This window comes from Thermithiobacillus plumbiphilus (assembly GCF_038070005.1).
Classification (GTDB): Bacteria; Pseudomonadota; Gammaproteobacteria; order Acidithiobacillales; family Thermithiobacillaceae; genus JBBPCO01.
In genome coordinates this window covers 1-56,442 of record NZ_JBBPCO010000009.1, presented here as the reverse complement: position 1 = coordinate 56,442, position 56,442 = coordinate 1, and the positions used below count along the sequence as shown (strand labels likewise).

At 61.1% G+C, this 56,442-nt stretch carries 55 protein-coding genes and 3 tRNA genes (1 of these 58 only partly in view); 18 read left to right on the top strand and 40 right to left on the bottom strand.

All coding sequences use genetic code 11. The features are described 5' to 3' along the window. Positions 1-192, bottom strand: partial view of a diacylglycerol kinase gene (locus tag WOB96_RS09850; RefSeq protein WP_341371126.1) — the 5' portion only. 138 nt of this gene lie to the left of the window's left edge; 192 of the gene's 330 nt are visible here — the first part of the coding sequence; it begins with the start codon at positions 190-192; its stop codon lies off the left edge, out of view. 24 nt (positions 193-216) lie between these two features. Then, positions 217-891 (bottom strand): RadC family protein, encoded by a 675-nt coding sequence (radC, locus tag WOB96_RS09845; RefSeq protein ID WP_341371125.1) that lies wholly within the window; start codon positions 889-891, stop codon positions 217-219. Positions 892-943: 52 nt separating this feature from the next. On the opposite strand from radC, the gene coaBC reads away from it, so the two are divergent. The 3 genes from coaBC (at position 944) to WOB96_RS09830 (ending at position 3,302) form a co-directional block, all read left to right on the top strand. Then, entirely contained in the window at positions 944-2,158 is a 1,215-nt protein-coding gene (gene coaBC, locus WOB96_RS09840) for a bifunctional phosphopantothenoylcysteine decarboxylase/phosphopantothenate--cysteine ligase CoaBC (RefSeq protein WP_341371124.1), read from the top strand. A gap of 2 nt (positions 2,159-2,160) precedes the next feature. Beyond that, positions 2,161-2,613, top strand: a complete 453-nt coding sequence (gene dut, locus WOB96_RS09835) for a dUTP diphosphatase (RefSeq protein ID WP_341371123.1) — start codon at positions 2,161-2,163, stop codon at positions 2,611-2,613. A gap of 131 nt (positions 2,614-2,744) precedes the next feature. Then, positions 2,745-3,302: a YqhA family protein gene (locus WOB96_RS09830; RefSeq protein WP_341371122.1), complete on the top strand. Its 558-nt coding sequence runs from the start codon at positions 2,745-2,747 to the stop codon at positions 3,300-3,302. A gap of 43 nt (positions 3,303-3,345) precedes the next feature. Here the strand turns inward: WOB96_RS09830 and dcd are convergent, their stop codons facing one another. The 3 genes from dcd to msrB all read right to left on the bottom strand — a co-directional run bounded on the left by dcd (position 3,346) and on the right by msrB (position 5,657). After that, positions 3,346-3,912 (bottom strand): dCTP deaminase, encoded by a 567-nt coding sequence (dcd, locus tag WOB96_RS09825; protein ID WP_341371121.1) that lies wholly within the window; start codon positions 3,910-3,912, stop codon positions 3,346-3,348. A gap of 111 nt (positions 3,913-4,023) precedes the next feature. Further along, positions 4,024-5,115 (bottom strand): iron-sulfur cluster carrier protein ApbC, encoded by a 1,092-nt coding sequence (apbC, locus tag WOB96_RS09820; protein ID WP_341371120.1) that lies wholly within the window; start codon positions 5,113-5,115, stop codon positions 4,024-4,026. Positions 5,116-5,255: 140 nt separating this feature from the next. After that, the gene (gene msrB / locus WOB96_RS09815) at positions 5,256-5,657 is read right to left on the bottom strand and encodes a peptide-methionine (R)-S-oxide reductase MsrB (RefSeq protein WP_341371119.1); all 402 of its coding nucleotides are present in this window, start codon (positions 5,655-5,657) and stop codon (positions 5,256-5,258) included. Positions 5,658-5,883: 226 nt separating this feature from the next. Here msrB and WOB96_RS09810 point away from each other — a divergent pair, with 226 nt between their 5' ends. Then, positions 5,884-6,114, top strand: coding sequence for a hypothetical protein (locus WOB96_RS09810; protein WP_341371118.1), 231 nt, complete (start codon positions 5,884-5,886; stop codon positions 6,112-6,114). A gap of 17 nt (positions 6,115-6,131) precedes the next feature. Here the strand turns inward: WOB96_RS09810 and WOB96_RS09805 are convergent, their stop codons facing one another. The 10 genes from WOB96_RS09805 to WOB96_RS09760 form a co-directional block, all read right to left on the bottom strand. After that, positions 6,132-6,434 (bottom strand): Hpt domain-containing protein, encoded by a 303-nt coding sequence (locus tag WOB96_RS09805; protein ID WP_341371117.1) that lies wholly within the window; start codon positions 6,432-6,434, stop codon positions 6,132-6,134. A 4-nt stretch (positions 6,435-6,438) separates the two neighbouring features. Next, positions 6,439-7,446, bottom strand: coding sequence for a GGDEF domain-containing response regulator (locus WOB96_RS09800; protein ID WP_341371116.1), 1,008 nt, complete (start codon positions 7,444-7,446; stop codon positions 6,439-6,441). A 50-nt stretch (positions 7,447-7,496) separates the two neighbouring features. After that, the gene (locus WOB96_RS09795) at positions 7,497-9,632 is read right to left on the bottom strand and encodes a putative bifunctional diguanylate cyclase/phosphodiesterase (protein WP_341371115.1); all 2,136 of its coding nucleotides are present in this window, start codon (positions 9,630-9,632) and stop codon (positions 7,497-7,499) included. 6 nt (positions 9,633-9,638) lie between these two features. Beyond that, positions 9,639-10,085 (bottom strand): response regulator, encoded by a 447-nt coding sequence (locus WOB96_RS09790; protein WP_341371114.1) that lies wholly within the window; start codon positions 10,083-10,085, stop codon positions 9,639-9,641. 349 nt (positions 10,086-10,434) lie between these two features. Continuing rightward, entirely contained in the window at positions 10,435-10,650 is a 216-nt protein-coding gene (locus WOB96_RS09785) for a CstA-like transporter-associated (seleno)protein (protein ID WP_341371113.1), read from the bottom strand. Positions 10,651-10,658: 8 nt separating this feature from the next. Further along, a complete protein-coding gene (locus WOB96_RS09780) occupies positions 10,659-12,743 on the bottom strand; it encodes a carbon starvation CstA family protein (protein WP_341371112.1) in 2,085 nt (694 codons plus the stop codon). 49 nt (positions 12,744-12,792) lie between these two features. Next, entirely contained in the window at positions 12,793-13,641 is an 849-nt protein-coding gene (locus tag WOB96_RS09775) for a metal ABC transporter permease (protein ID WP_341371111.1), read from the bottom strand. Then, positions 13,632-14,201 carry an ATP-binding cassette domain-containing protein gene (locus tag WOB96_RS09770; RefSeq protein ID WP_341371110.1) on the bottom strand — a complete coding sequence of 190 codons (570 nt, stop codon included), beginning with the start codon at positions 14,199-14,201 and terminating at the stop codon, positions 13,632-13,634. Before WOB96_RS09770 ends, WOB96_RS09775 begins: the two co-directional genes overlap by 10 nt. Then, positions 14,201-15,085: a metal ABC transporter substrate-binding protein gene (locus WOB96_RS09765; protein WP_341371109.1), complete on the bottom strand. Its 885-nt coding sequence runs from the start codon at positions 15,083-15,085 to the stop codon at positions 14,201-14,203. Before WOB96_RS09765 ends, WOB96_RS09770 begins: the two co-directional genes overlap by 1 nt. A 9-nt stretch (positions 15,086-15,094) precedes the next feature. Next, on the bottom strand, positions 15,095-16,633 hold the full coding sequence (locus tag WOB96_RS09760; protein ID WP_341371108.1) for a TonB-dependent receptor: 1,539 nt from the start codon (positions 16,631-16,633) through the stop codon (positions 15,095-15,097). A gap of 468 nt (positions 16,634-17,101) precedes the next feature. On the opposite strand from WOB96_RS09760, the gene WOB96_RS09755 reads away from it, so the two are divergent. The 3 genes from WOB96_RS09755 (at position 17,102) to WOB96_RS09745 (ending at position 18,368) form a co-directional block, all read left to right on the top strand. Further along, positions 17,102-17,177 (top strand) — tRNA-Ala (locus tag WOB96_RS09755). Between the two features lie 71 nt (positions 17,178-17,248). Continuing rightward, on the top strand, positions 17,249-18,253 hold the full coding sequence (locus WOB96_RS09750; protein ID WP_341371107.1) for a sodium:calcium antiporter: 1,005 nt from the start codon (positions 17,249-17,251) through the stop codon (positions 18,251-18,253). Between the two features lie 39 nt (positions 18,254-18,292). Beyond that, positions 18,293-18,368, top strand: a tRNA-Arg gene (locus tag WOB96_RS09745). A 47-nt stretch (positions 18,369-18,415) separates the two neighbouring features. On the opposite strand, the gene WOB96_RS09740 is transcribed toward WOB96_RS09745, so the two are convergent. From WOB96_RS09740 to WOB96_RS09660, 17 genes are all read right to left on the bottom strand, one after another. Beyond that, positions 18,416-19,411 (bottom strand): PepSY-associated TM helix domain-containing protein, encoded by a 996-nt coding sequence (locus WOB96_RS09740; protein ID WP_341371106.1) that lies wholly within the window; start codon positions 19,409-19,411, stop codon positions 18,416-18,418. Positions 19,412-19,420: 9 nt separating this feature from the next. Then, a complete protein-coding gene (locus tag WOB96_RS09735; RefSeq protein ID WP_341371105.1) occupies positions 19,421-20,164 on the bottom strand; it encodes an energy transducer TonB in 744 nt (247 codons plus the stop codon). Beyond that, positions 20,161-20,580, bottom strand: a complete 420-nt coding sequence (locus tag WOB96_RS09730; RefSeq protein WP_341371104.1) for an ExbD/TolR family protein — start codon at positions 20,578-20,580, stop codon at positions 20,161-20,163. The genes WOB96_RS09735 and WOB96_RS09730 overlap by 4 nt, the downstream gene beginning before the upstream one ends. 7 nt (positions 20,581-20,587) lie before the next feature. Further along, entirely contained in the window at positions 20,588-21,250 is a 663-nt protein-coding gene (locus WOB96_RS09725) for a MotA/TolQ/ExbB proton channel family protein (RefSeq protein ID WP_341371103.1), read from the bottom strand. 97 nt (positions 21,251-21,347) lie between these two features. Next, positions 21,348-22,124 carry an HpcH/HpaI aldolase family protein gene (locus WOB96_RS09720; RefSeq protein WP_341371102.1) on the bottom strand — a complete coding sequence of 259 codons (777 nt, stop codon included), beginning with the start codon at positions 22,122-22,124 and terminating at the stop codon, positions 21,348-21,350. Continuing rightward, positions 22,108-23,340 (bottom strand): type III PLP-dependent enzyme, encoded by a 1,233-nt coding sequence (locus WOB96_RS09715; protein ID WP_341371101.1) that lies wholly within the window; start codon positions 23,338-23,340, stop codon positions 22,108-22,110. Before WOB96_RS09715 ends, WOB96_RS09720 begins: the two co-directional genes overlap by 17 nt. Continuing rightward, on the bottom strand, positions 23,337-25,154 hold the full coding sequence (locus tag WOB96_RS09710) for an IucA/IucC family protein (RefSeq protein ID WP_341371100.1): 1,818 nt from the start codon (positions 25,152-25,154) through the stop codon (positions 23,337-23,339). Before WOB96_RS09710 ends, WOB96_RS09715 begins: the two co-directional genes overlap by 4 nt. Before the next feature lie 12 nt (positions 25,155-25,166). Continuing rightward, a complete protein-coding gene (locus WOB96_RS09705; RefSeq protein WP_341371099.1) occupies positions 25,167-26,345 on the bottom strand; it encodes an MFS transporter in 1,179 nt (392 codons plus the stop codon). Next, complete coding sequence (locus tag WOB96_RS09700) at positions 26,342-28,141, bottom strand: IucA/IucC family protein (protein WP_341371098.1); 1,800 nt, start codon at positions 28,139-28,141, stop codon at positions 26,342-26,344. Before WOB96_RS09700 ends, WOB96_RS09705 begins: the two co-directional genes overlap by 4 nt. Beyond that, complete coding sequence (locus WOB96_RS09695; protein ID WP_341371097.1) at positions 28,138-29,346, bottom strand: ATP-grasp domain-containing protein; 1,209 nt, start codon at positions 29,344-29,346, stop codon at positions 28,138-28,140. The genes WOB96_RS09700 and WOB96_RS09695 overlap by 4 nt, the downstream gene beginning before the upstream one ends. Before the next feature lie 77 nt (positions 29,347-29,423). Further along, positions 29,424-31,559 (bottom strand): TonB-dependent receptor family protein, encoded by a 2,136-nt coding sequence (locus WOB96_RS09690; RefSeq protein WP_341371096.1) that lies wholly within the window; start codon positions 31,557-31,559, stop codon positions 29,424-29,426. A 99-nt stretch (positions 31,560-31,658) separates the two neighbouring features. Then, entirely contained in the window at positions 31,659-31,853 is a 195-nt protein-coding gene (gene hemP, locus WOB96_RS09685; RefSeq protein WP_341371095.1) for a hemin uptake protein HemP, read from the bottom strand. Between the two features lie 124 nt (positions 31,854-31,977). Beyond that, positions 31,978-32,760: an endonuclease/exonuclease/phosphatase family protein gene (locus WOB96_RS09680; RefSeq protein ID WP_341371094.1), complete on the bottom strand. Its 783-nt coding sequence runs from the start codon at positions 32,758-32,760 to the stop codon at positions 31,978-31,980. Further along, positions 32,753-34,924 (bottom strand): VTT domain-containing protein, encoded by a 2,172-nt coding sequence (locus WOB96_RS09675; protein WP_341371093.1) that lies wholly within the window; start codon positions 34,922-34,924, stop codon positions 32,753-32,755. Before WOB96_RS09675 ends, WOB96_RS09680 begins: the two co-directional genes overlap by 8 nt. Positions 34,925-35,000: 76 nt before the next feature. Further along, positions 35,001-36,254 carry a glucose-1-phosphate adenylyltransferase gene (gene glgC, locus WOB96_RS09670; protein ID WP_341371092.1) on the bottom strand — a complete coding sequence of 418 codons (1,254 nt, stop codon included), beginning with the start codon at positions 36,252-36,254 and terminating at the stop codon, positions 35,001-35,003. 116 nt (positions 36,255-36,370) lie between these two features. After that, positions 36,371-36,619 carry a hypothetical protein gene (locus WOB96_RS09665; protein WP_341371091.1) on the bottom strand — a complete coding sequence of 83 codons (249 nt, stop codon included), beginning with the start codon at positions 36,617-36,619 and terminating at the stop codon, positions 36,371-36,373. 185 nt (positions 36,620-36,804) lie between these two features. After that, complete coding sequence (locus WOB96_RS09660) at positions 36,805-39,195, bottom strand: PAS domain S-box protein (protein WP_341371090.1); 2,391 nt, start codon at positions 39,193-39,195, stop codon at positions 36,805-36,807. 361 nt (positions 39,196-39,556) lie between these two features. On the opposite strand from WOB96_RS09660, the gene WOB96_RS09655 reads away from it, so the two are divergent. The 5 genes from WOB96_RS09655 to WOB96_RS09635 all read left to right on the top strand — a co-directional run bounded on the left by WOB96_RS09655 (position 39,557) and on the right by WOB96_RS09635 (position 43,867). Further along, positions 39,557-40,495, top strand: a complete 939-nt coding sequence (locus WOB96_RS09655; RefSeq protein ID WP_341371089.1) for a tetratricopeptide repeat protein — start codon at positions 39,557-39,559, stop codon at positions 40,493-40,495. 114 nt (positions 40,496-40,609) lie between these two features. Next, on the top strand, positions 40,610-42,112 hold the full coding sequence (locus WOB96_RS09650) for a R3H domain-containing nucleic acid-binding protein (RefSeq protein ID WP_341371088.1): 1,503 nt from the start codon (positions 40,610-40,612) through the stop codon (positions 42,110-42,112). Between the two features lie 87 nt (positions 42,113-42,199). Further along, positions 42,200-42,385 carry a hypothetical protein gene (locus tag WOB96_RS09645; RefSeq protein WP_341371087.1) on the top strand — a complete coding sequence of 62 codons (186 nt, stop codon included), beginning with the start codon at positions 42,200-42,202 and terminating at the stop codon, positions 42,383-42,385. Positions 42,386-42,396: 11 nt separating this feature from the next. Continuing rightward, positions 42,397-42,603, top strand: a complete 207-nt coding sequence (locus WOB96_RS09640; protein WP_341371086.1) for a hypothetical protein — start codon at positions 42,397-42,399, stop codon at positions 42,601-42,603. 118 nt (positions 42,604-42,721) lie between these two features. Continuing rightward, positions 42,722-43,867 (top strand): GNAT family N-acetyltransferase, encoded by a 1,146-nt coding sequence (locus WOB96_RS09635; protein WP_341371085.1) that lies wholly within the window; start codon positions 42,722-42,724, stop codon positions 43,865-43,867. Positions 43,868-43,891: 24 nt separating this feature from the next. Here WOB96_RS09635 and WOB96_RS09630 read toward each other — a convergent pair whose 3' ends face one another. Genes WOB96_RS09630 through WOB96_RS09620 form a run of 3 tightly spaced genes read right to left on the bottom strand, consistent with a single transcriptional unit; the run spans position 43,892 to position 45,794 of the window. Continuing rightward, positions 43,892-44,038 (bottom strand): NUDIX hydrolase, encoded by a 147-nt coding sequence (locus WOB96_RS09630; RefSeq protein WP_341371084.1) that lies wholly within the window; start codon positions 44,036-44,038, stop codon positions 43,892-43,894. Beyond that, positions 44,035-44,751, bottom strand: a complete 717-nt coding sequence (locus tag WOB96_RS09625; protein ID WP_341371083.1) for a pseudouridine synthase — start codon at positions 44,749-44,751, stop codon at positions 44,035-44,037. Before WOB96_RS09625 ends, WOB96_RS09630 begins: the two co-directional genes overlap by 4 nt. Further along, entirely contained in the window at positions 44,748-45,794 is a 1,047-nt protein-coding gene (locus WOB96_RS09620) for a class I SAM-dependent methyltransferase (protein ID WP_341371082.1), read from the bottom strand. The genes WOB96_RS09625 and WOB96_RS09620 overlap by 4 nt, the downstream gene beginning before the upstream one ends. Before the next feature lie 58 nt (positions 45,795-45,852). Here WOB96_RS09620 and WOB96_RS14500 point away from each other — a divergent pair, with 58 nt between their 5' ends. Further along, the gene (locus WOB96_RS14500) at positions 45,853-45,942 is read left to right on the top strand and encodes a GTP cyclohydrolase, FolE2/MptA family (protein ID WP_423229737.1); all 90 of its coding nucleotides are present in this window, start codon (positions 45,853-45,855) and stop codon (positions 45,940-45,942) included. 226 nt (positions 45,943-46,168) lie between these two features. On the opposite strand, the gene WOB96_RS09615 is transcribed toward WOB96_RS14500, so the two are convergent. The 5 genes from WOB96_RS09615 to WOB96_RS09595 all read right to left on the bottom strand — a co-directional run bounded on the left by WOB96_RS09615 (position 46,169) and on the right by WOB96_RS09595 (position 53,282). After that, a tRNA-Thr gene (locus WOB96_RS09615) sits at positions 46,169-46,244 on the bottom strand. A gap of 30 nt (positions 46,245-46,274) precedes the next feature. Continuing rightward, a complete protein-coding gene (locus WOB96_RS09610; protein WP_341371081.1) occupies positions 46,275-46,712 on the bottom strand; it encodes a Fur family transcriptional regulator in 438 nt (145 codons plus the stop codon). A 67-nt stretch (positions 46,713-46,779) separates the two neighbouring features. After that, positions 46,780-47,919 (bottom strand): glycine oxidase ThiO, encoded by a 1,140-nt coding sequence (gene thiO / locus WOB96_RS09605; protein WP_341371080.1) that lies wholly within the window; start codon positions 47,917-47,919, stop codon positions 46,780-46,782. 9 nt (positions 47,920-47,928) lie between these two features. Continuing rightward, positions 47,929-51,519, bottom strand: coding sequence for a translocation/assembly module TamB domain-containing protein (locus WOB96_RS09600; RefSeq protein ID WP_341371079.1), 3,591 nt, complete (start codon positions 51,517-51,519; stop codon positions 47,929-47,931). Next, entirely contained in the window at positions 51,513-53,282 is a 1,770-nt protein-coding gene (locus WOB96_RS09595; RefSeq protein WP_341371211.1) for an autotransporter assembly complex protein TamA, read from the bottom strand. The genes WOB96_RS09600 and WOB96_RS09595 overlap by 7 nt, the downstream gene beginning before the upstream one ends. Positions 53,283-53,432: 150 nt before the next feature. Between WOB96_RS09595 and WOB96_RS09590 the strand changes: the two genes are divergently transcribed. The 5 genes from WOB96_RS09590 to WOB96_RS09570 all read left to right on the top strand — a co-directional run. After that, the gene (locus WOB96_RS09590; protein WP_341371078.1) at positions 53,433-54,002 is read left to right on the top strand and encodes a GspH/FimT family pseudopilin; all 570 of its coding nucleotides are present in this window, start codon (positions 53,433-53,435) and stop codon (positions 54,000-54,002) included. A gap of 3 nt (positions 54,003-54,005) precedes the next feature. Continuing rightward, positions 54,006-54,437: a type IV pilus modification protein PilV gene (gene pilV, locus WOB96_RS09585; protein ID WP_341371077.1), complete on the top strand. Its 432-nt coding sequence runs from the start codon at positions 54,006-54,008 to the stop codon at positions 54,435-54,437. Positions 54,438-54,442: 5 nt separating this feature from the next. Next, positions 54,443-55,549, top strand: coding sequence for a PilW family protein (locus WOB96_RS09580; RefSeq protein WP_341371076.1), 1,107 nt, complete (start codon positions 54,443-54,445; stop codon positions 55,547-55,549). Then, the gene (locus WOB96_RS09575; RefSeq protein ID WP_341371075.1) at positions 55,479-56,099 is read left to right on the top strand and encodes a pilus assembly PilX family protein; all 621 of its coding nucleotides are present in this window, start codon (positions 55,479-55,481) and stop codon (positions 56,097-56,099) included. Before WOB96_RS09580 ends, WOB96_RS09575 begins: the two co-directional genes overlap by 71 nt. Before the next feature lie 11 nt (positions 56,100-56,110). Beyond that, on the top strand, positions 56,111-56,442 hold a 332-nt coding region (locus tag WOB96_RS09570; protein WP_341371074.1), incomplete at its 3' end, for a hypothetical protein.

The following is a 56,442-nucleotide window of genomic DNA, read 5'->3' as shown; positions in this document are numbered from 1 at the left end:
GAGTGCCGTGTTGAACAGTTCCGCGGCCAGAATGAAGGCAATGACCACCAGCACTAGCGCCCACCAGATGACCGGCGGCTGTAACGCGAACAACAGGACCAGCGCGGCCAGGGCCGCCAGCACCTGGGTCCGGAAACTTGATTCAAGGGACCATGCGGCCCGGAGTCCTGCCAGGGCAAATCCCGCGCGCATGTGAAATGGCTTGCCTTTCATATCCTACCAGCCACCACGCTCCTGCAGGGACACAGGCTCTCCGTCGCCGACCACCAGATGGTCAAGCACGCGAATGTCCACGAGCGCCAGGGCGTCGGCCAGATGTCGGGTGAGCTGGATGTCGGCGAGGCTCGGCTCGGCCAGCCCCGAGGGATGATTGTGCGCGAAGATGACCGCCGCGGCATTATGGCTGAGGGCGCGGCGCACCACCTCCCGGGCATGCACCACGGCGCTGTCGATGGTCCCGAAAAACAACTCCTCATAGCGGATGACGCGATGCCGGGTGTCAAGAAAGAGGCAGGCAAACACCTCGCGACTGCTGTCGCGCAGACAGGCATGGAGATACTGGCCGGCGGCTTTCGGCGAGGACAGCGGCTCGCCACGCTGCAGGGCCTGGGACAGATGGCGGCGTGCCAGCTCGAGCACTGCCTGCAGCTGGGCGTACTTGGCAGTCCCCAGGCCCTGTCCTTCGCAAAAGGACTTGCATTCGGCGCCCAGCAGCTCGCGCACGCCGCCAAAGCGCTGCAGGAGCTCGCGCGCGAGATCCACGGCACTTTTTCCCGACACGCCGGTGCGCAAGAAGATCGCGAGCAGTTCCGCGTCGCTCAGGGCCGCAGCCCCCATCGCCAGCAGCTTTTCCCGGGGCCGCTCACCTTCCGGCCAGTCCCGAATAGCCATCTTTGGCTTCCTCCCTTAAACTGATGCCATGACCAGCAATATTCACTCTAGCATGAAAGATCCCCTCCACGGCAAACGGATTCTTCTGGGCGTCGGTGGCGGCATTGCGGCCTACAAGACGCCTGAGCTTTGCCGGCGCTTGCGTGAAGCCGGGGCCGAGGTGCAGGTGGTGATGACGCACGCGGCGCGCGAGTTCGTGACACCACTGGCCCTCCAGGCAGTCAGTGGTCGACCGGTGCGCGGCGAGCTGTTCGATCCGGCGGCCGAGGCGGGCATGGATCACATCGCACTTTCGCGCTGGGCCGATGCCATCCTGGTTGCGCCGGCCACGGCGGATCTGATGGCGCGACTGGCCCAGGGCATGGCGGATGATCTGCTGAGCACCCTGGTACTGGCGAGCCCGCGCCGCCCGCTGCTGGCCCCGGCCATGAACCAGCAGATGTGGCGGCATCCGGCCACGCAACGCAATGCTGCCCGGTTGCTGGCGGACGGAGTACTGCTTCTGGGGCCGGCCGAAGGCGTGCAGGCCTGCAGCGAAACCGGACCGGGACGCATGCTGGAGCCGCTGGAACTGGTGTCGCTGCTGCGCCTGCATCTGGCGCCAAAGCCGCTGGCGGGACGACATGCGCTGGTGACCGCAGGGCCGACCTGGGAGGCCATCGACCCCGCCAGAGGGATCACCAATCGCTCCAGCGGCAGACAGGGCTACGCCGTGGCGCAGGCCCTGGCGGAAGCCGGCGCCGCGGTCACGCTCGTCAGCGGCCCCACCTCCCTGAATCCGCCGACCGGTGTACGGGTGGTTCGGGTGGAAAGCGCGCTGGAGATGCGCGCGGCCGTGCTGGACCGCTTGCCGGAAATGGACATCCTTGTCGCCACGGCTGCCGTGGCGGATTTCCGACCGGCGCAAAAGGCCTCGCGCAAGCTGGCCAAGACCGCCCTGCAGGGGCCGCTTGAACTCTGCGTCAACCCCGACATCCTGGCCGAGGTCGCAGCACATGCGCAGCGTCCGAAACTGGTGGTGGGCTTTGCCGCCCAGACCCATGACGCGCTGGCGCTCGGCGCCGCGAAACACCAGGCCAAGGGCGTGGACCTGATCGCCATCAATGACGTCAGCCAGGCCGGCCTCGGCTTTGGCAGCGAGGACAACCATCTGGTACTGATCGATGCCGGCGGCACACATGATCTTGGGCGCGCAGACAAACTCATGCTCGCCCGGGCACTGGTGTCCCACATTACCTCCCTTCTTTCATCCCCGACCCTGGAGTGAACATGCAGGTCATAGAAATCAAGATTCTGGACAGCCGGCTTGGTGAAGTCTGGCCCCTGCCCGCCTATGCCACAACGGGTTCCGCCGGCATGGACCTGCGCGCCTGCATCGAGGCGCCGCTGGCGCTGGCACCCGGACAGGCCGAGCTCATTCCGGCAGGTTTCGCCATGCACCTGCGCGACCCCGGCCATGCTGCCCTGCTGCTGCCACGCTCTGGCCTTGGACACAAGCAGGGCCTGGTGCTGGGCAATCTGACCGGATTGATCGACTCCGACTATCAGGGTCCGCTCCTGATCAGCGCCTGGAACCGGGGTCGCGAGACCATCCACATCACGCCCGGTGATCGGATCGCGCAGATGATCATCGTGCCGATCGCACAGCCGGAGCTGAAGATCGTCGCGGACTTCGAATCGAGCGAACGAGGCAGCGGCGGGTTCGGCAGCACCGGCAGGTAATGAGAGCCTGGCGGCAGCCTGCGGATACGCCGGTCGTAGCGAGCTGCGCCGCCAGCGTACAGTCAGCGCAGAAGGCAGGTCTTGAACCCCCTGCCCGGCCCTGATATTTTTGCGCCGACTGTGGGGGGATCATGAAGAACATAGAATACCTATTCGAGAAATTTCTCTGGAACAGCCGCTTGATCGTGCTCACTGCGGTGCTCGCCAGTCTGGCGGCATCCCTTGCGCTCTTTTACATGACCAGCGTCGACGTCTTTTACCTGATCCAGCACGTGACGCACTATGGCGACGCTTCGCTCACGACGGATGCGCGGGAAACCCTGCGCGCGGAAACCGTGGCGCATGTTGTTGCAGCGGTGGATGGATACCTGCTGGCCACGGTCATGCTGATCTTTGCACTGGGCCTTTACGAACTGTTCATCAGCAAGATCGATGCGGCAGCTGGCGACCATGCATCTTCCCGGGTACTGTTCATCCGCAATCTCGATGATCTGAAGGACCGCCTGGCCAAGGTGGTATTGATGATCCTGGTCGTGACCTTCTTCGAGCGCTCGGTGCGCATGGATTTCACCGGTCCTCTGGATCTGCTCTATTTCGCCATCGGCATCATGCTGGTCTCACTCGCGCTTTATTTCGCGCACAAGGGTTCTGGCACGCACCTGCCGGAAAGCCGCACGGAATCACATTGAAAACCCCGCCGAAGCGGGGCTTGCCGACCCGTTATCAGGACATTCAGGTGCGCGGCAGGGTGACGCCGATCTGCCCCTGATACTTGCCGTTGCGATCGCGGTAAGACACCTCGCATTCCTCATCGGACTCCAGGAACAGCACCTGGGCGATGCCCTCGTTGGCGTAGATCTTGGCGGGCAAAGGCGTGGTGTTGCTGAATTCCAGCGTGACATAGCCTTCCCATTCGGGCTCGAAGGGCGTGACATTGACGATGATGCCACAGCGGGCATAGGTGGACTTGCCCAGGCAGATGGTCAGCACCCTGCGCGGAATGCGGAAATATTCGACGGTACGCGCCAAGGCAAAGGAATTGGGGGGAATGATGCAGACATCACCCTGGAAGTCGACGAAGGAATCCTCCGAAAACTGCTTGGGATCGACGATGGCGCTGCGCACATTGGTGAAGATCTTGAATTCATCGGCACAGCGGATGTCGTAGCCGTAGGAGGACAAACCATAGGATACGATGGGATTGCCTTCGCAGCTCTTGATTTGCCGGGGTTCGAAGGGCTCGATCATGCCCTGCTCTTCGGCCATGCGCCGAATCCATTTATCTGATTTAATAGCCATATTGTCTCAGGAATGCCTGACTGGAGAAGGGCGGGGGTTTACCGCCATGCGCGAACCCGCGCCGCCAGCAACCCCCATCTGCCATTAACCCGGCCTGTCGCCGGTTGCCACTTATTTGTTCTGGATGACGATATTCGGAAACTTGTGGCTGAAGTCCACCGACTGCACGGCCAGCTTGCCGGCCACATGCCGCCCGAGTTCCAGGTAGAGTTGGCCCAGTCGCGAGCCCGGCTCGGCCGCCACTGTCGGCTTGCCCTCGTCCGCCTCGTTGCGGATGCGCCGATCCAGCGGAATGGCGCCCAGGAAGTCCACTTCGTACTGCTCGGCCATGCGCTCGCCACCGCCATGGCTGAAGATGTCATCCTCGTTGCCGCATTTGGGGCAGATGTAGAAGCTCATGTTCTCGACGATGCCGAGGATGGGGATTCCCACTTTCTCGAACATCTTGAGTCCCTTGCGAGCATCCAGCAGCGCCACGTCCTGCGGCGTGGTGACGATCACGGCCCCGGTGACGGGGATCTTCTGCGCAAGCGTCAGCTGGGTGTCGCCCGTGCCCGGTGGCAGGTCGATGACCATATAATCCAGTTCGCCCCAGCGGGTATCTGAAAGCAGCTGTTCCAGGGCCTGGGTCACCATGGGACCGCGCCAGATCATGGCGGTCTCTTCGTCGATCAGGAAACCTATGGACATGGCCTTGATGCCATGGTTCTCCATGGGCTCGATGCTCTTGCCATCCTTGGAAGTGGGCTTGCCACTGATGCCGAGCATGCGCGGCTGGCTCGGCCCGTAAATATCGGCGTCGAGGATGCCGACCGAGGCGCCATCGTGAGCCAGGGCAAGCGCCAGATTCACGGCAGTGGTGGACTTGCCGACGCCACCCTTGCCGGAGGCCACGGCAATGATGTTCTTGATCCCCGGCAGCAGCTTGACGCCCTTCTGGGCCTGATGCGTGCGGATGTTCTGGCGCACATTCACCAGGACCTCGCGGACGCCGCTGATGGCACTCACCCGCTGCTGGATGTCCTTGCTGAAGCGACCGCTGACGCCCTTCGCTGGATAGCCCAGTTCAAGGTCGACCTCGACACGGCCATCCTGGACGCGGATCTGCTTTACTTCGTTGGCTGAGACCAAATCCTTGCCGACATAGGGATCCTGTACTTCCTTCAGGGCAGTCTGGACCTGCAATTCCGAGACAGTACTCATTGCATCCCTCCAAGCTGAACCAGTCCCCTTCCGGGCGGAAGAGGGGCAAATAACGTGCCATTGTAGCGATATTCCCGGCTTGAGAAAACTCGGGCCCGACGGCCATCCTGCGCCTGGGCAGAATGTACATCATTGTCGGGCTACTCCGGCTCCTTGTCGAAATCCAGGGAGGCGGAGTTGATGCAGTAGCGCAGGCCGCTTGGTTGCGGGCCGTCCTCGAACACATGCCCCAAGTGTGCATCACAGGCCGAACAGCGTACTTCCACACGCTGCATGCCGTGGCTGGGATCGGTGTGCAGCTCAAGGGCTTCGGCGTCCTTCGGCGCCCAGAAGCTGGGCCAGCCACTGCCGGAGTCATATTTTTGCGCGGAATCGAAGACCGGCTTGCCGCAGCAGACACAGCGGTACACGCCCGCCTCCTTGTTGGCATTGTATTTACCGGTAAAGGGCATTTCCGTGCCGGCCTGCCGGGCAATGCGATATTGTTCCGGCGTCAGTTGCGCCTGCCATTCCTCTTCACTTTTCCGGATCTTGTCCGTCATGGCAATCTCCTTGCGAATACTCTGGATTAGGGTGGAAGACCTTGTAAATGGTTCCGGATCATTCTAGCGCAAGCGGCCGCTTCAGGCGCGCGATGATGGCACCGAACGAAGGGCCGATACGCCCTGTTTGTACAAAGGGAAATACTGGCTTCAGGGCAGGGAATTCAGGAGAGACTGCCAAACCAACCACAAGCGCGACCTGGAAAGGTGCGCGTGGGGGCCAGCCATGAAATACTTCGTTGTCTATCGCTGGAAATATGAAGGACGGGATTACAGCGGGGAATGGCATGTATTGAACCAGGTGATGGAAAGCCATCCCGTGGATGAGCTGATCCGCTGGTTGAGCGAGGGCCGCCAGGGATATTCCTATCAACTCATGTTCTGGAGCGAAATCCCGGATGACGTATATGAGCGGGCCCGGCAGTTCATCGATGTCCATGGGGAAGTCGGTGACTGAACAGCCTTGCTGTTTGATTACCGCACCCGCGGCTGTACCCGTTCCAGGTAGTCCTGCAGCAATGCAAGGTTTTGCCGCACGCTGTCCAGGTCACGTTCCTCGGCGGCGATTTCAAAATTTATGCCGACCTCGGTGATGACCAGGAACCCGTAACCCTGCCCGGTCCCCTTCATCTTGTGGCCAAGGTGACCGATGAGGACAAAGTCCTGCTCGGCAATCGCCGCCTGAATGCGCGTGACATCCAGGCGCCGGTTATCCAGATAGGCCGGAATGATCCCGGCAAGATCCGGATCGATCAGGACAGGGATAGGTTCGCGCATCGAATCAGCCGGAACCGGAGCATACCGCCAGGTCGAGTTGTGGCGGCTGTGATTCGAAACCGTTGCGGCCCAGCGCCTTGGCACGGTACAGGGCATCGTCGGCGGCGCGCAGCAGCATCTCCGCGCCGGCCTCCTGGATCGGTCTGACCGCGGCCACGCCGAGACTGATGGTCACCATGGGCGCCGTGGGTGACTGCTCGTGCGGGATGCCGAGTTCCCGGACGTTTTCACACAGGGTTCTGGCAACCTTCTCTGCACCGGCGAGATCGGTATCGGCCAGGAGCACGGCGAACTCCTCACCGCCATACCGGGCAACGACGTCCCCGGGACGGGACAGGGAAAGCGAGAGGGTCTGGGCCACGCGCTTGAGGCAGGCATCACCGGCCTGATGGCCATAGTGGTCGTTGAACGCCTTGAAGTGATCGACGTCCACCAGGATGAGGGACAGGGGCATCTGGTCACGCAGGGCCTGACGCCAGTCCTTGCGCAGCGTCTCCTCGAAGTGACGACGGTTGGCGATGCCGGTCAGACCATCCTGGCAGGACAACATCTGCAGGGTATGGTTGGCGATCTGCAACTGGGTCGAGACCTCCAGCAGCTCCCGTTCCCGGGCCTTGCGCCAGTCGCGCTCCTGCTTGAGCCCCAGGGCCGGACGCAACCTGGCAAGCAGTTCCACCTTACGAAAAGGCTTGGTGATATAGTCGTTGGCGCCCGCGGCGAAGGCCTGCTCCAGATCATCCTCGCCGGTCATGGCTGTGACCATGATGACGGGGATGTCGCGCAGGTGTTCCTGTTCCTTGATGTAGCGACAACCCTCGATGCCCGAGACCTGGGGCAGCATGACATCCATCAGGATGACATCCACCTTGCCGGCGCTTTCCTGGCTATGCAGGACCTGCAAGGCCTCGTGCACGGACATGGCCGAGCGAACCCGGTCGTAGCCTGCCTGGCGCAGGATCTGCTCCAGCAGAACCAGACTATCCGTATCGTCGTCAACTAATAAAATCTGCATTTTTTCCATACCTGAGCCATCCAATTATGGCACGTGCTATACCACTCCCCTCAGGTAAACGTGCTACCGGTTCGCAGCAAATGCTGCCAGCGCTCATTGGTCGCCTGTTGTAGTAATAGCTGTCCGAACTCTTCAGCGGCAATTGGTTTGCTGAACAGATTGCCCTGTACCTGATCGCAATCCTGGCGCCGCAGCAGGCTCAGTTGCTCTTCCGTCTGCACGCCTTCGGCAATCACCTTGAGCTTCAGGCTGTGCGCCATGTTGATCACTGCGGTCACGATGGCGGCATCATCGCTGTCACTGGTCATGTGATGCACGAAGGACTGGTCGATCTTGAGCAGATCCAGCGGAAAACGCTTGAGATAGCTCAAAGAGGAATAACCCGTACCAAAATCATCGATGGAAAGCTTTATGCCCATGGCCTTCAGGTCCCGGAGCGTGGCAATGGTCGCTTCGGCATTCTCGGCGACGATGCTTTCCGTCAGTTCGAGCTCAAGATACTGCGGCTCAAGGCCGGTGTCATCCAGGACCTGGGCCACGGTATCGATCAGCCCCACATGCTTGAACTGACGCGCCGAGAGGTTGACCGCCACCCGCAAGGGCGCCAAACCCGCCGCTTGCCAGGCCTTGGTCTGTGCACAGGCGGTGCGCATGACCCACTCTCCCAGCGGCGAAATCAGGCCGGTTTCCTCGGCCAGGGAAATGAACTGCAGGGGCGAAATCAGCCCAAGATCCGGGTGCTGCCAGCGCACCAGGGCTTCCATGCCAAAGATTCTGCCGGTCCGTAGATCCAGTTGCGGCTGGTAATGCACCAGCAGTTCCTCATGATCGAGAGCCTTGCGCAGCATGTTGCCCAGCGCGAGCCGCTCGAAGGACAGAGAGCTCATCTCGGCGGCATAGAGCTGGTAGTTGTTGCGCCCATGATCCTTGGCCCGATACATGGCCGTATCCGCGTTCTTGAGGATGGTCTCGGGCTCCTCGCCGTCATTGGGATAGAAGGCAATACCAATGCTGGTTGAGGAATATAGTTCATAACCTTCAATGTAGAAAGGTGGCTTGAGCGCATCGATGAGTTTCTGGGCAATGCGGGCAACATCGTCGACCTGCTCGACCTCGGGCAGCAGCAGGGTGAACTCATCGCCGCCCATGCGGGCCACGGTATCCTCTTCGCGTACACAATGCGTCAGCCGCCTGGCCACGCCCTGCAGCAGTTGATCGCCAACACTGTGACCCAGGGTGTCATTGATGGTCTTGAAGCGGTCCAGATCCAGGAACATGACGGCGAGGACCTTTTCATGGCGGCGGGCATAAGCCAGCGCCTGTTCCAGGCGGTCACGAAACAGCAGCCGGTTGGGCAGACCGGTCAGGGCGTCGTGGTAGGCCTGGTGCCAGATGATTTCCTCGGCTCGCTTGCGTTCACGGATATCGCGGGCAATGGACAACACGACGTGAGAATCACCCAGCGGAAAAACGTGAGCACTGACCTCGACAGGGTAGACATCACCGCTTTTGCCGGTCAGGGTCATTTCAAAGGTCAGGTGGCCGTGTTTGATGATGGCCTTGGTGATGTTGTTGATCTTGCGCTCGGTGTCTTCCTGGATGATGTCCTGGGGATGGAGCCTGAGCAATTCCTCGCGGCTATAGCCGAGCCGTTCACAGGCAACATCGTTGACCTCCAGGAAGGGTCCCATGCGACCATCCTCGGTCAGTGCATTCAAAAAGATCGCGTCATAGATGTTGTTGAACAGCTTGCGGTATTTTTCCTCGCGCTCGCGCAGGGCCAGTTCGGCATGACGGCGGGCACGCCGCTCGGCACACTCGCGCAGTTCGCGCTCGATGGCGGGCACCAGGCGGGCAAGGTTGTCCTTTTTCAGATAATCGTGGGCACCGGCCTTCATGGCGGCGACGGCAATATCCTCGCCGATGATGCCGGACACAATGATGAAAGGCAGGTCAAGCTGGTGTTTCTTGATCAGGTCGAGCGCGGCAAGCGCGCTGAATCGGGGCAGATTGAAATCGGTGATGACGACATCCCACTCGGGGTTTTGCAGGGCCGCTTCCATTTCTTCGGACGTATCCACCCGCTCGGCGGACAGGTCATAGCCTCCCCGGCGCAGTTCACGCAGGATGAGCGCAGCATCGTCTTCCGAGTCTTCGACGATCAAGACCCTTAGCGGATTAGTCATCTTGCCTCAGATGCCCGCCCTGGGCGGTGCCTCATTCATGGTGAGCCAGTAGATACCGAGCTGGCGGACGGTTTCCATGAACTGGCCGAAGTCGACGGGTTTGCGGATATAGCTGTTGGCACCCAGGGCATAGCTCTCGATCAGGTCCCGTTCCTCGTTGGAAGTGGTCAGGACCACGATGGGCAGCAAGCGGGTCCGGGCATCGGCACGCACCCGCCGCAGCACCTCAAGCCCCGTCATCTTCGGCAGCTTCAGATCCAGCAGCATCACCTGCGGCAACGGGCCGGTTTCCCGACCGCCCGCTTCCACCCGCCCAAACAGATACTCCAGCGCCTCCACGCCATCCCGCACCACATCCACCTGCACTTCCAGATTGCTCTTGCGCAAGGCCCTCAAGGTCAGCGCCTCATCATCCGGATTGTCTTCCACCATCAGAATCAAGCTGCTCTGCATAAATTCCCCTTATTTTTTTAAATGCTGTTCGGCACCTGAAAAGCCTTACTACAGCAGCTGCAACGCCGGGCGGCAAAGGGAAAGACTGCTTGATACTCTGTCCACGATCAGGGGCCCGATGCATTTTCAGAAAGACACAGGCTTAACCTAATCAAACCGCAAGGCAATGCCTATCGGTCCTTGCGCGTATTGTGGAACGGGACGGACAGCCATGATGCCAGGAGCGAAAAGAGGAACACTTCAACTGAAAATAGTAGAGGGATGCTGGACTGGTAATCCGACCAAGGTAGCTTGGCCGGAACTTTTTTGCGAGACATGCCCATGTCTGACCGATCCTGGGCAGCGACGTTCAGCAGCAGCGCCGAATGCCGTTCCATTTGCGGTCCTGCTCCGCCTTGAAAAAATCCTTTCGCGGCAACGGTTGGCCCTCGCCAGCATGACAGGCCTGCCAGTGGATCAGATAGCGTTCATAGGCGTCGTCACCGGTGGCATGGCGCAGTCCGGCCCAGAAGCGAAGCAGCATCGGGCCCCAGTGCCGGGGCATCAGACAGTAAATGGCGCGCATATGTTCTCCTAGTCCCTGACCCAGTCCTCCACCAGACGGCTTGGCACATGCGGGCTTTCAGTCAGTGGTGATACCGGCCGCTTGCGCCAGACCCGCCAGACAACACGCAGGGAATCGGCCACCAGGATCCAGGTCGCCAGCAGGAAGAATGCGGTCAGGGCCGCATCAAGCCGATTGTTGAAGATGAGCTGCGGGGCCTGGGCCGCCTTGTCAGGCGGCAGAACACCCGTGGCAAGCTTCTGTGCCAGGTCATTGGCCTGGGCGAGAAAGCCCACGCGCACTTCCGGGCTGAAGAGTTTTTGCCAGGCGGCCGTGGAGGTGATGATGACCAGCCAGATCAGTGGCAGGGCCGTCACCCAGACGTAGCGGGCCTTGCCACATTTGACCAGGATGGTGGTCCCGACGCAAAGCGCGATGGCGGCGAGCATCTGATTGGAAATGCCAAATAGCGGCCAGAGGCTGTTGATGCCGCCATTGGGGTCGATGGTCCCCATATACAGAAAGTAGCCCCAGGCGCCGACAATGATGGCACTGCTCAGGAGTACGCCGGGATACCAGCTCGTGCGTCCCAGCGGGGCATGGATGTTGCCCAGCAGGTCCTGCAGCATGAATCGCCCCACCCGCGTGCCGGCATCGATGGTGGTCAGAATGAACAGGGCCTCGAACATGATGGCGAAGTGATACCACATGGCCAGCAGACTGGCGCCAAAGGCGCTGGCAAAGATGCTGGCCATGCCCACCGCGAGTGAGGGGGCGCCACCGGTGCGCGCAAACAGGGTCGCCTCCCCCATCCCGCGGGCAAGCGCTTCCATCTGCGCCACGCTCACCGGGAAGCCCCAGCTTGATATGGTGGCCACGGCCTGGCTGGCGGTTTCACCAACAATGCCAGCAGGGCTGTTGATGGCAAAGTACACGCCGGGATCGAGCACCGTGGCGGCGATCATGGCCATGATGGCGACAAAGGATTCCATGATCATGGCGCCATAGCCGATGAAGCGGGCATCCGCCTCATTGGCCAGCAGCTTGGGCGTAGTGCCTGAGGAAATCAGGGCATGGAAGCCCGAGATCGCACCGCAGGCGATGGTGATGAAGACGAAGGGAAAGAGATCACCGGCAAAGATGGGACCAGTGCCGTCGACAAAGCGGGTCAGGGCTGGCATCTTCACGGTGGGTGCCATGAACAGGATAGCGATGGCCAGCGCGATGATGGTGCCCAGCTTCATGAAGGTCGAGAGATAATCACGCGGAGCCAGCAGCAGCCAGACCGGCACCACGGCGGCGACAAAGCCGTAGGCAATCACCATCAGCGCCAGCGCCGGGCCGTCGTAATCGAACCAGTCACGCAGCACCGGGTGATGATCCACCCAGCCGCCGCCACCTACGGCCAGCAGGAGCAGGCCCAAGCCGAGAAGTGAGGCCTCCAGCACGCGGCCGGGGCGGATGTTGCGCATGTACAGGCCCACCAGTACGGCAATGGGGATGGTGGCCGCGACAGTCGAGGTCGCCCAGGGGCTGTGCTTCATGGCGTTGACCACCACCAGCCCGAGCACGGCGATGAGGATCACCATGATCATGAGCACGCCGACCAGGGCGGTCACGCCACCCACCGGCCCGAGCTCATCGCGCGCCATCTGCCCCAGCGAGCGTCCATCGCGGCGAGTGGAGAAGAAGAGCGTCACGAAATCCTGGACGCAACCGCCCAGCACCGCACCGAAAAGGATCCACAAAGTACCCGGCAAGTAGCCGAACTGTGCCGCCAGGGTCGGGCCGATCAGCGGTCCGGGACCGGCAATGGCGGCAAAGTGATGGCCGAAGAGTACCCATTTATTGGTGGGCACGAAGTCCCGGCCGTCATTGAATCGTTCGGCTGGCGTGGCGCGGGTGGCATCCAGGGCCAGCACCTTTGCAGCAATGAAGGCACTATAGAAGCGGTAGGCGATGGCATAGACAGCCACGGCCGCGACAATGAACCAGAGCGCGTTGATCTGTTCGCCCCGATGCAGAGCAATGCCGCCAACCGCCCCGGCCCCCAGCACGGCCACGGCAATCCAGGCCAGCAGCCCCAGCGGGCCGAGTTTCCTATCCCCTTGCATACACCCTCTCGACTAGCAATGCCTTTGGCTGAATTCAGCTTCCGGCTATTCATATAGTTTTTTTGTCGGATCTGCAAACTGGCCCGCCCTGCCTGGCCTTAATCAGGCCTGCAAAGCGCGGCAGGAACCAGCGCATTAGTGACAGCAACAGGAGCATGGCGACCAGCAATGGCCCGAAGGGTTGGTCGAACAGTATGGCCAGCGCAAAGGCGGCAAGATAGCTGATGGCGCCGAGCACCAGTGCCAACAGCAGACTGCGTCGCCAGCCACTGGCCCAGGCAAAGGCCAGCCAGGGCGGAATGAAAACCAGGGCAAAGGCGGCCATGACCCCGATAGCCTGGGTGGCAAGCGCCAGGCCAAGTGCCGCCAACAGGTCAAACGTAATGTGATAGCGCCAGCCGGAGATCTGATTGGCGCTGAAATGATCCGGGAAAAACCGGGCAGTCAGGAGCCGCGGCGACAGCCAGGGAAACAGCATGACGATAATGAGACCCAGCATGCCGGCGCTCAACAGGTGCTCCATGCCAGTGAAGTAAAGCTGGCCGTCCACCAGGGCGTGACTGAGCTCCTCACCATGCGGACTGTTGGCAGCCAGCAGCAGGGTGGCACTCCAGCCACTCAGAATCATGACCGCATAAGTGTCGTTACCCGGACGCTGCATGAGGCCCTTGATGCCGGCTGCGACTGCTGCGGTTGCCAGTGCGGCCATCAGCACCGGCAGCCCGAGAAAGAGACTCAGGACACCACCGGCAGCGGCGATCTGCGTCAGGCCCAATGCCGCCAGCCACTCGTCCCGCAAGCGCAGGTACATGCCCAGCGCCGGCAACAGGCAGGCATACAGGAGGCCCGTCAGGAAGGGCAAACGAAACAGCGGATCGAACAGGGTATCTAGCGCCATGCCTGCACCTCCACCACCCGGTTGCAGACACGCCCGACGAAATCCGCTTCATGGCTCACCAGCAGCACGGCGCGCGATCGATCCCGCTCCATCAAGAGATGGATCAGCGTGTCGACACTGCCGGGATCAAGGTTGTTGGTCGGCTCGTCGAGCAGGATGAGTTGGGCTCGCCCACCGAGGCAGGCCCAGATTTGCAGCAGTTGCAACTGGCCGCCGCTCAGCCGATCGAGCCGATTGTCGAGCAGGTGCGCAAGCCGATCCGGGGGCGCCGAATGATCCGCCCCGGTCAGCTTCAGCAACTCGCGCCCGAGCAGGGGCATGGGCGAGATGCGTACCGGGCGCTGGCGCTGATGCGCCACTTGCAGGCCGGGCTGGCGGCGAATCTCGCCTTGAAATACGCGCGATACGCCGGTGATCGCCCGCAGCAGCGTGGACTTGCCGATGCCATTGGGACCCTGAATGCCCACTATCTCGCCAGCCCGCACAGTCAGCGAGACAGGCCCGATGACGGGGACAGCATAACCCGCCACCACCTCATTGAGCTCGATGAGGGCGTCCATCAACGCGCCTGGGCCACGGCATTCACCCACTGATCGATCAGGGCGAAATAGGCCTTGGCATCGGCGTCCAGCGCAGGTTCAAGAGGCAGGCGAAAAGCTTTCCAGCCAAGCCGCTGGGCAAGAAAGTTCGGCCCCTGAGCAGGCTGGAACACCGTATACAGGATCACGCCCTGGCGCCCCTTGAGCCTGCCGACCAGACTGCTCAGGTACTGCGCACTCGGGGGAATGCCTGGCAAGGGCTCGACATAGCCAAGCACCGGCACCCCTAGCAGGGTCATCAGGTAGTTGCCGTCCTTATGGTTTAGCACCACACCCTTGACCCCACGCGACTTGTCTCGCCACTGGGGCAGATGGGCCGCGACCTGGCCGGCGAAAGCCTGGGCATTGCGCTGGAATGTAGCCGCCTGCTCCGGATCCACTGCGCTGAGGCGCTGGGCCAGGGCCTTGCCGATGGTTGCCATGCGCTGCGGGTCGAGATAGACATGTGGATTACCCATGGGGTGCACGTCGCCACGCGCCCGATCCGCCGCCTCCCCCTTTTCGATCAGGGATACCTGTGAGGCAGCCTCAAAGTAGCCCGGCTTGCCCGGCAGCACGCGGGGGTTGCCCGCGCTCTGCAGCGCGGCCGGCAGCCAGCCGATCTCGAGATCCGCACCCACAGCCATCAGCAGATCGGCGCGACGCAGCGCCAGCATCATGCTGGGCTTGGCCTGCAGATAGTGGGCATCACGGTCTGGCGGTGCCAGCACCGTGACCTTCACCGCATCACCGCCGACCGTGCGCGCGAGCATACCCATGCTGGACGTGGTGGCAACGACATTGATGGCGGCCTGCGCCGGTGCAACAAATACGGCAAGGAGAAAAGCAAGCAGCAATTTGTACATGAGGCCCTCCTAGAAGGCGTGGGCGCCGTGAGCGCCAAGCGAAAACTGGTACTGGAGATAGACCTGATTGAAGCTTTCCTTGCTGCCATCCAGCGGTAATCTGCCGATGTTGTATTGCAGGCGCAGGCGGGAGAATTCGGTCGGATTCCAGGTCAGGTTGGCTGTGTAACGCTGGATCGAGGCCAGACTCTGCTCACCTGGACCCGTTTCATTGACTTGGTTGATCAAGCCGGCGGTATCAAAGCGCAGCCCCGTGGTCCAGCGTGGCGCAAAGCCGTAAACGCCCTGTACATACAGGCCATCCTGGGCCGCTTCATGCCCCAGGCCAAGCCGCGCCAGGTCCGTGCTATCGACCACCCGCAGGTCCTTGCGCCGATAGATGTACTCACCCTGGAGGGTGATATCGCCCTGCCCGAAGGCTCGCGGATCGTCGTACTTGTAGACCCAGTCGGTACCGGCAAACCAGCTGTCGCCATCCAGCGCTTCATCGTCGGTTGCACCTGGCTGGAACTCCTGATGCTTCAGGGCGCGCCCTCCAAAGACTCCGGCCTGCAAGGCATGACTGTAGCCCAGGTCCGGCGAGAATTTCGCAAAGGCGGTAAAGAGACGTGGTCCGGCCTTATCAGAAAAAGCGGGGTGGTCCTCATCCGGCCCGAGATAACTGGCGACGCCATTGTTTTCCCCCTGCAGGGCTTCCACGCCAAAGCGGGCATAGAAAGGCCAGGCTGGCAGCCAGGACAGTTGCAGGCCGGTTTCCCGCAAGGAACCACCGAACAGGAGTTGGTAAGGCAGGGCCTGATCGACGAAGTCCCACTGATGCGGGTGCTGACGGTTCATGTAGCCAATGTCACTGAAAAAGCGGCCGAATTTGAGCTGCAGCCCCCAGGGAAGCGACCGGGTGCGGCCATAGGCCTCTTCCACTTCAAGCCCTTCTTCACCCACGGCCAGAATCGCCAGCGCGTCCAGATAGGGATCAACAGATGCGGAAAAAGCCAGTTCGGTCTCGCGCAGATTGAAACCCTGCTTGAGTTCGCCACCATGGGCGTGGCCTTCCGAAGTGCCCGCGCCAAAGCCCAGGCTCTCGGCGAGCCGATCACTTACGCCACCCTGGCGGTCATCGTGGTAGTACACCCCATCCAGAATGACAGAGAGGGCCGGATTGAAGGCCGTAGCGGCAGTGGTCGTACCCGTCTGGCCAAGGCCGGGCAGGTTCAACGGTTGCAGCCCGGGAGCATCCAGGGGTCCCGTTGCGGATTGCGAGACAGTCGCAGGGTCAGCGGCGGGTATTGAAGCAGGGGTCTGGGTAGACTGGTCGAAGGAGCCTGTTTGTGGCGAGCTGACGGGCTCTTGTTGGGTTTGAGGTGCACTGGCCGGACGAGCTGACAACTCGGTGCGTAGTCGATTGATCTCAGCTTCCTGTCGTGCGCTCCGGGCTTCGAGCTTTTGCACCTGTTCGATCAGTTTTTGCAGGCTGGCGCTATCGTCAGCCAGCAATAAAGGGGTATGCAGGGACAGCGCAGCGGCCCCGGCAAGCAATTTGAATTGCATGTTTCTCTCCTGGAAATGCAGTGATGGCCGCAAGCAGAGGCTTCGGCCGGAACTGTTCAGCAAGGCATTCTGGAGAGTAAGGGCGGGCCGCGCAGGGGGGGCAGGTGGTAACGCCTGCGAATATAGGGGATGGCCGCATACAAAGGGCCTGAAAGCAGGAGAAACAGAAGGTCCGGCCCTGGGACACTGGGCCCATGACTCGGGACATCCAGCGAGGAATGGCCTGCCACGTGACAGCTTGGGCAATCCAGATCGCCCGTCAGGCCTTCATGCTGATGCGGCAGGGAGCCCAGGGAGTAAAAACCCAGAAAGCACAGCAGGACCAGCTGGAGCCATAACAGGCGCCAGTTGCCTGGGGTGTTCTTGCCGGGAACAGGGATCATGAAGGGAAACTACAAAGTGCAGCCGGCTTTTGTCAAGAAGGTTCTTGCACCCCCCCGGCAATCCAAGTATTCTATGCGGGTTCACGGGGCGGTAGCTCAGCTGGGAGAGCGTCGCGTTCGCAATGCGAAGGTCGGGAGTTCGATCCTCCTCCGCTCCACCAGATAGCTCGGGGTAGAATCCAAGATTCTACCCCGTTTTCATGTCAGCAGATCCAGCACAATCGGGGTTTTCATGGACTTCCTCACACTCTTCATATCACTGATCGTGATCCTGCTGGGCGCTGAAGCATTCACCAACGCCCTGGAACATCTCGGCGAGCGCCTGAAAATTTCCGAGGGCGTTACCGGGTCCTTGTTCGCGGCGGTGGGCACCGCCCTCCCGGAAGCCATGGTGCCGATCATTGCTGTGCTCGGGGGTGCGGCAAGCGATCCGCGGGTGGGCGAGGAAGTCGGCGTCGGCGCCATCCTCGGTGCGCCCATGATGCTGTCCACGCTCTCCTTGTTCCTGATGGCCTACTTCGCAGCCCGCAAGCGCGGCTGGAACGGGTCGTTCAAGCCGGAACCTACCGGCTTTCAGCGGGATCTGACCTGGTTCCTGGCCGCCTTTTCGCTGGGGACAGCCGCCATGTTCATCCCCTTTGAACAAAAGCTGATCCGCGGAAGCATCGGCATCAGCCTGATCCTCATGTACTTCTTCTATATCATGCTCACCTTGCGCGCTTCGGCTTCCCTGGTTGAGGAAGGGCACGGCACGGAAGCCGGGAAACCCCTGTTCCTGAACAAGGTTCGCCTGCCCGAGAACATGCCGGTCATCATCCTGCAACTGCTGCTGGGCTTTGGCCTGATCATTGGCGGCGCGCACGGCTTCGTATCGGGCATCGAGCACATTTCCGTGCTGTTTGGACTCTCTGCCTTGGCATTGTCGCTGCTGATCATTCCAGTCGCCACCGAACTGCCCGAGAAGGTCAACAGCATTCTCTGGATCCGCCGCGGCAAGGACACCCTGGCCTTTGGTAACATCACTGGTGCCATGGTATTCCAGGGCTCGATTCTGCCGGCGATGGGCATCATGCTCACCCCCTGGCAGCCGTCCCCTGACGTACTGCTGGGCGCGGGCCTGACATTGCTGGCGAGCATCTGGCTCTTCATCATGCATCGGCGTGGCACCCTACGCCCTTATCATCTGGTGTTCAACGGCCTTTGTTATGTCGCCTACTTTTCAGTGCTGGTCCAGTAACTGGCCGCAAGGCCGGTTTTCCTGCTAATATTGCCGCACGCCCCGGTAGCTCAGTGGATAGAGCAACCGCCTCCTAAGCGGTAGGTCGCACGTTCGATTCGTGCTCGGGGCGCCATTCCCGCGAATGCCTGGCATAGGGCATTCCGCCTTACCCAAACTGCCCTAAGATCGTGCCCGCCAGTAGTACAAGCCACTCAGGCTCATGGTCAGCAACGCGAGCGCAAGAAAGCTCATGAACATGGGGCCAAAACTGCCAAAGATCCGGCCACTGTGCAAGGGAAACAGCAGATTGGTCCAATGAGAGGTGGGAGTTTTGCGCTTCAGCACTTCGCCTGTAATGCCATCCAGAAACACCCAGCCGCCATCACGGAAGCGAAAACGCATGACGGCATCAGTATTTTTGGCAAAGTAGATGCGTTCCAGGGCTGCCTGTGGATAGCCATGCCGGGCGATGGCCACCAGGCTGTTGAGGGGGTACGCTGCCGATGTGCCATTCCCGACGGCCACCTTGGGCGCCGGATCGAAGCGATCGATCAAGGGGCCAGCGAAATTCAGCAAGGCGCCCACCACAGCCAGGCTGGCGAACAGGCCACCGGCCCAGAGTCCCAGCCAGCGGTGCAGGCTGATCGCCTTGGTGCGCGCATCCCGGTCTCCCCATGGCCGTGGACGACCGCGACGTGGCCACCAAAGCCAGAGCCCGACCAGCCAGAGCAGGAGAATGAAAGCCCCGGTGGCGCTGGCGATGATCTGGCCGGTCAGCCCCAGCGGCTTGCCGCGATGTAGGTGGTAGAGAAAGTCCAGCCAGTCCTCTTGACCAGCCGGCTTCAGAGCAAGCGTCTGGCCTGTTGCCGGGTCGAGAAAGGCCATGCGCGACCCGCCCTCCCCGGCCAGCTTCGCTCGCGCCGCCCGTTCGGGCGCAGTGGGCAGATACAGGATCTCAAGCCTTGCATCCGGATAAGCGGCCTGCACCCTGGCTGCAAGTTGTGAAGGGGCAAGTGTCTGCGCGGCGGGCTGGCCCAGCCGGTAAGGTGCCTGACCATAACGAAGCTGATCGTAAAAGCCGAGCAGGATGCCGGTCAGCGCAATGACTAGCAGCGGCACGATCAGCAACGTACCAATGTAGATGTGGGTCTTGACCCAGAACTGGCGTTTCGACATGGCTTTGCGTCAGGACTTCAGCTCGAAACGCACCGGGACCTCGACCCAGGATTCAACGGGCTCGCCATTTCTCTTGGCTGCTACGAAGCGCCAGCCCTGCACGGCTTCCTGTGCCGCCGTGTCCAGAATCTCGTGGCCCGTGCCCTTCAGGAGACGAATCTCACGCGGCGAGCCACTGGCCGAAACCCGCACCTTCAGCAATACCGTGCCGCTCCAGCCCCGCCGGCGCGCCAACATCGGATATTCAGGTGCGGGATTACTGAGATAGTCGGGCTTGGCACCCACGGTCGCACTCCCGCTGGGCCGGGCTGGCGCGGGGCTTGGCGGGGCCGGGCTGGCCACGGAAGCGGATGCTGGCGGAGCAGGCCTCGCCATGGGCGGGGCTGGTGTGGGTGCCGGCTGAGTGACTGGCTCTGGGTTTGGCTCGGGCTCCGCCGGCTTTACGGCAGGTTTCGGCTCGGGCTTGGGTGCGACTTTGCGTTCAGGCTTGGGCGTGGGTTTCGGCTCCGGCTTGGGAGGCGTCGGCTCCGCGGCCTTGGGTGGTGCTGGCGGACTTGGCTGGCGGGGGGCCGGCGATGGCGCCACGGGCGGCGTCAGCAGTTCCACCTCGATGGGTTCCTGGGGGATGGTCAAGCGCTCTGGCTGACTGGACTGATGCAATGAAAAGGCCAGCGCCGCCTGCAGACCCAGGGCAATTATCAGGGCCAGTCCCAGGCCCTGCCAGGATGCTCGCGGGAGATTGCCGGCAGTCATGGCGCTACCGGACTCCGCGGCTTGGTTTCGAAAGCCACCTTCTCGATCCCGGCCTCGCGCGCCAGATCCATCACCATGATGACCTCGCCATGGGGCACGCTTTTATCCGCATTGATGTACACCCGCGGGGCATCCGGCTGCCTGCTCAGCTTGCCCAATTCCTGGACCAGTTCCGCCTGGGTCACCAGCCGTTTGTTGGCGTAGAGCTTGCCATCCTTGGTGATGGTGACGGCGTAGTACTCCTGCCGGTCCGGCTGGCCGGTGGCCGCCTGCGGCACGTCCACCCGGATGCCCTTGTGCTGAACCATGCTCAGGGACACGAAGATGAATGACGCTAGCAGAAAGAACATTACATCGATCAGCGGAATGAGTTCGATGCGCGGCTTTTTCGGTGGGTAAGGTGTGGAGAGCTTCATGACGACCTCAGACAACGCCTTGACGCGCGGCGACCTGAGCAGGCCTGTTCTGCGCCTGCTGGCCCTGATACAGCACTTCGACATGCGTCGCGAAGGTTTCCAGCAGGTGCTGGGCCCGGTGCAAACGAGTGGTAAAGAAGTTAAGCGGAATCAGACTGAGAATTGCTATCGCCAGCCCAAAACCCGTCGCAATCAAGGCTTCTGCAATACCGCCCGTCACGGCCATCGGCTCGACCAGTTCCTTGCCACCCATCATCTGAAAACTGTGCATGATGCCGAAGATCGTGCCCAGGAGTCCCAGCAGCGGTGCCAGCGTCACGATGGTATCCAGCACCGGCAGAAAGCGGCCCATGCGTTCGAGCTCGGTGCCGGCGCTGGTCTGCAGCGCCCCCTGCAGGGAACCATGGTGGTGATTCAGGCCATGATGCAGGGCCCGGGCAATGAAATCGTCGGAGCCCTCCAGGGTCTTGGTGGCGGCCTGCACCTGTCCCTTTTCGAGCTGGGCCAGAGCCTCTTCGACCCGCTGCGGCTCGCGCGCGCGCAGAGTCTTCCACCAGAACCAGCTACGTTCGATGATCACCGCCAGCGCCAGGGTGGATACCAGTAGCAGGGGCCACATGATGGCCCCACCCTTGTTGAAGAAATTTACGAGCATGTACGACGATTCCATGACTCCTCCGTCCCTGCCTTGCCAAGCACTCTCAAAAGTGAAACATGATACATCAAAGATCGAGATCTAGGCGATCTGGCGCTCATCGATGCCGAACTCATCCTTGAAGCGAATCCCTAAACCCGGCCACATGCGCCTTCAAAGCCCGGAAGGCCACGCCACGGTCATCGCCCAGGAGGAAGGCGCGAACGCCCTGCTCCGTCCATTGTTCCAGTTGTCCTGGCTGACGCGGGATGGCGCAGAAGGGCACATCGAAACGGCGGCAGGCGTTTGCAACACGCGCTATTGCCGCTTGTACCCGCGCGTCCTGGGCCTGGCCCGGCACGCCATAGGACTGGGACAGATCGATTGCGCCCTCCAGCAGCATGTCGATGCCCTGAACGGACAGGATGTCATCAATCGCCTCCACCCCCGCCTGATCCTCGATCATGAGGACCACCATGATCTCCGCATTGGCGCGCGCAAAGTAGGTCGGCAGATCAATCGTGCCAAATCCCGTGGTGCGGCCCCCGCTGATGCCGCGCATCCCCAATGGATGGTAACGGCTGGCCTGGACCGCCTGTTCGGCCTCGGCGCGACTGCGCACATGCGGGATCACCACCCCCTGGGCGCCGGCATCCAGGGCGCGCAGGATCATGTCGTGCCCGGCGTGTGGCACCCGCACCAAGGGTGTGATACCAGCGCACTCGGCGGCACGGATCATGTTCTCCATGGTCTCCGGATTCACGCAGACATGCTCCATGTCCAGGATCACGAAGTCATAGCCCGCGTAGCCGAGCATCTCGACCAACAAGGGCGCCGGCATGGAATTGAGCAGGCCAAAGGCCGTTCCGCCTTCGCGCAGGGCTGCCTTGAGCCTATTGGTTTGCAGCATGGCGCTGCTCCTCGATGGGCAGATAGATCTGCGCCGGATGCGGGTGGCGCAGGAAGTCATGATGGGAGATGTGCCAGGCATAGGCTCCGGCATAGGGAAAGAGCAGCAGGTCCCCGACCCTCAATCGCTCCACCGGCGCATCGGTGGCCAGCACGTCCTTGGGCGTGCAGAGCTGTCCGACCACACTCACAGCGGTATCCCGGACTTCGCGGCGGACGAAGGGATAGGGCCAGCGCGCCACCGGCAGCACCTCAAAGGGATGGCTGTGCCCCTGGGCATAGGGCGTGCGAAAGTGATGCGTGCCGCCACGCCCCACCACGAAGGTGCGTCCGAGGTTTTCCTTGATGTCAAGTACTTCCATGACATAACTGCCGCAGGCAGCGCTCAGGTAACGGCCCAGCTCGAAACGGATGCGCCAGCCGGTCATTTGTTCGCGCTCGATCAAGGGCCCCAGACCGCGGCTGAAGGCTTGCCAATCAAACTGCCGCCCCGGCTCGCGATAATTGACGCCGATACCACCACCAACGTTGATTTGGTCAATATCAAGCCGATAATCCGCCTGCCACTGACGCACCTGGCGGAAGTAGCTTTGCAGCAGCTTGAGATGGGCCTCGGCATCGAGCTGATGCGAGAGCAGATGAAAGTGAAAGCCTCGCAGGCGCAGCTCCGGATGATTCCGGAGCCAGTCCAGTGCTTCCGGCAGTTGCACGGCATCGATGCCGAATGGCGTCGCCCGCCCGCCCATGGTCAGCGTGGTCGCGGGCAGATCCGCCAGGGCCAGATTGATGCGCAGCAGCACCGTAGCCCTTTGGCCGCGCTGCCTGGCAATCCAGGCGAGCCGCTCGAGTTCGCCCAGGCTTTCGACATGCAGATATTCCACCTTGGCGCACAAAGCGGCTTCAAGTTCACTGTCCGTCTTGCCCGGCCCCCCAAAGACCACCGGAGTGGCTGGAAAATGCCCGCGTACCCATTCCAGCTCGCCGCCCGAGGCCACTTCAAAACCGTGCACCAAGGGTGCCAGAGTTTGCAAAATCGGCAGGTCCGAGTTGGCCTTGATGGCGTAGAAGAGCTCGCAGTTGGCCGGCAAGGTTGCCAGCAGACCTTGAGCATGCCGGCGCAGGGCTTCCAGGTCATAGATATAGGCGCAGAAGGGTTCGGCAGTCTCAGCTTGCGCCTGCTGCGCGGCGATCCGGATGCGATCGAGATCGAGCCTCATGCCACCCCTCCCCTGGCCAACAGCAAGGGATTGGGCAAGGGCACATAGCTCACCGCCCGGTCCGGCCGCTTGAAAAAGCGGTTGATGAGATTGGCCTTGGCAGGCAGGGGCTGGCCCGCCAGCAGGGCATTGATGCGCCGGGCGGAAGTGGCATCGCCGAAACGGGTCTGGTAAGCACGCAATTGCTGGCCCACCACCGCCCAGAGTCGGGCCTCCAGGGCCGGCCGCCCACCCGAGAGCTGGGCGACGGCCTCGCAGATGTTATTGACGAAGAGGCAGTAGGCAATCCGGTTCCAACCCTGATCCTCGCTGTACCAGAGCGCCTCGCGGGCGCGCTCGCTCAGCTCCGTCAAACGCTCGGCCGGGAAACGCCCGGGCACCAGCTTCACACCCTCGAAATCGCGCAGGAAAAGCCGGGTCGGGCGCGCATTCTGGACACCGATGAGGACATTCTGCAGGTGCGGCTCGAAAATGAGCCCATGGACGAAGAAGCAGTACAGTACCGGGTGCAGGATCTGTTCGATATAGGCGGCAAACCAGGCCTCGGCGGCGGCATCCCGGGACAGCCCTTTCTGTGCGGCGAGTGCCTTCACGAAACCATCGACCCAGGCCTTGCCGACGGACTGGTTGCCAAACAGCGCACCGGCCAGGATCGGCGTCACGCCGGGATCTAGCAGCGTTTGCAGGCCCTGGCGCAGGATCATGCCGAAACCTTCCGTCACCGCCTGATTGGCTTGCCGGTCGGGATCGCGCAGATCCAGTGACTGATAGGCCGGCTCTTCCATCAGGCGCAGGCTTGGGAAGCGGGCCGCGAGATCCGGCTGAAGCCCACGCAGGATGCGCGTGACCGCCAGTGCGCCATCCAGCTCGTAAATCGCGTTTTTGCGGACGCAGTTGGTGATGCGGACCTGCAGCGACAACTTGTAGAAATAGGGGTTGCCCGGCTGAAACAGGGTGCGGATCGACGAGGTGGGGAAATAATCCGCTCCCTGCGGGCCCAGGTCGCGCAGCAGATCGCGGGCGAGTGCGTTTTGTACCAGTGGCTGGTCAAGCAGATAACGCCCCTGCCAGGGGTGCACGGGCAGCAGGGCAAAGTCCGTTGGGGGTTCCAGTTGCGCGTGTTCGGCAACCAGGGCGTCGCAGCTTTGCACCAGCAGCGAACGCTGCACCAGAAGCTCGCGGCGCACCGCAAAATAATGCAGCGGAAAACGCGCCTGCAGTTCCGGCGAGTACAGCGGCAGATCCGCCTCGCTAAAGCCCTGCCGGCTTTTCGGCGCGGGGTGGAAGGGATGCCCGTAGCGCAGCAACTGCTCGGAGTGAAGAAAGGCAGCCAGTGGCTCGACCGGGATGGATGCAGCTGGTTTGGCCAGGATGGCCTGGGTGACTGCAACGCTATCGCGGATCTGGGCCAGCAGTTCATGGTTGAAGGGCTGATCGTACTTCAGCGACAGATCCTGCAGGAGCAGGGTCGCGAGCGTCTCCCAGGCCAGCGGCGTCCAGGGCCGGCCCGGGGTTTTATGGTAGGCCTGGGAGCTATACCGGTAGTTACCCGTCAGCGAGACCTGTTCCACCACGACCAGCAGACGCGTATCGACGCGTGGCAGCAGGATGTGCATGACCTGTCCGTCTTTGAGCGCCGGGCGCAAGGCCAGGGGCCAGTCATTCTGCCCGAAGCGCGGACCGATACTGACCTGCCCATCCGGGCTGGCCACCTCGCGGCAGTAGCAATTGAGCAGGGTTTCCAGACCGCGCTGGCCGGCTTCGCTTTCTGTCGAAAGCCTTTGATAAATACTTTGCAAGGGATTTTCCGCCATTATGTCCTCCTCTCAGTCCGGTACGACACAACGCGGCCGGACAAGTGTTTGCACAACGAGGTAAAAGGCTGCTGCCGCAATCACGGCGGCACCGATGAAAAAGGGCGCACGCAGGTCCAGGCCCTGGACCGCGAAACCAGCCGCAAGCCCCGCCAGCACGCCACCCCACTTGGAGCTGCTCTCAAACCAGCCGAAGGTCTTGCCGGCGTTTCCGCTGTGCACCAGCCCCGCAATCAGGCCATGCAGCGCAAGGTAGGCCATGGTCAATCCCAGGCCCATCAGCACCCGCCAGCCCACCAGCGCAGTCAGGGAAAAGGCCAGGGCCTGAGCGGCCAGACTGATCCCCAGCAGCACGAAGGCCAGGGACAAGGTGAGCCCAAGCTGGCGCTGACCGAGCCAGCGACTCAGCAGGCCCGCGCCAAGCAGATACACCAGATGCGGCAGGCCAAAGAGCAATCCGGCCATGCTCGCCGATAGCCCCGCCACGCTCTGCTGGCCAAAAGGCACGAAATACGGGAAGGTGATCACCGTCGCGAACACGAAGGCGAATTGCAGTACAAAGATTTGCAGGGCGCTCAAGGCCGCCGGTGCGACTGGCTTGCGCTGCGTCCGGGCTGCGGCTTCATCCGTGGCTGTTTCACCTGGCAGCAACCAGATCAGCAAGGCTGACAGCAGGGGTAGCAAGGCCAGGTAGCGGTATAGCTCGATGGGTGAAGACATGCTCATGAAAAGCCCCAGCACCAGCGGCGCCAGCACCAGGGCCGCGCGCGCCGAACCCTGCATCAGGGTCAGGCCGCGCGTCAGGGCCTGGCCGCGCAGTACCGTGGCGAGATAGGCATTGGAAGCCCCGAAGGTGCCTCCCAGGAGCCCCTGTAGCGCCAGGGCGACAAAAAAGACCAGGATGCTTTCGGCAAATCCCGCCAGCAGAAAGCTGGCCGCCAGACCCAGTTGCGCACGCACCAGCATGGCCTTCTTGCCCATCCGGTCGGCCAGGGCGCCCCACCAGGGGCTGCTCAGGGCGGTGAAGAGGGTCGGCAACACGTAGAACCAGCCCACCAGATAGGCCGCTTCGCTGTGCAAGGACTTTTGCAGGATCAAGGCAAAGAAGGGCGGCATGCCCAGTGCTGCGAAGGCGGCCGTGAAGTGCCCCAGCAGGATGACAGCGACCGTCCCGCGTTGTCCGCCCGTCATGGATGCCTCAGGAAGTTCGGCGCGCTCTTGCCGTAGAACTTGTTGACGTCCGTCGCGCCCGTGCTTTCCTTGCTTTCGAGACTGGCGGCGCGCAGCAGATACTTGATATACAGCCGTTCGTCTTCGAGCAGGACCTGCCGCGCCAGATCCACCGCTTCACCCTGAGCGGCCAGATCATTAAGCACCTCTTCGATCCTGGCGCGGACCTGGCGATAGAGATCCTCACGGCTGACATACCCGGCAGCCGACAGGCCCTCTACCAGCACAGCGATATTGAGTTGCAGGGTGATGGTGCTGAACATCTGCGCCAAAGGCAGGGCATCGCTGACCACGATGCGCCGGTCCTGCAGGTCGTTCAGCCTTGCGGCCAGATCCGGGCAGGCCCGGGCAAGCCGATCCGCCCAGATGCGCCCGGCGTCATTGTCCTTTATGAGCAGGCGCAAGCCTGGCGCCTCATCGGAAAGCACCAGCACCGAGTTCTGCTGATTCGATTCCAGGGCCATGCCGTAACGCACCCAGAGCAGCAAATGCAAGCGCAGGGTCAGATCGAGATAGTCTGCAAAAAAATCCAGCACCCGGCCGGCATAGAAGCGCTCCGCCAGCGTCTCGAAGACACTCTTGCCATCCGGCGCAGGCGCGAGCAGGGAGGCCACCGAGACCAGCGTGCTATCCGCCAGGCCATCCGGATAACGGCGCAGGATGAAGCCCAAAAAGGGCTTGTGGGCCACATGCGCGCCGCGGCTCTCGTCGGTCAGCAGCAGGCGCCCGTTGAGACTTGATTCGCGGGAGGCAATGGCGCCGAGAATGTCCTGCAGCAACTGGCCATCGGCAATGGTGCTTGGTTTGATGGTGCGTATATTGCGCGCCCCCAGCGTGCGGATGGTCAGAGGCAGCTTGACATGCCACTGCGGCGCGTCAGCGAGCACCAGCGTGCGCACCGAGAGCGTCGGTTGCACTTCCATATACGCCCGGGGCGCGGGAATGACGCTATCCTGTAGTCCGCTCTCGGCGAGAAAACCCGCCAGATGCTGCTCCCAGAGAAAGGGATGCACCGGGATCAGCGCATGACTGGCGGCCAGAAGCGGATTCAGGCCTAGCTGCTGAAAGTCCGGCCAGATGTCCGGCAGGGGGGTATCCATTCCCTGATAGAGATCCCTTGGAACGGCCAGCCAGCGCAGCTTGAAGCGTGGCGCGGACTCCGGCGCATAAGCTGCCAGATCATGCGCATCGAAGCCCAGCTTGGCGCGCGCGGTGGGGTAAAAGGGGTGATCGAGAAAGGCGCCGAGGCGATCGTAGTGCAGCAGTCGTCCGGCCCAGTCCCGCCCGTCCGGCACGTGCACACCCGAATCAAACCAGCTCGCCTGCTCCGCCGCGCAGAACTCACCGTGCGCCACGGCGGCGGCGCACTCCTCCTCAAAGCGGTCGAAATCGGCGTTTTGCGCGGTATTCATGCCCTGGCGGAAATAGGCCAGAATGGCGGAAAGCTCGCGCAGGTATTCCAGCTCTCCTGCCCATTCCAGTACCACAGGCAGGGTGCGCAAGCGCCAGTCCTGCATGAAGCTGCAGGGCTGCACCGGCAACCATAAGTGCCCTGTGCCGAGTTGCGGGAGCAACAGCCAGGCGCCATCCCGCAGGCTCGCCGGCAGATGCCGAGCGAAAGGCAAGGCCATGCCCTCGACAACCCGCCCCTGGCTCATGCAGCCGCGAACATCCTCACGCAACAGCGCATCCACCACCCGCCGGCAGATATGATCGGCCTGACCGGATCCAGTATTCACCAACAGTACCGCACTCATGGCCGGATCTCCCAGTGCAGCCCCGCGCTGATCCGGGTCATGGCTTCGTCGAGCAAGGCCGCATTCGGGCCCACGCCATGCAGCACGCCAAGATAATCCTTGTTGGAATGTGTGAGCGAAATTCCATCACCCGGACGGCGCATTGACTTGTAACTGAGAATCATTTCTGACTCATCATAAAAAAATGGCTCGGGTGCATGATGAAGCTGCCCGGCCTCTTGTGCCGGGAAATAGCGGATCGCCGCCGCGCGCGTTCTGGTTTGCAGTTCCGGCAGAGCCTCACCCAGATGCAGGCGCAGCACTTGCTCGAAGTACGGCAGGCCCAGGGCTTCCTGCAGCAGGAAATCCCGCCCGTCGCCAATGCTGCGATAGTTGATCTCGATCAGGCGCGGCCCCTGAGCCGTCAGCACGAATTCGGTATGGCAGGCGCCAAAGCCCACGCCAAAGCGCGTAATCTGGTCCAGCACCATGTGCTCCTGCGCGGGCGTCAGATCCCTGCCCCAGCGAGCCTCCAGTTCGACAAAATGTGGTGGTGGCGAGAGTTGAACCCTGAATCCGCCCAGATGATGGACCCGCTGGCCGTCACCCAGGGTTTCCAGGGTATATAAAGGCCCTTCCAGATACTCCTCGATCAGCAGCACCTGACCCGGTTGCACCTGCCAGACTGCCTGGCAATAGGCTTCAAGTGCGCATCGATCCGGCGCGAACTGCACCTGCTGGCTGGCCACGCCCTCGCGCGGTTTGACCACGCAGGGGAAAGGCGCCACATCGAGAATGCCCTGGAGACTGGCCGCATCCCAGGCAATGCCGTGCCAGAGCATATCCACGCCCTGCTCGGCCAGGTGGCGACGCATCTCCGCCTTGTTCTTGGCCCGGTAACACACCCGCCAGGCCTTGCCCGGCAGGCCAAAATAGCTGGCTGCCATCGCCGTGCTGGTCTGCAGATGATCGCTATTGGAAAAGATGGCGGCCGGCCCTTGCTTGCGACGGCTGATGGCCTCGATCACGGCCACGGGATTGAAAACATCGCAAGCCTGGATCTCATTGGGATAGACAGTCAGTCCGGGCTGACTGAAATGCTGTCGATAGGCTTCGGCGTGATCCGTCAGGAGTACTACGGACAGGCCCAGTGCGTTGGCAGCGGGAAGAAAGCCTTCATTGACAGAGGGGGTCGGGACGTGAGCAATGAGAATCATTTCCTTCATGAAATTCCTCCAGGGAACGCATTACGGAATACTATAAAGGGCTGACAGACACTCGCCTGCCAGCCCTAGCTTGGCGATCAGATATTCACGCCTAGTTTCAGCAGATAGGACCTGCCGAGGCCTGGCATGCGGCCAAAGCTGTAGTCTACGCCGCGGAAATAATAATCCTCGTCGAAGATGTTGTTCACGCCCAAGCCAATTTGCATTGGCGTGTTGTTCAGACGGAAATCCTTGCTGACCTGGGCATTCCAGAGCCAATAGGCGGGAATTTCGCCCGCTGACCCCGAGTCATTTTCAGTTTCGGTATTTGCTGCATCGGTGAATGCCGAGCTGAAATAGGAGCCGTTCACATTCCAGTTGAACGTACCCGCGCGATAGTTCGCCATGGTGGTGAACTGATGACGCGAGGCGAAAGGAAGATCCTTGCCTTTATTCTCACCAGCGGACAACTGCTCCGTATCCAGATAGGTGTAGCTTGCCTGTAGGTCCAGCCCGGCCAGCGCGGCCGGCGACCAGTTCAACTCAGTCTCCACGCCCTGATGCCGTGCTTTACCAAGATTTCGGAAACTCCCCGCATTGAGTTCAATTTTGTTATCAAAGTCAAAGCGGAAATAAGTCAATGTGGTATCCAGCCCCCGAACAGGGGTCAAGCGCAGGCCTGCCTCATAGTTGTTCGCGCGCTCGGAAACAAAATCTCCACCGAGGGCGATATGCACAAACTGAACCGGGCGAAGAGATTCGTGATAATTGGCAAATACAAACAGCTTGTCACTTGCTTGATAGCCGATATCGAGTCCGGGCAGCCAATCCCGGGTTGGATTGCGGTTCTCTGCTCCGTTGTTGTTATTCCGAAAATAGAGATTCACTGACTCATAGCGAACTCCTGGCGTAACCTTCAGCCGATCATTCAGCAGACTGAATGTGTCACTCGCGAAGGCAGCATAAGCATTGTTCTCAAAACGCCGGTCCTGGGGAACAGTATAAGCGCCTGACGACAGATCGCGCCGGTCCACAACATAGTCCACTTCTTCACGCATGTAGCGCGCACCCAGCATGATCTTCTGCTTTGCACCGGCATTCAGGTTGAAGGTGTAGCGCGGCTCCGTTCCAAATACCCAGTAATTGCGAGGAGAGGTCAGGACAGCATTTGCGGGAGTGCTTGCCATGCCTCCAGCTGGTACGGATGCAAACCCGAAGATTCGCTCACTCCGGTGCCCGAAATTCGTCCAGCTGAATTCACTCTGGTTGGCGAAGGTTTTATTGAAGACCAGACTGCCGCGTACCGTATCGCCCTTGAAGAAATCATAGGGACGGGTGGACTGCTCGCGATCCTGCTCATAGGCTTCTGGCGTCAAGGCTCCCGGCAGTTCGGTATCGGCATCATAGTATTGCAACCGACCCTTGATCTCGGTGCTGTCGGACGGGAACCAGTCGGCGTCCAACATGAGGTTGTTGACCTTGGTATCGGAATGTTCGCGGTAGGACTGGCCATCGATGCGGTTGGCCATGAGCTGAATGCCGAAACGGTCGGAGACGAAGCCGCCGACGCGCGCAAAGGTATCGGTCAGCACATGGCCGTTTTCGGAGATCGTGAGATTTTCCCTGGCGCCGATGGTCATTTTCTGGGGGATGGGCCGGGTGATGAAGTTGACCACGCCGCCGACGTTGTTGGGCCCGTAATGCACCGCCACGCCGCCGCGCGCCACGTCGATGCGATCAACCGTTTCCATGGTCAGCGGGAACAGGGACATGCCCGTCTGGCCGTAGGGTGCGAGCGTGACAGGGATTCCATCAACCAGAATCATCGTCTGCTCGGTGCGCATCGGATTCAGACCCCGAATCCCGATGTTGGGCAGGGTGCCCACCCCGGTCTCGTCGCTTGTGCGCACGCCGGGCACCAGGCGCAGGGCGTCTTCCACGGTGCGCGAGCCGGACTGGTGCAGCTCGGTTTCGGTGACGACATCGCGCGCGCCGGGATAGGTCTTGACCGACTTTTCGGTGGGCACCCCGAGCCAGTCACTCGACACAGTTACGGCCTGCAGGCGGGTAGAGCCTTCTGCCTTGGTCGTGTTCTGTGCCTGGGAGGTCTGGACTTTCTTGTCGTCTGTTTTGCTGCCTTCCTGCCCATAAACAGGCATTGCGCCCAGGGCAGCGGAAATCGCGAGAGCTAGCGGGGTGGCCACACGGGTGGCAGGCTTGGAAAATACGCGCACGTCAAAATCTCCTGGTCATGGCACAGTCAAAATTCTTGTTGGCTGGCTATCCTGACCCAGGAGGGCGGAGTGGCTGGCTAGTGGCCGGATCGCGGCCGATTATTTTGTAAGAATCAGTTTCCCGTTACGGGTGAGGCGCAGACAATACAGCTCGCCCTGGTGCTCGATGAGGAGCTCCTGAGTCTTCGCAAACAGGGTGGCGGTACTCAGGTTCGGTCGCCGAGACGACGGTGCAGTGACTGGATTGGATGGCTTCATGTCGCTGGCCGGGTTTGCAATGTTGTCGTTTTTCATCTTGCCTCCGATGCGCCACACCCTACACCAAATGCGAATCACTATCAATATTATTCTATTCGTATGAAGGGAAATGTCCAGCCAGAACACAGACAGGGCCCGCCAAGGCACCAGGAATAGTAGTTTACTGGCCGGCCAGGTTGGCTGCTGGCGCGGCAGAGACCAGGGCAGCGGGATCAAAGTTCAGGCGTGCCCAGAGCGGCAGGTGGTCGGAAGCGATGCGTGTCAGCGGCGTATCGTGTGGGCGCAGTTCCGCCAGGGCCAGTTGCGGTTGCACCCAGATTTTATCCAGCGCCAGGCAACTGGCCCGGGCCGGGAAGGTGCAGTGGTTCGGCGCCTTGCCCAGCCGCGAGTTGAGCCAGCGCAACGGCCTCCCCCAGGGCGCCCACTCATTGAAGTCTCCCAGCAGCACCAGCCAGGAGCTGGGTCGCTCATCGATGACCTGCAGGATGCGCTGGACCTGAAAGCGCCGTTCCGCTGCCCCCAGCCCAAGATGGGTGGCAATCACCCGCAAAGTGTGACCATGAATATCCAGCTCGGCATCGATCAAGCCTCGCGGTTCCCGTGCTGGCACGCTGAGGTCCACCTGTCGTACCGACAGAATCGGGTGGCGGGTAAGCAGGACATTGCCGAAATGCCCGGTATGGCGACTGATGGTATGCCCCGCCACCGCTTCCATGCCGGTGGCGTGCGCCAGATAGTCCATCTGCATGGATTCCCGGTGAAGGCCGGGGCGGGAATCCACTTCCTGTAATCCGATGAGATCCACGTGCATGTCACGGATGACTTCGGCAATGCGGCCAGGCTTGCATAGCCCATCACGCCCAATGGACTGATGAATATTGTATGACGCGATGGATAGTTGAAATTTGCTCTGGCCTCGTACGGCCGTTTGCAGCTCAGGCATTCGGTCGACGCTCCAGAGCAGCCTCCTTCTCATGTCCCTCTCCCTTGTCGAGCCAACGACGCACCCAGAGCACCGCAAGTCCGATGGCCAGCGCCACGCCAGCCAAAAACGCAATGCTTTTGGGGCCGGGGTGGCGAATGACATGCATCAGGCTGCCGCCGAAGGCGGAAATGGCAAGGATCCCAGGCGCCATGCCCAGCAGGGTGCCAATCATGAAGTCCAGCAGGCGGATATGCGATGCCCCGGCCATCAGATTGACCACCGAAAAGGGCGCCACCGGGACGATGCGGACCAGGGCAATGGCCAGGATTCCGCGTTTTGCCAGACGCTGGCTCAGGCGTTTGAGCCGCGATTCCCCCAGCCTTTGCAGCGCGTCCCGACCTATGGCATGCCCGACACCGAAGGTAACGGCAGCACCCAGCAAGGAGCCCGTCAGCGCATACAAAAACCCCCATAGCGGGCCAAAGGTGATGGCCGTGGCGACGATCAGGAGGCTCACCGGCAGCATGACCAGGCTGCCCAGCACATAGGTGGCAAGCACGATGGCTGGTGCCAGGGGATGATCGGCAAAACTAGTGGCAAGGCGGACCAGCTCACGCACATTGAGCCACTGCCCAAGGGGCGTCCAGTACCAGGCTGCAGCCAGCGCGGAAAGTGCAAAGAGCAAGATGGCCGATTGCAGCAGCCGGCGATTGCCTGTGGAGTGCAGTTCCTCTGGTATGACGCGCTTCACGACTTCCTCCGGAACCAGGGGTGTTTCCGGATCCAGAAGATCCGCCTCCGGCACGAGATGATCCAGCGACTCCGGCAGTTCCACATGCAGTGGGGCCAGGCTGCGTGCCCCGCCCGAGAGACTTTCCACGGCGGCAATCAGCGAGCCTTTCTCGTGCAGGCTCGCCGCCACCCGCTCGGGACCGATGCCCAGATGTTCACCCAGCAGACGGTTGCGAAAGCGTTCGATGGCCGCCCGGATATCCTGGCGATCACCCGCTTCGAGCGCCAGATCGCACTCGCTGTCAAAGCGCATGGAACGGTTGCTCATATTGGCCGAGCCCAGCCGCAACATGCTGTCATCAACGATCAGGACCTTGGAATGCAGGCCCAGGCATTTTTCGCCAAGGCAGGGAATTTTCGGGTAGTAGACGCGCAGCCGGCCATGTTGATCGGCCTCCTCCAGGCGGCGCAGCACGCGGGCGCGCAGCACGCCCATGGTGACTTCCTCCAGCCAGCCGGACTGCTTCTCGGGCAGCACCATGACCACTTCCGGGCCTTCAGCCTCCTGCAGCCGCCGCGCCAGGGCATCGGCCAGCAGGGAGCTGGTGAAATACTGGTTTTCGATGTAGATCCAGCGCCGTGCCGCGGCAATCAGATCCAGATGCAGGGATTCCACCTCGGTGATCAGCGGCTGCGTATCATAGGCCGGGGCCGTGCGCGCGATGGCAATCGTGGCGTCCCGCAGATCGACCGGCACTCCCGCCGGCCAGAGATCCGGGTTGCGGTGGCGGGGCGGCGCGAGCTGCTCGCCCGTTGCCCGCAACCAGCGTTCGCGGGCCAGGTCACCGAGGCTGGCAGCCACCTCGCCCTGCACCATCATCTGCACGTCGTGGAAGGGTGAATAAGGCTCGCCGGCAGGATCTACCCGCAGGGGATTGTTCACCTCGTGGCTGGAGGTATCCCAGCGGCGGATGGTGAGGTCCAGTCCCCCCACGAAGGCGATGCTGTCATCCACCACCACGATTTTCTGATGCTGGGACGCACCTACCGGATGTTTGCCGTCCAGATGAAAATGGATGCGCCGATGAGTCCGCCAGCCGAGCTTAAAGACCGGGAAATGCTCGCGCTCGAAGAGATAGATCATGGCGTAGTCCCAGCCGAGCAGGTGGGCGTGCAGGCCACGCCGGCGGGATACCACGGTATTGAGCAGATCACCCAGATGCGGCGGCAGGCCGGCCGCATTGTCAGCCGCGAGAATCCGGGTCCGGCTGTCGATGTCCCAGCCGATGATCAGAATGGATTCCCGCGCCTGGGCCACAGCATCGGCAAAGGCGGAAAAATAGGCATCCGCGTCCACCAGAAAGGCGGCCTGGCTGGCCTGCGCCTTGCGCCAGCAATTCTTCCCCGCTACAAGCACGGGTGATTCATGCGCCTGGCTGACTTCGGGCATAGGAGTTCCTGACAGATCCGGGCGCGGGGTTCCCATGGACTGCCGGCAAGCCGCCGATGGGGGAACAAGCCGACGGCTAGCGGTCCAGGATCAGGGGCGGCACGCTGCCGAAAGGCCCCTGAAGGCCGGGACGACCGGCCTTGACCACGACGATGCCGGTAGGACTGACAGTGTAAAGCTTTGCATCGGCCTCAGGGTCGAACCCGATCCGGGTGTCGGCCTCCAGCACATTGTAGCGATCCACGATGGTGCGCCGGAGCCTGCTGCCGCGCTTGATCCGAACATAATCCATGATGATGCAGTCCTCGATCTCGACATCTTCTTCCAGGAAGACCTCGCGCCGGATCACGGAATTGCGCACCTTGGCACCGTTGATGACCGTGCCCCCGGCAATGATGCTGTTTTCCACATCTCCGCCGATGAACTTGGCGACCGGACCCTGATAGTTGCTTGAGTAGATCGGCCAGTGCAGGTTGAAGACATCGAAGCAGGGCTTGAGACCCATGACATCCTTGTGGGCGTCGAAATAGGCCTCGATGGTGCCGACGTCCCGCCAGTAGGCCTGCTCCTCGTAATCACGGGTGCCCGGAATGACATTGGTGGAGAAGTCATAGGCAAACACCCGGTGGCTCTGCAGCAGGCGCGGCAGGATGTGGTGGCCGAAATCATTTTCGCCGCGGCCATGCGCGGCCTCCAGAGAGCTGATCAGGGTGTCGCAGTTGAAAAGATAGTTGCCCATCGAGGCAAAGCTGCGATTCGGGTCATTGGGCATCGGCGGCGGGGCCTTGGGCTTTTCCAGGAACTCGCGGATGCGTCCGTCCCCTTCAGCGGCAATGATGCCGAACGAGGATCCCTCCTCGCGCGGCACCGGCAGGGCCGCAACCGTGACATCGGCCTCGCTTTCGAGATGAAAGCGCACCATCTGCTGCACATCCATCCGGTAGATATGATCGGCACCAAATACCGCAACGATGTCCGGACGGTGCTGGTAAATGAGGTTCAGATTCTGGTACACCGCATCCGCCGTGCCCTGGAACCAGTCGGACCCGGCCCGCATCTGCGGCGGCACCACGGTGATGAACTGCCCCGGCAGGGTCGAAGGCACCGACCAGGCCCGGCGCACATGCTCGATCAGGGACTGGGACTTATACTGCACCAGCATGTAAATCGCATTGATTCGCGAGTTGATGAGGTTGCTCAGCACGAAATCGACGATCCGATAGCGTCCACCAAAGGGCACCGAGGGCTTGGAACGCTCGCTGGTCAGGGGATAGAGTCGCTTGCCTTCCCCACCGGCCATGACGACGGCCAGGATTTTGGGTGTTTTCATGCGCATCCCCAAGGGTTTGTGAATGGGATATCAGTTAGGACAAGGCCGAAGCCATGGCGTTCGGCCCTGCTGCCCATGTTCCGACTCTTTTCCTAGACCAAGAGAGCGCTCGAAGACTAACGCCAGGAACGTTGACCCGGGCTGAGCCTGTTGAGGAAGACCGCCGGGTAACGACACGGACTGCGGGTCTGCCGCACCGCTTCATACAACCAGCTAGCCACATAATAATAGCCTTCCTCATCGGCGTAGAAGGCGATGTCTTCCCAGTCATCACACTGGTCGATGGAACGGGCCGTGCTGGAGCAATCAGGCAGGTTCTGGCGCAGTTCCTTGAGCTTTGCTTCGGTTTCTGCATAGAGATCCATCTTCTCCCCCCCTTTTTTTGGATGGTAAAAGATTGATATCACAAACTGGCATGTGCCGGACTCGGCCTTGGGGCGGATCGGGCGGGATATCCCCAGAGTTTGTGGATAAAGCTGGGGACAGTAGGACGAAAGTCTGATTTGGCCAGCCGGCAACCTACCGGCCTAAAAAATAGGCAGGCGAGTGCTCAGGAAGACTGGCGCGCATCTGCCGCTTCAGGCAGGGTGAAGTAGAAGGTGGCGCCCTGGCCAACGGCGCCTTCAGCCCAGATCTCGCCGCCATGACGGTGGATGATGCGCTGTACGGTGGCCAGCCCGACCCCCGAGCCCTCGAATTCCTCCTTGCCATGCAGACGGTGAAAGGGCTCGAACAATTTGTTGATGAACTGCATGTCAAAGCCGGCGCCGTTGTCGCGCACGAAATAGGCGCGCATGCCCTGCACCTCGATGGTTCCGAACTCGATGCAGGGTCGGGGCTGCTGGCGGGTGAACTTCCAGGCATTGCCGATGAGGTTTTCCAGAACCAGACCAATCATGTCCGGGTCGCCCTGTCCATACACACCCTCCATGATCCGCCACTCAAGCTTGCGAGCGGGCTCGCAGCGCTGCAAGCGGTCCAGGATTTTCTGCGCCATGGCGCTCAGATTCAGCGACCTCGGTTGCAGCGCCTGACGCCCGAGGCGGGCCAGATTCAGCATGGTGTCAATGACATGCCCCATGTGCTGGCTTGCCGCCCTGACCCGCCGCAAATAAGCGGCCCCCTCCTCCCCAAGGCACTCACCAAAATCCTCCAGGACCACCAGGCTGAATCCATCGATGGCCCGCAGGGGCGCGCGCAGGTCATGCGACACCGAATAGCTGAAGGATTCCAGATCGGCGGTCCGCTCGGCCACGCGCTGCTCCAGCGTGGCGTTCATCTGACGGATGGCATCTTCCGCCAGCTTGCGTTCGGTGATGTCTTCGGCGGTGATGATGCTGGCAATCCGATCCCTGTCCATGACAGGTGCGGCACTGAAGATCACATGACGATGGGTGCCGCCCTTGCGCTGAATCACCAGTTCCTGGCGCAGCACCCGGCCACCCTTCAGAACCTGTTGAAACAGCGCCTTTGCCCGTAGCTGCGCACCATCATCGAACATCAGGGTGAAGGGCGCCTTCATGAGCTCCTGGCGGCTATAGCCGGTCATCTCCTCCATGGCGGGATTGAGCATCAGAAAGCAGCCGCTCTCATCGACGGCGAAAATGGCATTACTTGCGTTTTCCATGATCTTTTCACGCAGTAAGTGCTCTGCCCGCATCGCCGCTTCCGCGTTTTTATATTCGGTGATGTCTTCCACCAGGGCCATGGTATAGGACGCATTGCCGTCCGCATCGCGCACCATCGACACGGTCACCCGTCCCCACATGATCTCGCCGCCCTTGCGCAAATACCGCTTTTCCAGCTGGTAACTGGGGATCTCGCCCTTGAGCATGCGCGCCCGCAACGCCAGTTCGCGTGGCAGGTCCTCGGGATGAGTAAAGTCCCGAAAGGTCATCTGCTGCATTTCCGCCGCGGTATATCCCATCATCTCGCAGAAGCGGTTGTTATACTGCAGGAGATTGCTGTCCAGATCCGCCAGGGTCATGCCAATCGCGGCCTGATGGAATATCGCCCGGAACCGTGCCTCGCTGATCCGCAGGGACTGCTCTGTCTGCCGCGCCTGGTCATAAAGCTGCAGATTATCCAGGATCAGTGCCAGACGCTTGCCCAGATCCTCGGCAATGCCAAGATCCTTTGTCTCAAAGGGGACCCGGCTTTCGGTACGGAAAAAGCACAGGGTGCCGATCAGCCGTCCGCGGGCCAGCAAGGGTATGCCAAGATACGAGCGGGGCCGTAACTTCTGCACCAATGGCGACAAGCCGGCCCCGGTCTGCTTCCGATCGAACTGCTCGGCATCGAAGCGCTCGATCAGCACCGGCTGGCCCGAGGCCATCCGCTGGTGCTCGATATAGAAATCCTGGGCGCTGGCCTGCAAGCCGGCCTCGATCTCCCGGGCAACAGCGGCATCAGCCCCCCGGTGCCCCACGACAAAGCGCGGTTTCTCCGACCCGGCCAGACCGATCACGCACCAGTCGCAGAGCTGCTCAACGGCCAGCCTGCAAAAATCCCGCATGCCACTTTCCACGTCCAGGGCCTCGGTCAGCACGGCACTGGTCCGGGACAGGAATGCATGTTGACGCTTGTCCCGCTGGCTGGCCGTGAGTGCCCGGCGCAGGCGATGGGCCAGCCAGATGATGAGCAGGCTGGTGGCGGTGAAGCTGGCCGAGCGGGCCAGCAGTTCACGGACTTCAAAAAAACCGAAGGTGGGAAAGAAATACAGATTGAGGGCTACCAGACTACCTGCCAGTGCCAGCAGGCCCGGTTTCCAGCCCCCCAGCAAAGCACTCAGGATGACGCCGGCCAGAAAGGATGAGAGCAGCGTATTGGGGGTGAGCAGCGACCCGACAAAGGAATTGATGATGATGGCCAGCAGTATGAGCAAAACTGCAAGCAGATAGTCTAGCCACCTTGTGCGATGTTCCTGGACGCGGAATATCATGGCCTTACTCCGGATAACACCCAAACCGGAAAAGAGGAAGCAGGCACATCAGCTCCGGGAAATCCCTCCTGTCATTCTGACTCGATCGGCAGGAAGCACTCTTAAGTAAAGCACAAAAAATCCCGCATGCGCGGATTTTTGATGGTGGATCAAGCATTCTTCACGCTTTCATTATATTATGTCATTCAGTCACTTGCATTGCCACATCTACTTGTATTGCCACATTCCGCGTTCACCTTACGATCACTTCTCGCCTACAATCATAAGGAGTGATAAGGATTTCCGGCATTTCGGCCAGCCCGGGATCGACAACCCACAGCCGACGCCGGAGGAAAGGATCAGCATGAAAACACGTCAAACAATGTCACCAGCGCTTCTGGCCACCGCCCTCCTGGTCCTGGGACCAGGCACGGCACAGGCGCAGGACCCGACCAGACAGTGCCTTGCCGCCCTGGAAAAGGAGCAGTTCTCCCGCGCCCTGACACTGGGCAAAAAGGCCGTCAAAAACTCTCAGGGCGGACCGGCGGCCTATCTCTGCCTGGGCCAGGCCGCCTATCAGGCGGGGGATCTCAAGACCGCCCTGATTGCCTTCCAGGGGGCAAACCGTCACGCCAGGACCCTGGATGAGCGTCGCATCAGCTACAACTGGCTGGGCAAGACCCATCTGCAGATGAGCAATCTGAAACTGGCGCGCTTGTTTCACGAAAAAGAATTGAGGGCCGCCCGGCAACAGAAAAAACGCTCGGCCGAGGCAATCGCCCTCAACAATCTTGCCGTCGTCCTGCAGGAAAGTGGTGATCTGGACAAGGCCATTGCGCTCTACCAGTCGGCCCTCGCCCTGCAGCGAAACCCGACAGAAATCGCCAGTGCCTACAACAACATCGCCTCGATCTATGCGATGCAGCAAAATTATTTCAAGGCCATCAGCTTTTTGCGCCAGGCCCTGGACATCTTTGAAAAGCAGGATGATCGTAACAAGTGGGCCATGGTGGCAACAAACCTTGGCGACACCTACCGCAAGGCGCAGCAGTACGATGAAGCCGAAACCATCCTGAAGCAGGGCCTGGCCGCATCGCAAGCGACCGGGAACCGCTACTGGGAGGCCAGCGCTCAGCAGTATCTTGGCCTGCTTTATCGCGACCAGGGCAAGCCCGACCTCGCCAAGCGTTACTTTGTTGAAAGCGCGGCCATTTTCAAGGAGATCGATGCCAAGGGCGATTTCGATGAAGTCATGACCGCAATCGCTGCCCTGGGAAGCCAACCACCGGATGACACTGAACAGGTATCTGCCGTGAAATGAGTGTTTGCATGCCTTGCGGTTGCCTACTGAACCGTATTGGCGCAAAAATGTCAAAATGATAAACAGATATACATAATTGCGTTTCATACCAGCCATGCCACGGGTTGCCAGACCATGATTCCAGCACAGCATGATGACGCCTTCGAGCTGATTACCGCCCTGCCGCCCGCCTATCAGGCGGCGCTGCAGGACATGCCCCGTGACACCCTGATCGAGATCGTCATGGATCTTGGGCGGCCACCGCAGGCGCGCTATCCCGGCGAGGCCCTGAACCTGCTCCAAACCCCGGTGACGCATGATGATCTGAACCATGTACTGGCCCTGCTGGGTGAGTTCAGCGCCGACAATCGCGCCGGCATCGAGCGCACCCTGCATCGCATCTCCGCCATCCGCAACCGCAAGCAGCAGGTCATCGGCCTGACCCTGCGGGTGGGCCGCGCCGTGGAAGGCACGGTGGACATGATCCGGGACCTGGTGGAAAGCGGCAAAAGCCTGCTGCTGGTGGGCCGGCCCGGCGTTGGCAAGACCACCAAGCTGCGCGAGATCGCGCGCATCATGGCCGATGAGCTCGGCAAGCGGGTGATGGTGATCGACACCTCCAACGAGATCGCCGGGGATGGCGACATCCCCCACCCCGCCATCGGTAGCGCCCGGCGTATGCAGGTGCCTCACCCGGATCGCCAGCATGCGGTCATGATCGAGGCGGTGGAAAACCACATGCCCGAGGTCATCATCGTCGACGAGATCGGCACCGCCGCCGAGACTGCCGCCGCCCGCACCATTGCCGAGCGCGGCGTGCAACTGGTCGGCACCGCGCACGGCAACACCCTGGAAAACCTGGTGGCCAATCCCACCCTGTCGGATCTGGTCGGTGGCGTCCAGACCGTGACCCTCAGCGACGAGGAAGCGCGGGCGCGCGGCACGCAGAAGACCGTGAGCGAGCGCAAGGGCTCGCCCACCTTCGACAGCGTGGTCGAGATTATCGAACGCGATACCCTGCTGGTGCATCATGATACCGCCAAGGCGGTGGATACCCTGCTGCGCGGTGGCAAACCCGGCGGTGAGCGACGCCAGCAATCGGAATCCGGCGAGATTGAATCCAGCCAGGAACGTCATGCCCTGCCCACAGCCCCGGAAGCCCCATTCCGGCGCATCAAAGGGACTGTACATATTCATCCCTATGCTTTAAGTCGGGACTCGGTGGAGCGCGTCATCCGCGACCTGCGCCTCAATGCCCGCACCGTGATCCAGCCGGAGCAGGCCGATCTGGTACTTGCGCTGAAGGCCCGCGCCGATGATCCGCGTCTGCGCGAACTCGCCGAGCTGCATCACAAGCCCGTACACCTGATCCGCAAGAACACCACCGCCCAGATCCGCCACACTCTGCAGCAGGTATTCCTGTTGATGGACGAGATCGACGAGGACGAGGTGCAGGATGCCGTACGCGAGGCAGAGGCCGCCATCCGCCAGGTACATTATCTGGGCAAGGAGATCGCGTTGGCGCCGCGCCGCCCAGCATTGCGCCGGGTGCAACACCAGATGGTTGCCCGCTATCAGCTCCATGCCGAAAGCACCGGCAGCGAGCCGCGTCGCCACCTGGTGATCTATCCGGATTGAGGCCCTGCGCGGACGACTCATACCAAAGTACCGCGCCATCCTGGCCTCGCCAGCTATAATGAAATAAACACGCAAGCGGAGGTTCTCATGGAGATACTGGAACAGAACGAAGAGGGTGTGACCCTGGCATTCGACCGGACCGAAATGGGAAAGATCGCCGAGCCAATCATTCAGAATGCCGAGGAATTCCGGCGCTATGTGCTGGACCTGGCCTATGTGCTCGCCGATCACAAAGACAGTATGGAACACCCCTTTCACGATCGTACCCATTAAGGAGGGCAGACATGCACATCGTCGAGGAAAGCGAAAACCGGCTGGTCATTCGCCTGGATACCCTGGAAGCCCAGGAAATTGCCAGTGACCTGCTGGACAAGGCCAAATTTGCGGGGGATGCGGCAAAGCAGCTTGGAAACATGCTCAGGGATGCCGGATTTTGCCTGCCAGAGGAAGAAAAACCGCATTTCGAGCACCACAACCCGCTGGATCACTAGGCCCCGCGCAGCATCTAGCCAGCCAGCGCTGAGCCCTCATTTCAGGGCCAGCGCCGGGTCTTTCTCCTTATCCCTCCCAGTCTTTGACTAAAGCCCTGCCGGGACGCAAGATATCATCATGCAGATCGACATCCTTCCGGACTTGGGCAGCGTCAACCCCCAGCAATGGGACGCCCTGAACCCCACCGGCAATCCTTTCCTGCGCCATGCCTTTCTCCACAGCCTGGAGCGCAGCGGCTGCGTCGGCGCCGATAGCGGCTGGCAGCCCTGCCACATCCTGCTGCGCGACGATGCTGGCGAACTGCGTGGGGCCATGCCGCTCTACGCCAAATCCCACAGCTATGGCGAATATGTCTTTGATTGGGCCTGGGCGCGCGCCTATCAGGGCACCGGCCAACACTATTATCCCAAACTGGTCAGCGCCGTCCCCTTCTCGCCGGTTACCGGACCTCGTCTGCTCACCGATGGCGATGAGGCCTCAGCCCGCCTGTTGCTGCAGGCCGCTATCCAACTCGCCGCGGATTACTCCTCCCTGCACGTCCTGTTTCCGGATGCCCCGACCACGGACTGGCTCGCGCAGCAAGATCTGCTGATCCGCGAAGGCCTGCAGTATCACTGGAACAATCGGGAATACCGCGACTTCGATGACTTCCTGAGCCACTTCGCCTCCCGCAAGCGCAAGCAGGTCAAGCGCGAACGGCGCGAGGCCCAGGCCGAAGGCATGCAGATCGAGTGCCTGGAAGGCGCGGATATCCAGCCCGTGCACTGGGACGCCATGTACCGCTTCTATCGCGCCACCATCGACAGCAAAGGGGCGATTCCCTATCTCAACCGGCGTTTCTTTCACATGTTGGGCGAGAGCATGCCCGAAAGTTGCGTGCTGTTTCTGGCCCGTCAGGACGGGGACTACGTGGCTGGCGCCCTGAACCTGCGTGGCCCACAAGGCCTGTATGGCCGCTACTGGGGTAGCCTCGGCGACTTTCCAAATCTGCACTTTGAGCTATGTTATTACCAAGGCATCGAGTACTGCATCAGTCGCGGCCTGTCCCGCTTCGAGGCCGGTGCCCAGGGCGAACACAAGATCGCGCGCGGCTTCCTGCCGGAAAAGACCTACAGTGCCCACTGGCTGGCGCATGCCGGGTTCCGGGATGCCGTGGCCGACTTTCTCACGCGCGAGCGTACCGGCATGGACATGCTGGCCGATGACTTGCGCACCCATGCACCCTTCAGGCAGTGCCCGCCCCCGGAATTCGAAGATCAGTAAACCCTCCGAAATGGCCCTTTGAACTCAGATCACGTCCACCAGCAGCTCCAGCGGATAGCGCCGGCCGGCGGGCTGATTGAAGACACGCGCCCTCCGCCTCCTTTCCACCAGCAGAAAACGTCTCGCTTGTTCGACCACGGCGGCAACCGTCACGTGTGGCGTCCAGATCATGGCGCATGTCCTCCATTGAGCAGGGCCAGTTCATCATCCCGCAGATCCCGGTATTCGCCGGGGGCGAGTTCGCCGAGTGTCAGCGGCCCGAATGCGCTGCGGTGCAGGGCTGACACATGATTGCCCAGGGCCGCGAACATGCGCCGCACCTGATGATAGCGGCCTTCATGCAGGGTCAGCCGGCCGACGCGCGCACCCGTGGGCTGCCATTGTGCCGGCAGACAGGGCTTGTCATCGTCTTCGAGCATGAGCGTGCCCGAACCTATCACCTGCGCCTCGTCACCCCGCAAGGGTTCGGCCAGCGTCACATCATACACGCGGGGCAGATGATATTTCGGCGAGGTCAGACGGTGCAGCAGCAGGCCGTCATCAGTGAGCAGGAGAATGCCGCTGGTGTCCTTGTCCAGCCGGCCCACCGTCGAAATGGCGGGCTTTCTGAGCAACCAGCGTTCCGGAAAAAAGCGATAGATATTGGGAGAATCCCGGTGCGAGCACACATAGCCCAGAGGCTTGTGAAAGAGCACATACAGGCCTTCGGGATGATCCAGCGGCTCGCCGTCCAGCCGCACGGCATCGGGATTCACCTTCTGGGCCGGATTGCGGGCCGGCGCGCCGTCCACCAGCACCCGCTCCTCGCGCAGCAGGTGCTTCACCTCGCTGCGGCTGCAATAACCGAGGCTCGACAGGAGTTGATCCAGGCGGCGCGCGCTCATTTCACCCCCGTCAGGACCTTGAAACCGCTTTCGACCGTCAATCTCTCGTGACGACTGAGCTCCCGCGCCAGCACATCCTCGTAGCTCAGGAACTGGTTGGCCACCATGAACAGTCGTCCGCCGCGCCTGAGGGAGCGACAGGCCGTTTCCACAAAGCTTTTTCCAAGCTGGTAGTCGGTTTCCTTGCCGGCATGGAAAGGCGGATTCAGCAGCACGAAATCGAGGTGCTCGATATGCGTCTCGGCCACGTCCAGCCAGTGATAGCGCAGGTCCACGTCCGAAAAGGCCGCTAGATTCGTCCGCGCGCATGCCAGTGCGCGCGCCTCCGCTTCCACCAGATGCAGGCACTTCACCCCATCCGCCCGACTGAGCAGGGCATGCGCCAGATAGCCGTAATTGCAGCCGAGATCCATGCCCGAACCACTCAGGTTCTCCGGCAGGAATTTCGCCAGCAGTTGTGATCCCTGATCGACTTTCTGCCAGCCATAGATACCAGGCACCGTGACAAAATCGGTACCGGGCACGGTGGTGGGCTCTGCTGCCTTCACCCATTCCGCCGCAAGCGCCGGATCGAACTCTCCACCGGCCTCGGTCCAGAACAGCCGGCTGTGGGCCTTGCTGCGCGCGCCTCTCAATCCAGCCAGCTTGCGCAGCGCCTTTTCATAACTGGGCGCACCCATGTCATTGGCGCAACTGACAATCAGCCGCCCGCCTGGGCGTAGCATCTGCATAGCCTCGACATAACAGGCCAGGCTTTCGCGGCGCTGGCGGGTGGGCACGAATAGCATCACATCGAAAACCCCGCTCAGGGATTCTGATACCGTGAGCCCAAGCGCCTGGAGTGCATTCACATCCGGCTTGAAGGTGCTTTGCAGGCTAAGGCTCTCCACGGCGGGATTGCGCGCAAGCCGCGCCAGATCCGGGTGCGCTCGGGCGCGCAACATGCCTATACGCAGGTTAGAGGGGTCCTCGGGCAGCAGATCGCCGTCTAGGACCTGCTGGAGGAGGAGATTCAGGGCAACATGACTGGAAGATTTTGACATGGGCATAGTGTAGGCAAACCACCAGCCCCGACGCCAGCACCAGAAACCACTCGCGGGCATCAGGGTCGAAGACATCGTGAAACTGGTCGAGGTAGAGGCGTCCTGCGAGATGTACGAACTGCTCAAGCGGCCAGATGAACGGGCCTGAGCGGCCACGGAGGACAAATGGACACCCGCCCTATCCACACCGAAGCAGACTACAAGGCCACTCTCGCCGAGGTTTCGGCCTTGATGGAGTCCGACCCTGATCTGGGTACTCCGCAAGGGGATCGCCTGGACATTCTCGTTACGCTCGTGCAGGCCTATGAAGCCAAGCATTTTCCCAACCCCGCAACGAAAAAGGGCCTGGCCAGAATGGCCAGACCCTTGATGACTGGTGCCGTTGAGAGGAGTCGAACCTCCGACCTACTGATTACGAATCAGTTGCTCTACCAACTGAGCTACAACGGCGCGGCAAGCAGTGTATTCAGATTGGGCGGACTAGGCAAGCGCTGCTTCAGGCCGCCCACGCACCCGGATGACCACATCCACCCGGTCAAGGGCCTTGCCGGCTGGCAAGGGTGGGATCGCCGTCAGGACGAGATCATCGGCCGGGATGTCTTCAAGCAGGCCGCTGTCCACATCATAGAAATGATGGTGCGGCGAGGTGTTGGCATCATAAAACACCTTACCGGGTTCGACGATCACCTCGCGAATCAGACCCTGCTCCGCTAAAAGCCCCAGCGTGTTGTACACCGTGGCCTTGGAGACGACAGGATACTCGGCGTTGACCTTCTGGAGAATGTCGTCCGCAGACAGATGTTGGCATCCCGAAAAGAGCACAAAGGCAACTTCTACCCGCTGACTGGTCGGATTGACGCCTGCAGCTCTCAGGAATTCAACTATATCCTGCTTGGTCCAGGTTTCGTGATTTCGCATGGTTTCACCTAATTGACCCATTCAGTGTACGAGAATTTGCCTTTGCAATCCAGTGGATGCAGGCTGACTACACTGCCTCTGACGCTGGCACGGGCGTTCGGTTCAATGCATAAGGAAGCGGATCGAGCCAGGGCGTCTGCTGCAGCACGAGATCCGCGAGCAGGGCCACGGAGCCCGGCGCCATGACGATGCCATTGCGAAACTGACCGGCACAGACATAAAGGCCCCGGCAATCGGGTGCCTCGCCAATGAAGGGTACGCCCTCTGGCGCGCCGGGCCGCAGACCGGCCCAGTGATGCTCGACTGGAAAATCCTCCAGGCCGGGCGCCAGGGCCAGGGCCTTTTCCCGCAACAGTGATGCCGCCTGCGCAGTGGGAGACTTGTCAAAGCCTACCCATTCCAGCGTGCTGCCTGCCAGAATCCGGCCATCCCGGCGTGGTACGAGATAGTGGCTGTCGGAGAGGACCATCTGGCGCAACCAGCCGGGCTGCGCCCGAAACAGGATCATCTGCCCCCGTACCGGCTCGACGGGCAGGCTGTAACCAAAGCCTTCCATCAGCCTTCCGGTCCAGGCGCCAGCCGTGACGATCACTTTGCCCGCCGCCAGCCGCCCGCTACTGCTGAGTACGCCCCGGACCTGCCCCCCGGTCTGCTCGATGCCATCCACCCGAACCCCGGTGCGAACCGGAATCTGCAGTCTCCGGAGCCTCTCGGCCAGGGCCTTGACCAGACGCGGATTGCGGATCTGTCCGATGGATGGCCACCAGAGCGCCCGTTCCGCGCCCCTGATCGCGGGGGCCAGCGCGGCAAGTGTCGCCCGATCCAGGGCTTGGCTTTCAAGTTGCCAGCGGCGGGCCCAGTCCTCGGCTTCTTCGCCCAGGGCTTGCTCCTCACCGGGCAACATCAACAGACCATTGCGGGTGTATTCGGGATCGATACCGGTATTGGTGGCCAGTTCCTGCGCCAGCTCGGGATAGACTTTCTGGCCATAGGCCGCGAGCCGGTTGACGGCATCGGCATAGCGCCAGGGGAAAAGCGGGCTGATGATGCCACCGCCAGCCCAGGATGCTTCCTTGCCGGGCAGTGATGCCTGATCCAGCACTTCCACCCTGAGTCCTGCCTGATGCAGACGCAAGGCGCTGAGCATGCCGATCACACCGGCACCAATGATCAAGGCATCCGGCACGGATGCTTTGGAGTTAAGCATGTTTGATTCCTAGCGCATTTCGACGCTATAGAGTAAATCGATATTATTGCTCTGCTGCGTGCCGCTTTCCACCTGCAGCTCCCAATTCCTGGTCATTTTATACCTGCCACGCAGGACCGTGGTCTGGCTGAAGAGCGCCTGGCCAATGCTGACATAGATGCGCGGGTTGACATATTTCCCCATGGTGACCATGAACTGATCGAAGCTACCGCCGGTTTCGAGCTCGAACTTGTCCAGGCCAAGCCCGGATTGCAGATTTTTCTGCAGCTTGGCAGCCTCGCCGAGGCTGAGCAGGCCACCGGCGGCGCGTGCCAGCAGACTGCTTTCGCCACCGCCGCCCATGCCGGTCAGGGGTCGGCCCAGGACGATATAGGAGAGCACCTCGGCATCCTGCATGGGCGGCTCAGATACCAGCTCGGTGCGCGGCTTGGGCCAGACACCCGTGATACGGATGCCCGCCAGGATCTCATCGACCTTGCGGGCGACCAGGACATTCAGGCTGGGATTCATGAGAGGACCGGCGAAGGTGATCGTGCCTTCCTGCACCCGCAGATCCTGGCCATATTCAGCATAGCGCCCTTCCAGTACCTTGATGCTGCCATGAGCCTGCGGCTCCTCGCTGCCCTGCATGCTGACCCGCAGCTCGCCGCCCAGGCGCGCGCTTGCCCCCTGGGCCTCGACCCGCACATCATCGCCGAGAATCACTGTCACCAGCAGGTCGATCCGGGAACCAGAACTCGCGGCCTTCTTCTCATCCACATACACCACATCGGAACTGGGGCGCAGACCACCGGGCTGGGTACCGATCACGCGCAGGTAAGGCACACGCACCGTGCCTCGGATCTGGATCTGGTCCCCGGCATTGCCGATCTGCAGATCAGGCGAGACATTCGCTTTCACTTCTGGCAGATCAACGGCGCGGAAATCACGTCCACTGATCTGCAGACGGTAATCGACCGGCTTGAAGCCCTGCAGGTTCACCACTCCCGACCCGGTCAGCATGCCATCGCCAGAGCGGGCCTGGATACCCGATATCTGCAGGGTATCGCCTTGCAGCGTCACGGTCCCGCCGATGTCCGTGACATAGACGCCCGCGCTCGGGACAAAGGCCGCCGCCCCGGTAAGCCGCACCTGCCCGCCCAGCCGGGGATTCTGCCAGGTGCCGCCTATGTCGACATTGCCGCGCAAGTCCCCACGCCCTTCCTGCACCACCCCGGGCATGGCAGCGAGCAGCATGCCCTTCTCGCTGACCCGAAAATCACCCGTCACCCGAAGCGGGCCCGTCGGGAGCATCCTGGGAGGTACCTGCGCCAGCAGGGGCAGTTCGAAACGGGCATTGGCCTGGCCATAGTCCACCAGATTCAGTTGCACGTCACCGCGCACGCTGTTCCCGCTCCAGGTGAAGTTGCTGCGCGCCGTCTCGATCACCGCATCGATCTGCCCCTGGGGTCGGGTGACCCGTAGGCGCCCCTGCCCCAGCGCCACATTGCCCTGCACCTGCAGCTGCTGATTGGCCAGCATACGCCCCTGCACCCCGCCCGATACCTGCCCCTGCACCAGCAGATTCAGCGAGGGCGGAAACCAGATGGGCAGGATGGGTACCTGGCGCATGCGCAGATCGAAGCTGCCGGACAAGGGCTTCAAGCGAATATCTGCGTTCAGGCTCAACTGGCCCGTCCCCTGATTGACCAGCAGGAGATTCGGGACGTTTATCCGGCTCGCGGGATCTAATGTGATGGCGACCGGCTTCGCCAGTTGCCAGGCACCGGTCTGACGGTCCCGCAGATTGAGTTCCTGGAGGCCGAAACGCCAGGGCCCGGCAAGCGACTTGCCCAATTGCCGGGCCTGCATCGCCAGCCCAAGGCTACCCTCGGGCCAGGCAGCACGCATCTGCCAGTCCTGACGCGCCAGGGTGCCAGCCATGTCGGCATTTACTGTGTTGATCCGGTAGGTCTGATTACCGAGGTCACGCAGGGAAAGCGTCAGGGAAACAGGCCCGGTCATGCCATTTTGCATGCGCGCCTGAAAGGCTGCCCGCTGCACCTTCAAGGCACCAAAACCGAGATTGCTGCCCTGCCCCTGCAGCCTGGCCGAAAGCAGCCCCGGTCGAAATTGCACCAGCCCTTCGGCATTCACCCGGCCGGTGGCCCCCTGAGCCAGCCGCCCCAGATCATTGACATTGGCCCTGACGCGCAGGCCCTTTGAAATCCGGCCGCTCGCGGCCAGCTCCACCCCACGGCCGTAAATGCGTGCCTGCTGAATCAGGAGATCCTTGCCCATCCAGCTTGCCCGTACCGCCCCCTGCAGGGGCTGCTGGTGCAGGCGGCTGGGTGCCAGTTCCAGCGCAAGCTGCCCCTGGTCCGCAAAGCCCTTGCCTCCACCCTGCAACAGAAAGGAACCATTGAGGCTGCCGGGCACGGCGGCATTGTAAAGCCCCGGATCGAGGTCCCGAAAACTTGCCTCGACCCGGAAATCCGGCTGCGGTTTGACAGAAACAGACACATCACTGGCCAGCGTTCCACCGAGCACCTGCCCCTTCAAACCCAGGGATTGGAATCCCGAGCTGTCACCTCGAATCGGGCCAGATACTTGCATGTTCTGCCAGTCCTTGCCACGACTGACCGCCTGCAGGCTGCCCTGAAAACCTTCCAGCCAGCCGCGCGCCTTCAGGTGCCAGGCGAGATCCATGCCCTCAAGCTGGGGGGAGAGCTGCGCCAGTTGCCAGTCTGCCCAGCTTTGCATATCGGCAAAGGGCTTGCCCTTGGGAAAGTCCAGTCGACCATTCGCCCAGAGCGGCCCCGGCAGGCCCGACCAGCTCAGCCGGGTCTGCTGCAGACGGATCGCATGGGGGTCAATGGCCCAGTCGCCAGCCAGGGCCCCCAGGGTGCGATCCTGATCGCGCATTACCAGATGAATGGGACCGGCCAGGGCCTCGGCATCCCGCTGGCGCCAGTCCACGGACCAGTAAACTTCATTGACAGCCTGGGATTTCGCCGCCAGCCAGCGTCCCTGGGTTTCGAGCAGGGGCTCTTTCAGACCGGCTCTCAATCGGCCCTGAATGCGCCCGAACTGATCCTGCATCCGCAGATCACTGACCTGCAGTACGCCATTGCGCATGCGAGCCTGCGCATCCAGACCAGCCAAGTGATAGACCGGCTTGCCCGCCTTGCTGTAGTTCAGGTCCTCCAGATGAAGCCGGTCAATGTTTGCACTGCGGTTCACCAGCCATCCAGGCAGCTCCGGCACCCGAAAGGTGGGCGGCTCCTCTGTTGCCGGGCGATTGTCCTCGATCCGCACCCCGCGGGCGGTCAGGGAATTGATATCCGCGCGCCCGTAAAGCAGGGGCCAGGCATTCCAGGAAATCGCCAGGTGATCGGCCTTCAGCGACAGGCCCTTGCCCTGGAAATTCAGCTCATCGAGCTGCAGCCCCTTTGAGAGACTGCCCTCGACCCTGCCCACCGCCAGCGGTGCCCGCTGCGTGACCTGCCCCAGGATCCAGCGCGCGCCCTGCGGCGTGTACCAGAGCCAGTACAGCCCACTCAGCAGCGCCCCGAGCAGGACAAGCAGGATAATCCAGTAGACTGCAAAGCGCTTCACCATGTCGCGCCCGCCGAGAAATGAATGCGAAAGTCCCGCGCTGTCGGATCACCGACCGGGTGCGCCACATCCAGCCGGATCGGCCCAACCGGCGAATAGACCCGGGCACCGATGCCGACACTTTGCAGCACATTGAATTCAGCCAGATTGTCGAAGGCGTTGCCGGCATCATAAAAGAGCACCGCCCCGAACAGGGAGCCGATATCCCGCTGCAACTCCATGCTACCCGTCAGCAAATGACGCCCGCCGATCACCGCGCCACTGGCATCCCGCGGTCCCTGGGACTGGTAATCGTAGCCACGCACGCTGCGGTCGCCACCTGCAAAGAAGCGCAACGAGGGCGGCAAGGCAAGAATCGTGGCATTGTGCTGCCAGGTCGCGCCGACATTGGTCCGCAGAGCCACCCGCGTGGCATTATTGAAGGGCAGCCAGGTCTCGCCGCGTCCCGAGAACTGTATGAAATCCGCATCGGACCCCCAGGCCGTGGCACTGGTGTTCAGGGTGCCATCGAACTGATATCCCCGCCGTGGCCGCAGCGGGTCCTGAATGTTCTGCTTGCGCGCCCGCAAGGCCGGCAGGATCAGGATGGAGTGCCCGCGTTGCAGTCCAAGCTGGAAGATTTCATTGCGATAGGTCAGCGAAGCCGTACCGATCACCCCATTGCCCAGATGCCTGGTACGCTCCGCTCCCAGATTGAAGAAGCGCGTGGTATAGGTATCGACGGATTCGCGTTGCAGGCTGGAATAAACCGCCGTCTGGGCATGCAGGTCCTGATAGCTTGGCCACACGAAACGGCCAGCAAAGCCCTGGCGCATCTGCGCGACATCCGCCTGCAGATACAGCTCATTGGCCGAATGCCGGAAATTGACATCCTCGTAGCGCGCAGTCAGCCGGCCGCCGGTATCCGTGCCATAGCCCACGCCACTCTTGAAACGCTTGGGCTTCAAGGGCACCAGATTAACCTGGACAGGCACCACATTATCCCTCGCCGCCTCCCTGTCCGGCAGGACGTTGGCACTTCCAAAGCGATTGGCACCGAGAAAGTTGTACTGGGTCTGGCTGAGCTTGTCGTAAGAGAAGACATCACCCGGTTCATACGCCACGTAACGCCCCAGGAAGTCCTCGGGATAGGTCCCGGCGCCATTGAATTGAGTCTCACCGAACACAAAGCGGGGCCCGGTCTGCAGGGAAAGATTGATTTCGGCGACATTCTTCCCGCGGTCGAGCAGGATCTCGTGGCGCGAGAAATCGGCATCGATGTAGCCCTCATTCTGGGCAGCCGAGAGCCATTGGGCCTTAGCCTTCTCATAGACATCCTGCCGTAGCGGTTCGCCGGGCTTGAGGGGGAACTCGCTTCGCGGCGCATTGACGGCGGGCAGATCGGCGCCCGGCCCATTCACGTCAAGAGAAACCCTGGTCACCTGAACCCTGGGTCCGGGCTTGATTGTATAGTGGAATATGTAGCGGTTTTCATTGACGAATTCCATGCGCCACTGGAATTCAGGGTGATAATAGCCAAACACCTGCAGCGCATTGTTCAGGCGGCTTTCCGCCAACAAACGGGTATTGGCCAGATCCTGCGTGACGTCCTTGATCTGCACCGGCACCATCACCGATTCCAGACCACTCCGCAGATCCTCCGGCAAACCCGCGCCCGCCACATCGAAACGGACTTCCACGGCCTGGGCCCCGGCCGCGAACATCACGGCGCACAGGCCCGCAAGCCAGCGCAGGCCCGATATAGGCGCACCATCAGCACGCACCATCCGGATCACGGCATCCCCTTTTGCTTTCCCAACTTGACGTCTGCCTGGTCTTATTCTAATTGATTGATAACCTTCCGAACGCGGAGAACGACAAGGCAGCAGGGTCAGGCCCTGAAAACTGCCGGCTCCCATAACGATAAGCGGTTCGCCATGAAGGAGCACCCAGTCTTTCACAAAGCTCACCAGTCATCCAGCGGCTTTCGCCCGATGATTCGCATTGCCGTACCTGCCACCCGGGGCTTCACCCTGGTGGAGATGGCCATCACGCTCGCCGTGGGCGGCATCCTGCTCGCGCTCGCCCTGCCAAGCTTCACCGAATCTCGCGCCAACGGCAAGATCCGCGCCGCCGCCGCGCAACTGCAGCAGGACCTGCAGTGGGCACGCGCGGAGGCGATCAAGCGGAATGCGAGAGTCCAGCTCAACACTTCGGCCTCAGGCACGCCTTCGTCTACCTGCGACTGGAGGGTGCGATGGACCAATCCAGCCACGGGAAACGTCGAGATCCTCAAGCAGATCAGTGCCGATGAGTTCGCCCAACATTATGCCAACCTGGTCTGTACCGCCAACCAGCCAACGATTTCATTCGACACGCTAGGTGGTGCGAGTGCCGGGGTCGAATATAGCTTTTCACTCGCAGACCCGAATACCACCAAGCGTACCTGGCTGGTCACCGTCGGCATGGGCGGACGCATTGTTTCGCAAATCCTCCCCGGGACCTGAAGCATGGATAAGAGATTGGCTGGACAGCAAACAGGATTCACCCTGATCGAAGTCATGATCGCCATGGCCATTTTTGCTTTCGGGCTACTGGCGCTGGCAGCACTGCAAATTGCAGCCCTGAAGCTCAATAGTGACAGCCAGTATGTCACCCAGGCCAACCTGCTCGCCAACGAAATGGTCGGCATGATGTGGGGCTCCCCCACGGCAGCCGGTGTATCGGCATATGACGGCTTAGACACACAGAACGCGACCGCCATGCCCAGCACCGGCATGGCAGCCAGCAATGCCTTGGTCTGGAAGGCGGATATCGAAAGCCAACTACCGGGAGGGCGGGGCCAGGTAAATGTCGATGGCACGAATGTGACGATCACGCTTTCCTGGCAGGGCCGCGCAGGGCTGCGGACCTATCCCCTGGCCACCCAGATCGGGTACTGACCATCATGACTACTCCGGCATTGCATAATAATCACCAGCAAGGCTTCACAATCGTTGAATTAATGGTGGCGCTGGTCATATCCCTGCTTGCATCCATAGGTATCTATAGCGTTTTCAGCCAATCCGAAGCCCAGCAACGCCGCACGGCGGAAACCCAGGATATGTGGCAACAGGCGCGTATTGCCATGACCATGATCGAGCGCGATGTGCGCATGGCGGGATACGGGTTGGCTGGAAACGCAAATTGCACTGTCAGTGCTTACAATAAGCCGAAATATTACGATTTTAACATGGGTCCAATAGAGTCGATGGCGCCAGCTCCTAGTTCACCGCTGACTAGCCCTGACAACAGCGACAGCCTTACCGTGCTCTACAGCAGCTCCAGTAGTGCAGGGCTGCCACCAACACAACTACGCAGCGACATGCCAAACTCGTCGGCAGAACTGAATGTCACCAGAACTGAGGGTTTCCAGGAAAACGATCTGGTACTGATAGACCAACCATCCCTGAGCCCGCGAACCTGCGTACTGGTACAAATCACGGCAGTGCAAGATTCCGCATTAAAACTTCAGCACCAATCCGGAACTTCAAACAGGAATCCACCAGGCGGACACAATACTCCGCCATTCCCGGAAAACGGCTATGCAGCAGCTCAGGGCGTGAATCTTTATAACATGGGTAACTTGGTAAACAGGCGCTATAACATCAGTACCAGTTCGGAAGTCAGTGGCCACACTGATCCAGCGCCAACCCTCATGGTGACGGACGTCAACACCAACATCAGCACGCCCGTCGCACGCGGCATTGTCCTGCTATTAGTGGTCTACGGGCTCGACAGCAATGATGATGGAAATGTAGATTCCTACGCCCGTCCAAACTCCGCTTCCTGGTTCGACAGCAATGCAAGCCTGATAAGAACCGCGCGCGTTATTCTGCTGGCAAGATCAAGCCTCCCGGACAAAGGACAGGTAAGCCCATCCAGCATCACCTTAATCCCGGCCGCATCCTCAACAGGCGCCGTGACTTACAGCGTGCCCGCCGATGAGCGACAATACCGGTACCAACTGTTTAGCACTGAAATCCCGCTACGAAACCCTATTCTGGCGAATTAAAATGACAGCTTTCCCTGTTAAATCCATGCATCACCGAGAGCAGGGTGCAGCCCTGCTGGTCGCCATGATCGTGTTACTGGCACTCTCATTGGCAGGCATTGCCGCGATGTACATGGCGCGCTCCGACACGGAAATCGCCGGCAATCTGCGGTTTCGCGAGATAGCCCTCAACCAGGCCGAGGCGGGCTTGCGTGCTGGTGGTACTTGGTTGTTGAACCAGACCACGGCCCCTACAGGGAGCACGATCAGCGGGTTCTATGACAGGGACAACCTGCCCCGAGACAGCAATGGCGGCCTCACAATTGACTGGAACTTGAGCAGCAATTATTTCATTACCACTGCCAACGGTCAGACGGTCAAATACATCATAGAAGATCTTGGGATTTCTGATGCCGCTAGTGGCAACAGCGTTGCCGTGGGCAGTGAATATGGTGGGGGAGTAAAGGGTACAGGCGCGCTATCTCAAAATTATTATCGCGTAACCAGCCGTGTGGAGGGGCCACGGAATACCGTGGTAGTGCTGGAAGCCATTTACGCTATGAACTTCTAAGGGGAATCAGAATGACTGGCAGACTGCTTCGGAAGCTGCGCCGCATCACCGCCATGGCGCTCATCGCCGCATTGAGCTGGTCCGTACCTATACCCAATGCACAAGCCGCAACCGACCTGACCAATACCCCCCTATTCCTACCCGCCGCTGCGGCAGAACCCAATGTCATGCTGCTTGTAGACAATTCTGGTAGCATGAACAACATCATCTGGTCGAACGATTATTACAACTCCACTATTTATCCCGATTGGAGCAACGAAGAATGGTCCTCAGGCAATGGCAATGTTTTTTTGAACGACATACCGGGCGGAAGCTGCTCCAGTGGTTACAAGGAAGGAATTAG

Coding starts and splice junctions, on each gene's coding strand:
- WOB96_RS09640 (WP_341371086.1), top strand. CDS start 42,397: ATGCACATCGTCGAGGAAAGCGAAAACCGGCTGGTCATTCGCCTGGAT.
- WOB96_RS09765 (WP_341371109.1), bottom strand. CDS start 15,085: ATGTACAAATTGCTGCTTGCTTTTCTCCTTGCCGTATTTGTTGCACCG.
- WOB96_RS09785 (WP_341371113.1), bottom strand. CDS start 10,650: ATGCGCGCCATTTACTGTCTGATGCCCCGGCACTGGGGCCCGATGCTG.
- WOB96_RS09705 (WP_341371099.1), bottom strand. CDS start 26,345: ATGACGGGCGGACAACGCGGGACGGTCGCTGTCATCCTGCTGGGGCAC.
- WOB96_RS09575 (WP_341371075.1), top strand. CDS start 55,479: ATGAGCGACAATACCGGTACCAACTGTTTAGCACTGAAATCCCGCTAC.
- WOB96_RS09795 (WP_341371115.1), bottom strand. CDS start 9,632: ATGACTAATCCGCTAAGGGTCTTGATCGTCGAAGACTCGGAAGACGAT.
- WOB96_RS09710 (WP_341371100.1), bottom strand. CDS start 25,154: ATGGCGGAAAATCCCTTGCAAAGTATTTATCAAAGGCTTTCGACAGAA.
- WOB96_RS09665 (WP_341371091.1), bottom strand. CDS start 36,619: ATGGATCTCTATGCAGAAACCGAAGCAAAGCTCAAGGAACTGCGCCAG.
- WOB96_RS09655 (WP_341371089.1), top strand. CDS start 39,557: ATGTCACCAGCGCTTCTGGCCACCGCCCTCCTGGTCCTGGGACCAGGC.
- WOB96_RS09580 (WP_341371076.1), top strand. CDS start 54,443: ATGACTACTCCGGCATTGCATAATAATCACCAGCAAGGCTTCACAATC.
- WOB96_RS09625 (WP_341371083.1), bottom strand. CDS start 44,751: ATGAGCGCGCGCCGCCTGGATCAACTCCTGTCGAGCCTCGGTTATTGC.
- WOB96_RS09725 (WP_341371103.1), bottom strand. CDS start 21,250: ATGGAATCGTCGTACATGCTCGTAAATTTCTTCAACAAGGGTGGGGCC.
- WOB96_RS09800 (WP_341371116.1), bottom strand. CDS start 7,446: ATGCAGATTTTATTAGTTGACGACGATACGGATAGTCTGGTTCTGCTG.
- WOB96_RS09700 (WP_341371098.1), bottom strand. CDS start 28,141: ATGAGTGCGGTACTGTTGGTGAATACTGGATCCGGTCAGGCCGATCAT.
- pilV (WP_341371077.1), top strand. CDS start 54,006: ATGGATAAGAGATTGGCTGGACAGCAAACAGGATTCACCCTGATCGAA.
- WOB96_RS09810 (WP_341371118.1), top strand. CDS start 5,884: ATGAAATACTTCGTTGTCTATCGCTGGAAATATGAAGGACGGGATTAC.
- WOB96_RS09760 (WP_341371108.1), bottom strand. CDS start 16,633: ATGCAATTCAAATTGCTTGCCGGGGCCGCTGCGCTGTCCCTGCATACC.
- msrB (WP_341371119.1), bottom strand. CDS start 5,657: ATGACGGACAAGATCCGGAAAAGTGAAGAGGAATGGCAGGCGCAACTG.
- glgC (WP_341371092.1), bottom strand. CDS start 36,254: ATGAAAACACCCAAAATCCTGGCCGTCGTCATGGCCGGTGGGGAAGGC.
- WOB96_RS09645 (WP_341371087.1), top strand. CDS start 42,200: ATGGAGATACTGGAACAGAACGAAGAGGGTGTGACCCTGGCATTCGAC.
- coaBC (WP_341371124.1), top strand. CDS start 944: ATGAAAGATCCCCTCCACGGCAAACGGATTCTTCTGGGCGTCGGTGGC.
- WOB96_RS09770 (WP_341371110.1), bottom strand. CDS start 14,201: ATGGACGCCCTCATCGAGCTCAATGAGGTGGTGGCGGGTTATGCTGTC.
- WOB96_RS09610 (WP_341371081.1), bottom strand. CDS start 46,712: ATGCGAAATCACGAAACCTGGACCAAGCAGGATATAGTTGAATTCCTG.
- WOB96_RS09790 (WP_341371114.1), bottom strand. CDS start 10,085: ATGCAGAGCAGCTTGATTCTGATGGTGGAAGACAATCCGGATGATGAG.
- WOB96_RS09830 (WP_341371122.1), top strand. CDS start 2,745: ATGAAGAACATAGAATACCTATTCGAGAAATTTCTCTGGAACAGCCGC.
- apbC (WP_341371120.1), bottom strand. CDS start 5,115: ATGAGTACTGTCTCGGAATTGCAGGTCCAGACTGCCCTGAAGGAAGTA.
- radC (WP_341371125.1), bottom strand. CDS start 891: ATGGCTATTCGGGACTGGCCGGAAGGTGAGCGGCCCCGGGAAAAGCTG.
- WOB96_RS09735 (WP_341371105.1), bottom strand. CDS start 20,164: ATGACTGCCGGCAATCTCCCGCGAGCATCCTGGCAGGGCCTGGGACTG.
- WOB96_RS09620 (WP_341371082.1), bottom strand. CDS start 45,794: ATGTCAAAATCTTCCAGTCATGTTGCCCTGAATCTCCTCCTCCAGCAG.
- WOB96_RS09660 (WP_341371090.1), bottom strand. CDS start 39,195: ATGATATTCCGCGTCCAGGAACATCGCACAAGGTGGCTAGACTATCTG.
- WOB96_RS09805 (WP_341371117.1), bottom strand. CDS start 6,434: ATGCGCGAACCTATCCCTGTCCTGATCGATCCGGATCTTGCCGGGATC.
- hemP (WP_341371095.1), bottom strand. CDS start 31,853: ATGAAAAACGACAACATTGCAAACCCGGCCAGCGACATGAAGCCATCC.
- WOB96_RS09730 (WP_341371104.1), bottom strand. CDS start 20,580: ATGAAGCTCTCCACACCTTACCCACCGAAAAAGCCGCGCATCGAACTC.
- WOB96_RS09630 (WP_341371084.1), bottom strand. CDS start 44,038: ATGATCTGGACGCCACACGTGACGGTTGCCGCCGTGGTCGAACAAGCG.
- WOB96_RS09720 (WP_341371102.1), bottom strand. CDS start 22,124: ATGCTGCAAACCAATAGGCTCAAGGCAGCCCTGCGCGAAGGCGGAACG.
- WOB96_RS09715 (WP_341371101.1), bottom strand. CDS start 23,340: ATGAGGCTCGATCTCGATCGCATCCGGATCGCCGCGCAGCAGGCGCAA.
- WOB96_RS09775 (WP_341371111.1), bottom strand. CDS start 13,641: ATGGCGCTAGATACCCTGTTCGATCCGCTGTTTCGTTTGCCCTTCCTG.
- WOB96_RS09675 (WP_341371093.1), bottom strand. CDS start 34,924: ATGCCCGAAGTCAGCCAGGCGCATGAATCACCCGTGCTTGTAGCGGGG.
- WOB96_RS09590 (WP_341371078.1), top strand. CDS start 53,433: ATGAAGGAGCACCCAGTCTTTCACAAAGCTCACCAGTCATCCAGCGGC.
- WOB96_RS09780 (WP_341371112.1), bottom strand. CDS start 12,743: ATGCAAGGGGATAGGAAACTCGGCCCGCTGGGGCTGCTGGCCTGGATT.
- WOB96_RS09595 (WP_341371211.1), bottom strand. CDS start 53,282: ATGGTGCGTGCTGATGGTGCGCCTATATCGGGCCTGCGCTGGCTTGCG.
- WOB96_RS09635 (WP_341371085.1), top strand. CDS start 42,722: ATGCAGATCGACATCCTTCCGGACTTGGGCAGCGTCAACCCCCAGCAA.
- thiO (WP_341371080.1), bottom strand. CDS start 47,919: ATGCTTAACTCCAAAGCATCCGTGCCGGATGCCTTGATCATTGGTGCC.
- WOB96_RS09650 (WP_341371088.1), top strand. CDS start 40,610: ATGATTCCAGCACAGCATGATGACGCCTTCGAGCTGATTACCGCCCTG.
- dcd (WP_341371121.1), bottom strand. CDS start 3,912: ATGGCTATTAAATCAGATAAATGGATTCGGCGCATGGCCGAAGAGCAG.
- dut (WP_341371123.1), top strand. CDS start 2,161: ATGCAGGTCATAGAAATCAAGATTCTGGACAGCCGGCTTGGTGAAGTC.
- WOB96_RS09750 (WP_341371107.1), top strand. CDS start 17,249: ATGGACTTCCTCACACTCTTCATATCACTGATCGTGATCCTGCTGGGC.
- WOB96_RS09740 (WP_341371106.1), bottom strand. CDS start 19,411: ATGTCGAAACGCCAGTTCTGGGTCAAGACCCACATCTACATTGGTACG.
- WOB96_RS09695 (WP_341371097.1), bottom strand. CDS start 29,346: ATGAAGGAAATGATTCTCATTGCTCACGTCCCGACCCCCTCTGTCAAT.
- WOB96_RS09600 (WP_341371079.1), bottom strand. CDS start 51,519: ATGGTGAAGCGCTTTGCAGTCTACTGGATTATCCTGCTTGTCCTGCTC.
- WOB96_RS09680 (WP_341371094.1), bottom strand. CDS start 32,760: ATGCCTGAGCTGCAAACGGCCGTACGAGGCCAGAGCAAATTTCAACTA.